The sequence below is a fragment of the Peribacillus sp. TH16 genome (assembly GCF_016651095.1).
In the GTDB taxonomy this organism is placed as follows: Bacteria; Bacillota; Bacilli; order Bacillales; family DSM-1321; genus Peribacillus; species Peribacillus butanolivorans.
On the sequence record NZ_JAEKEM010000009.1, the window covers coordinates 57,672 to 115,342 of the forward strand.

Genomic DNA, 57,671 nt, shown 5'->3' on the forward strand with positions numbered 1-57,671 from the left:
TAATTGAGTTTGTCTACAGTTTTTTTTGAGGATTTGTAAAAATTTGAACGTTGATTTCTACTTCAGGCACTCGCTTTCCACGGGCGGTCCGGGAGCCTCCTCGGCGCCATTTGCGCCTGTGGTGTCTCCCTTGGACTCGCTTTTCCCGCAGGAGTCTCGCACCTTTCTTCCAATCAACTTTGTTTTAACATTTAGATAGAACCCCTTTTTCCAACAGTCTTTTTTGTTTTAAAATAGAAGTATAAAAACTTGAGGTGATAAGGATGCTTTCTAAACTTGTTTCTATTCAGCGAGATCAACTTGAAATGATTACTTTAGATCAACTGGTGTCAGCGAACCATTTCGTTCGTAAAATTGAGGCCGCCATTGACTTCTCTTTCATTTATGACTTGGTGAAAGATATGTATTCAGAGGTAGGGCGCCCAAGAAATGATCCAGTTATTTTAGTTAAACTGACATTCATTCAATGTACCTTTGGTATTCGCTCGATGCGTAAGACCATTAAAGAGATAGAAACAAACATGGCCTATCGTTAGTTCTTAGGATACGGCTTTCATGATAAAGTACCTCACTTCTCTACCTTTTTGAAAAAACTTTAGAGCATACTCATGTAAATTCCTCTAACCAGCTCCAGTTTTTCACCCTTGGTTATGTATTGTATTATTAGAAAACCATATTTTTAGGTACTTTACCTGAATTGACCTGGCACTTCAGTTTCAATGATTTTCACATCGTATATTCCTGCTTCCGGTCTTCTAAGTGACATACGACAGGCAATTTCATCTTCCAGCATATCAATTAAAAATTCATGCATCTTTTTTGTACTAATGGCCCAACATTCGTCTGTTCACGTCGTCTTTCAACCCAGCCAATAATTAAAAAATTGGCATATCCCAAATAGTCTAAATAAAAGGATAGAAAATCTCTTTAAAGTGAATAAGAAGTGAAGTAATGAAAAATCAAGGTATGCTTCATTCTCTATTGAAGAAAATTCACAAAATTAGATACCCCTATTTTATTAAAACGCTTGTTTTTTCTGACTAGCCATAGATTTCTTGTTATATCTATTCTGGAAATACCCACTTCCCGCAAAAAACCTTGATCCAATTCCCTGGCCACTGTTAACCTTGGCAGAATACTGATTCCAAGTCCAGATTCAACCGCACTTTTTATCGCTTGTGTACTCCCAATCTCCATGTAGCTTTCTATTTTTTCTAAAACCCCGTGCTCTCTTAACATGTTTTCTACGATAAGTCGTGTCCCTGAAATGGATTCACGCCAGATCATCCTTTCATTTCCCAATTCCTCTACCTGGATTTCTTTTCTGTCTTTCCATGGGTGGTCTGATGGACAAACCAATATCAATTCGTCATCGGCGAACTTCTCCACAATAAAATCGGTATTTTCTACAAGTCCTTCCACCAAGGCTAAATCAATAACATCGTTTGATAAATCCTCTAGAACTCGGGGGGTATTTTTTATCGTTAATGTTACTTTTACTTCAGGCTGTTGTTTTTTAAATTTCCCAAGCAAACTCGGCAACAAATACTCTCCGATAGTCAAGGATGCACCTACTATGAGGTTTGTATTGTAAGCGCCCGTTGATTGCTGAATCACTTCCTTTGAATGGTTGAAGTCATTCACAATGGCTTTTGCAAAAGGGTATAACAACTTTCCTGCTTCTGTCACTCTCAGCCTCCCTTCCTCACGGTCGAATAACAAAGTGCTATAATAATTTTCCAATTGGTGAATCTGTCTTGTTACCGCGGGTTGTGATAAGAAACTTAACCTCGCTGCCTGGCTTATACTTCCTTCATCCACTACTAAACAAAACATTCTTAGATTTTCTAGTTTCAAAAGAAACCAACCTCCATGTCTTTAAATAGTTTAATAAAATGATAGCATCATATAGGTAAATGGTGAAATGGAAAAGCAGCGCTATATTCCCTGAACAGGTGAGCCTATTCAATTATTGGTGAAATTCTATATAAAACGGATAAATCTTCTAGGTATAACGTTTTGTTATACCCAATGATTTAGTTGCAATTTACCCATTCCTTTTTCTTTGATATGTTAATTATAAGATTTATATAAAGTAGCAAAGGGGAGTGACTGATGACAATGACTGGACAATGGAAAACACTGTTCCAATTATTTTGGACCTTTTTTAAAATAGCACCTGTCACATTCGGAGGCGGGTTCGCGATGATCCCTTTAATCGAAAAAGAAGTAGTGGAGAAGAGAAAATGGCTGAAAAGCGAAGAAGTTACAGATGTTTTTGCATTATCTCAGTCCGTACCGGGAGCTGTCGCTATTAACTCCGCCACCTTTATCGGCCATCGAATTGCCGGAATGAAGGGCGCAATGGCAGCCATGATTGGTGTATCATTTCCTACCTTTATAATTGTTCTACTCCTCGGCATTTTGTATTTTTTCATTCAGGACAATCCAAAGATAGAATCCGCATTTATATCGATTAGAGCTTCCATAGTAGCCATCATCGCCTATGCGGCTATCAAGATAGGAAAAACAGCTATTGTTGACAAATCAACATTCGGTATATTTATAGTAGGGATTCCAGTCCTTTTCTTCATTCACCCGGTTTTAGCTATATTATCAGGAGCAATAGCAGGGATTGTGACTATCTCTGTTAAGAGGAAATTAGGTTACAAAATCAACATGGACCGAAAAGAAAAGAAAGTAGAAGAAAATGATTTCGAATATTTCATGGGTGCAGGCATATAGGTCCATCGAAGTTGGACGATATTTTCCTGAAAAGTTATCGGTATAAACTGTTAAACTAATTTTCAAGAAAGCGTGGGATATAGAATGATAGAATTATGGGAGTTGTTTAGCACCTTCTTTATTATCGGCTTTGTATCATTCGGAGGGGGATACGCCATGATTCCCGTAATAGAATCTGAAGTCTCACAGCATGGATGGATGACGACGCAACAATTTACCGATTTAATCGCTATTGCCGGCATGTCCCCAGGTCCTATCACCATCAATAGTGCCATTCTCGTTGGCTATTCGACTGCTGGATTAGCAGGATCCATATCATCCGCTCTCGGAATCTTGCTTCCTGCTATTATACTCGTAATCGTTATAGCCACCTTCTTCAATAAATTGAATCATTATCAAGTTGTTCAATCGATGTTTTATGGATTAAGACCCATTGTCACTAGTTTAATCCTCTTTGCAGCAATCAGTTTTGCCATTTCCAATCATATGATCGCTCTAAACTTTTCGTGGCATTCGATAAGCTTATTACTCGTCTTTGGGTTATCGTTATTCTCCCTGTTGAAATTACGCTGGCATCCAGCCTATGTCATTATTCTTTCTGGTTTAGTTGGTGTTGTCCTCTATTCATAACTACTCATTCTATTTCTATAAGACTTGTACCAAAATCTAACCTTTGTAAATTCGCATTTTCCTGACGCAACTCGGATCCAATCAGGAAAATGCTTTATCTGTACTATAAGAATCAGGTATATTAAAAGTAATCTAAGAAGAAAAATTGAGTACAAAGTTACTTTGAATACTTGATATATTAACTCTGTAAACAATCTATTCAACCTATTAAATGTAGTGATGTCTTGACAATAAGAAGGCAATGAATAACCGTACCATTCTATTCATCGTTCCGATATAGAACAAAAGCTTTTTCTACTTCTTGATCACGTCTTAAAGCGTGTTAGTTTCCTACAAGGCAAAAGGGAGAAATAATAAAATAAAAGCAGCCGAACGAGGCTGTTGACAAATAGACCAGATACTTTTTTAAAAATGCTGCCCATTGGTTATTTATTAAATGTTCAGTTTGAATGTGACCTTGAACAGGAAGTGATTTTAAATATTATTAATCGTTGGTTTCTGGGACTAGATCTATCTGAATCGCATACCTGACCACTCGACTTTTGCAACTGTCTTTTCATAAAACCCCTCTTTCTTTAAAAGATAATATAATAGAAAATAAACTCAGGGTAAATCTGTCCGTTCGCATGACCGCCCATTAGACGACCAAGGTAAAAAGAGGTAAAATATATTCTACCCCCAGATTTATACAAAATTCAGTTTTTATTTTGGTTATTTTTAAACATCGTATTTACAAAGCTTATATTATAAATACCTATCCCCAGAAGATCCCTCAAATAATGGACTTAATAATGTTTTGTCTATAATATCCCTTATATTTAACGAATTGCTTATTTTATTTGAAGTTCTATAATTTATTTAGTGGGGGATTTTTATATATAATTCTTTACCACTTTATTTCTTATCACTTTTATTTATGCAAAATTTCATTTCGTTAAAACATGTTTTTTTAAAAATAACCCATTTTGTTATTAACCTATATAAATAACAAGAAAGATACATAAAAATAATGAAGATTAAGATGGAATACAGGGAAGGTATAAAGAAAATACAACGATTAGAAGGATTAAATATACCATCCTGGATTTCTTTCCTTTTCCTTGAATATTGAAGAGTAGCCAGTACTCCTATTATAAAACCAACGATACGGGCAAAGATGCCGAGGAATATCGCTACGTTATTAATACTATGATTCGAGTTAATTTTAATCGTAAAATGCAAAGACCTGGTCAAAACCCTACTCCGACAATAGATACACTAGTCCGTATCCAAGCTAAATACGTTCTTTCATTCGCTAAATGCTGCTGTGCAAATTTTACACTAGCGCCTGCCCCTTCTTCCATTTATTTAATGCTTCCATAAATGGTTACCTTCCGCTTTCCTTTTCTTGATAGTCTCGTATACTGTGAAGTAGCTTTTTTAGTGCTTTTAAAACAACAAATACTCCCGGCTTGATGTTATTGCTTTACTAAATAATCTAGTATCGCTTGAAATGCGTCTATTCCCACTGAATTAGGAGAATGATAGGAAGATAATTTAACAATCACTGTATCGGCTTTTGGGGCAATGTGTATTTGCTGATCAAACTTCCCTCGAGCTGAATACCCCCCGTATCGATCATGGCTAATCCACCATTTATTATAATAAGAAAATCCTAAAAGATAATGATGGCTACTTTCCGCAAGATATTTTTGATTCCCACCTTTTTGAATATCCCTAATCATATGTTCCGGAATGATTTGTTGGCCATTGTAGTAACCATTATTTCGCATCATTTCGCCAAATCTTGCCAAATCACGCAATGTAGCCCGCATACCGCCACTGGCTATATCCGTACCGATTTGATCCAAGTGCATCAAGGCGTTTTCTTCTACCCCCAATTTAGACCAGATGAATTCTTGTATTAATTCTGCTAAGTTTTTCCCTGTCAAACGTTTGACAATCCATCCCAATGTTTCTGTTTGTCCGTTCTCATACTTAAATACAGTACCAGGTAGTTTATCTTTTTTACTCGATATCATAAATTCGTATAGGTTTTCCGGCCCATTATAGTTATCTGGCTTTGGCATTGAACCGGATGCAATGAAAATCGGTGTCCCCCGGCCTATCCCCATTGGCGTGTCAGCTTCCATATATTTCACAGGAACTTGCATATCTAGCAATTGCTGAATAGTTCCCACACCAAGTCCTGTTCCTTCTAACTCTGGAACGTAGAAGGAAGCTTTTTTATTTAAATCCAATACTCCTTCATCAGAAAGCAAACTAACAATCAAGCCGACAAATGATTTTGTCGCGGAGTTCAATGCATGCGGCTGATATGATTTATATCCATTAAAATAGTTCTCGTATAAAACTTCTCCTTTATGCATCACTAAAAAAGCATCTGTGTTCGTTCGCTCAAGATACGATAAAACACTTTCAGCATTGGTAACGTTTATCTTTTCTAAATCTAATGAATCTTTAGCATATGATAATGGGGTGGGACTATGGTTTCCTCTCCAGATAATACGGTTGGAACTTAGTTCCCCGCTATGACAATACCCTTGCAAACTTTTTTGAGTAGTAAACCAATTATCCTTCGTCACGATATCCTCTGAATTTGGCGGAAAAACCTTCATATCATTCTTTGTAATGGACTGCATGACAAATCCCTCCTATTCATTAAAAAGAATGCTCTATAAGCACGTCTTCTTTTGTTTCTTTGACTTTATTTTTAATCGTTATTGATGCAATGGCCCCTGCCAATGCAGCAGTGATTAAAAACCAGGAAGCAGCATTGTATGAACCCTTGAAAAGAGTAAGAACAAATCCAATGACAACGGGAGAAATCCCTCCGGCAATTTGCCCGCCAAAACTGACAAGCCCTGTCACAGATCCAGTTAACTCCTTTGGTGAGTATTTAATGACCATCGTGTAAAGGGATGTTCCGATAAACGCGATGGAAATCGCATTAAAGGTCATATAAACAATCCCAAGGGTAACGGACGTTGCATTAAACATCATATAAAGAAAGACACCAGAAGATATGGATCCTGCTACTGCCAGATATTTTTCTCTTCCGCTCATATATTTATCTAAAATCCAGCCGTTCACATTAAACATAAGAAAAGAAGCAAGATATGGAATGGACATCAAGGCACTTACTGACAACAAATCTAAACCTTTATTTACCAAATAAGATGGCATCCAGGAAATCATACCCCAATTCACGATATTGGAAAAAAACTTAGTAAAGAAGAGCTTCCAAAAATTATTTGTTTTAAATACCTTTTTATAAGAAACCTTCTTTTGATTCTGCTTTTCGTTATTGATTTGTGCATCTGCCGGAGATTTTAGATAGACCCAAAATGCCCATGCGACTAAAACACCTATAATCCCAATGCTGACAAACATCGATCTCCATCCAAGGGAAACCACCAAAACCCCTATCGTAACGGAACCTATCGCACCACCGAACGTTTGTGCAGATAGAAAGAATGAACTTGCTCTCCCTCTTTCATTTTCGGGAAAGTTATCGGAAATCGATCGTATACTTGCAGGAAAAACACTGCCTTCCCCGATACCAAACAGGAAACGAAACAAAAGTAGTGATGCAAATGACCAAGCAAAACTCGTAAAAGTAGTAAAAAGCGAAAAAGCTAAGATGGAAAGGACTAACACTTTTCGTGACCCGTACTTATCTGTAAGCCATCCTCCTAATAGGTGCATGAAGGCGTAGCTGAAAAAGAAAATACTTAATACAAAACCTGATTCTAAAGAGTTAAGCTGTAGTTCTTTCTGAATTGGAATGATGGCTACGTTAATCGACGCTTTATCAATGTAACTTAATGTCATTCCGATAAATAGTAAAATGATAATAATGGTTTTACGCTTTTTATTGGTCGCATACGCTTGCATTCCATTCGCCCCCTTTCGCAGTATGAATCAACACTGTTAGCCGTAATCAATACTATACTTAACCAATTTCAAAAACATGGAATGGAAGGGCTTTCATTTTTTTGTAAAATATCTTATTTAAAAAAATACTGATAGAAGTCTTGGCAAGGGACATATTTTGTATGTCCTTTGCCTGTTGATGTCTTACTAATTTACCAGACGTTCTGTCCCTTCCCAGAAAGGTTTTTTCAGCTCTTTCTTGTCTATCTTCCCTACCATTGTTAGAGGTAATGACGTCTCAAAATAGATTTCTTTTGGAAGCATATAGACAGAAGTTCGTTCTTTACAGAACTCCATTAACTCTTCCTTAGAGCAGGTTTCACCCTCACGAAGCACTGCAAATATACAGACCGCTTCTCCCCAATCATTATGTGGTATGCCAATGCATGCGCTCATCGCAACTGCAGGGTGCTGATTGATAAGCCTCTCCACTTCAGCGGGATATACATTGAAACCGCCAGAAATGATCATATCCTTTTTCCGTTCGATAATATGAAGAAAACCATGCTTATCCAGTTTCCCGATATCTCCCGTATAAAACCAACCATCACGATATGCCGCTTCGGTAAGATCGGGTCTTTTGTAATAACCGACAGAGACAGAAGGGGTTTTGACAGCAATTTCCCCTGGATGAAGTGGTTCTACATCATATCCATTATCGTCAATCAAGCGAATTTGGGTTAGCATACACGGTTTTCCGCAGCTCTTTAACACGTCTGGTTTGTTCTCGTACGCCCAGAGATGATCACTTTTTGTGAGTCTGGCAATTAAAATACTGCATTCTGTCATTCCATACTGCTGCCTTAGAATAGGTCCAAAAATCGTAAATGCTTCTTTTAGACGTTCTGTAGAGATGGGGGATGAACCATAATTCATGTTACGCAATGAGCTCACGTTGTAGGTTTTTTTCTTTGCCTCATCAATCAAGCGGTAAATAATGGTTGGAACAACAAAAGTACTTGTAATCTGCGCTGCTTGTACGGTCTGCAAAAACACTTCTGGATGAAACGCCTTCATGATATAGACATGGCAGCCGGATACTAATGACCGCTGCAGCAGTACACCTGCAGCATGAATAAGCGGCGTACAAAGCAGTACCTTGTCCTGATCATCGTACGGATATTCCATGCATGAAGCCATGAGTGAGGCTCCAAAGCCTTGTTGAGAATGCATCACCCCTTTTGGTGTGCCTGTTGTACCACCGGTGTACGATATGGTTGCTAAATCATCCAATGAGGCAACAGGGAATGTCAAGCTGCCTTTTTTATCATCCATATCAACAGAATAGAATTCTTCTGGGTATTCAACACCAAAGCCTGTAAGACCAATAACCGTTACACTGTTTTTATCTGCCTCTTTTTGATAGTCAAGTACAGACTCTACATGTTTCTGGGTTGCCATAATAACCATTTGGGGCTCGGCATCTCTCAAGATAAACTCGATTTCTCTAACGCCCAGCTTATCATTTAACGGAATGACTGTTGCCCCGCATCTACTTACAGCAAGATTATATACAACATTTTCAATACTATTTGGGATCAGTATCGCAACATGGGTTCCGATTTGTACGCCATGCCGAATTAACTGGTTCGCTGCCGTCTCCACCTTATCCAGTAATTCCCTGTAAGTGATGGTTTCATTTGTATCTACACAAGTAAGGGCCGGTTGGTAATCAAATTTGTTCATACTATTGAACAGAAAAGCCTGATAGGTTAAAGTATCCATGAAAAATTCCTCTCCCTAGTAAAATACGAAAGTTAGTGTAAAAAATGGTTCTTTTCAATTTGAAAATCCGAATTTTTCCAAATGTATAGTTGACACAATAATCCTTTTTTTATTTCTTCAGCAGTTCTTTGGAAATCATGTTTTTCTGAATTTCAGATGTACCAGTCAGAATTCTAAACATCCGTACGTCCCTGTACATTTTCTCGACAGGGTGTCCTTTCATTAACCCTTGCCCGCCAAAGATTTGAACAGCCTTGTCGGCAACTCGATTAGCAACCTCAGAGGAATACAGTTTAACCATGGATGAAGCTCCTCTCACCTCTTCACCATGATCAATCTTCTCGATGACATCGTAGAGCATGCAACGTGCGGCGTATATTTCAGTCGCCATCTCCGCTAGCATATGTTGAATCGCTTGAAAATCTCCAATTGGTCTACCGAACTGTACCCGCTGTTTGGCATGATCGATAGATAAGTCTAATAGCCGTTGTGCAACGCCAAGGTAGGTAGCCCCCCAAGAAGCCCGATTTTCATTTATTCTGCTGAGCCCCAGCATCAACCCTTTTCCCGGTTGACCGAGAATATTAGTAGATGGGACTCGGCATTGATTAAAGATTAGCTCGGCCGTGCTCCGTTCACCGGAAATTGGAACTTGAATGTTTCCTAATTCAAAACCCGACCTTCCCTCTGTTTGTTTCTCTACAATAAAGGCAGTAACTCTTTCACCATCTGCCTCCACAATCTCTTTCGCCATCACAATGGCCCAATCTGCATAAGGCGCAGCGCTAATAAAATGCTTTTTACCATGTAAAATGTAGTCATCACCTTCGCGTACTGCAGTCGTTTGAATGGCATGGGCATCTGATCCCGCCCCGGGTTCTGACAATGCAAAACAACATCCCGCTTCTGCATTAATTACCGGCATTACATACCTTGTTATTTGATCCGGAGTAAAAATTTTTAACATCTGGCCAATGCGCAAAGGACCGCCTATTTCACCTAATACATGCCCCCATAAAGCAGCCCCTGATTTTGCTAGTTCCTCCTTTAAGCCACATAGCCCTTTCAAGCTAAGTGATTGCCCTCCTGCCTCCTTAGGAAGGCTGATGCCGTAAAACCCGAGCTCCTTCGCTCGCTTTCTTACCCATTTGATCTGTTCCATCGGAATCTCTTTTTCTGAGTCAATTTCGTGTCCTCTTTCAAACGGTAACAACTCATTGTGAATGAAATGAAGCAGCCTATCCCTTAAATGTTCTATATTCTCAATTTGTACTGTTTCCTGCATACTTTCCTCCTTTCCAATCCCTGCTTTTAAAAGTGATTTCAATTATCCTCATGGTTATTTGAATAGTTTTAATATTCATAATTTTATTTTATATATGGGTGACATTAAAGTAAAATAGCTATATATCATATATACTTGAACCAAATTCATATAAAGGAGGGAATGTTGTGCATCTAGAACAATTAAAATATATTGTTGAAGTAGCTAAAACACGTTCTATTTCCAGTGCTGCACAAAATCTTCATGTTTCACAATCTACCATTAGTAAGGCGATTACCAATTTAGAACAGGAATTAAGCATACATTTGTTTACACGTTCACGGTTAGGCGCCCAGCCGACAACAGAGGGTAAAAACATCATTAAAAAAGCCTATGAAATTGTTGTGAAGATTGAAGAAATACAAGAAGAAGCGCAAGAGCAAACATCCTTAATAAACGGAGAATTAAATATATCGGCCAGCCCCAGCTTATTCATGCCGATTTTACTCAAAGCGTTAGCAAACTTTAAAAAGGACTATCCTAACTTCCGTATTGTCATGACCGAAAAAAAGTCACCAAATATTATTGAAGATGTTTCCCAAGGGAAGATTGACATTGGATTAGCCATGCTTGATGAAATAGATTGGAATGCACATGAAGAGCTGGTTTTCGAATCCTTATTAGAAGGGAAAATCATGGTGTGTGTCAGCAAACATTCTCCATTAGCATTCAGTGATCATATAACTCCTGAGGAGCTAATTAATGAAACAGTAGTGATGTATGATGGGGTAATATGGAAAGATTCCATCTCTATATTTATGAATAGATACGGACCGATGAATATTTTATTTGCTTCTAACAATACCGAAGTCATCAAAAAAGCGGTTTCAGAAGGGTTAGCGATAAGCTTTTTGATGGATATAGCACTAAAAGATGACCATTATGTTAAAAGTGGAGAAATTATCCCAATATCATTAATAAACTTTGAATCCAACCACCGATCCTTCGGATGGGTACGGTCAAAGAAAAAACATTTTTCTTTAGCAGCCAGAGAGTTTTTAAAATACCTCAAATTACATATCTCCAAATTAGAATGAGGTTTACCATTACTCGGCAATCCTATCTAGAAATTGAATGAAAGTTTCAAGAAAAATACACTGCTAAGGACTATTGATGATTACTATTATCATACATTCAAATAAAATACCCTTCTTCAACTATCAGAACAGTTTAGTGCAATAAAACAAATCTTTTAAATCTTATTTTGATGCAAATAATCTTAACTATTATTAGGAGATAAAATGTTCAAATATATATTTTCACCTGAAATTCATGCCCTAATTCATAAACTACTTATGCTTTAGGGTCGTACATTTAAATTTCTTAACCCTTTCCTAACCTCTTCGCACCCCTTTTCATAAGGCTGTGCTTTTTTTGTATACTCTTTTTTATAGAAATTCAATATATTTTATCAAAACTTCTCCACATATTAATGATGTTGAGGAATGATGATCTGTTCTTGAACGAACGTGTAAAAAATAGTTAAACAAATAATTAAAAAGAGCTAAAGTTAAAATTTTTATTCCAGTTAAGCATGTTTCCTGATAAACTAATGGCAATGATTAAATACGGAGTGATTTACTTGGAATTACAAATTGACTCAACAGACATTGACTTCCATCAATTGATCTCGTATTCCCTCAATTCAATTATGATTGTTGGACAGGCAGGAAAAATTCTTTACTGTAATAGAGCTTGTTTGGAATTGCTAAAGTTAGCTTCTCCTGAGGACATATTGTATAAAAACTTGTACGTTTTTCTCCCTCCAGATAACCATGCTAGTTGTAATGACCGATTAAAAAGGGTGCTGGAAAAACAAGAGATATTAGAACTGGCGGAACAAAAAATGATTTGTAGTAATGGAGAGGTTATTGATATTGAAGTAACAGCTGCCCCTTTTTATTTGAAAGAGATGATCTTGACTCAAGTCATTATTCGAGACATTACAGATCGTAAAAAAGCAGAAATTCTTTTGAAAGACAGAGAAAAATTAGCATCAATAGGTCAAATAGCTGCTGGGATTGTTCATGAAGTTAAAAATCCTCTTACTTCAGTAAAGGGATTTTTACAGCTATTAAAAGAATCCCATCCTCATCCTTATATCAATACGATGGAAGCAGAATTAGAAAAAGCATTAGAGACTCTGCAAAATCTATTACACGTTTCTAAACCTGATTTAAACGAGGAGCCTTTTGTTCCCATTGATTTATGTAAGGAGTTAACTGCTCTTTTGTTTTTATTCCAAGAAAAACTTTATAACGTGGAAATAGAATGGGATTTAAGGGATTCAGAGAGAAAAGTAGTTGGAAAGAGAAATTTATTTCTAAAAGCCTTTTTTAATCTGGTGAAGAATGCAATTGAGGCAATTGAGGGGATTCAGGGTAAGGGAAAAATTAGAATTGAACATTATTATAAAAGTGGAAGGATTCATATAAAACTTAGTGATACAGGAGTAGGAATATCTAAAGATAAGTTAAAGATGCTAGGAACACCGTTCTTTTCCACCAAAAGCGAAGGAACAGGTTTAGGCCTAACTCAAGTATTTACAACGATACATAAACATGGAGGAGATATCTCAGTTAAAAGTGTAGTTGGAAAAGGAACTACCTTTCATGTTCAGCTTCCTGTTAAATAAAAAATGTCTTCTAAATCATTAATGGCGTTTGTCAGTGAAAGAAAGAACCCAAAGATAATCACCTTGATATGGCGTTTATCTTAGTATGAAATTGTAAATGATCGTACATTCAAAAGGCTGTCAATTGGCGGCCCTCTTATTTTTTAAGCAATCACTAATAAGTAATCAATAAATACAGATTTACCAAACCCAGCAATCATTGAAAAAACTTTATTATCGAACGAATTATCATTTTTTCCGCCCCCTTTATTTCGCAGTATTTGTCGACGGTGGAATAATAATGCCCTATAGAGTCTAAAATAATCAAGGGCATCTGTCCTGGTACCTCCTCTAGTTCTAAAAAGTCTATAAAATGACTTAATCGCGAGGCTTAAATAAAAAAATACGATATTAAGATATTTAAGGTTAAAGGATTATTTATATATTCTATCGAGGTTAATGGTGCAATATTTTGTTCAAAATATTTTAATGGCTCCAATTATCACGTCCTATGCTTCTTAAATAGATGTCCTAGTACCTTCTCTTATATTTCTAAAACCGTGATTTTTTCCGTTCCTTACTTGTTACTTTATAACAGTATATATTTCTTTTTAAAACACCCCTTCGTTTATTTCCTATTCCTGTTGAACTACTTCAAAACAGCATTCGAGATATAGTAGAGCATTGAATCGGTGATGAAAAAAAAGGGAGAGGTGAAGTCTATCCCGTTCCCTTCTGTACAGATGACAATAAATATGTCATTGTCACCCCTAATAATGGCATGATACACAGTTTTTTGTTCCTGTCTGAATAGTAGTTTTTAAAAAATACTATTCAGACAGGAACAATTGAACTTCCCACCACTTATCGACCTTACGGTCTGATTGAAGTGGGGGATTCCTAAGAACATTAGCCTATCGTCCAATTTTTAATTAGGCTACTCCCGTAGTTCCTACGGTTAGAAGCCTTATGGCTTCATTCATTAGATTGAGTCCTGCGTTAATATCTCGATCGTGGTGAGTAGAACAAAAAGGACAATCCCATTCACGAAGATTCAGATGTTTAACGTCTTTATTTTGGTTACCGCAGCTAGAACACAATTGGCTAGAAGCAAACGTTTTAGATACGGTCACGATTTGTTTACCATACCATTTTGCTTTGTATTCCAACATTTTTTTGAATTGGTACCAAGATACTTCACTAATAGCTTTAGCTAGTTTGTGATTTTTCATCATATTCGACACTTGCAAGTCTTCCATTCCAATAACATCCTGGTTTTTGATGATTTCGGTAGAAACTTTATGAAAGTAATCCATTCGGGCATTTGAAATTTTTTCGTGTAGGATAGCCACTTTTTGTTTTTGTTTTTGATAGTTTTTAGCTTCAGCCAATGGTTTATTTTGATTCAAGGCTATTTCTTGTCGCCTTGAAAGAATCCGTTGTGCTTTGGCCAATTTCTTTTCGACCGTCCGGAAGAATTTTGGGTTTTGATAGACCGTACCATCTGAAAGAATAGCGAAATTCTTCAAACCAACATCTACACCGCACGAACGATTCGTTTTAGGAAGTACTTGTACATTGGTTTCCGCTAAAACGGAAATGAAATATTTACCCGAAGGGTTCCGCCTGATTGTGGCATTGATAATTCGCCCTTCGACTTCGCGGCTTTTAGCAAAACGAACTAGTCCGAGTTTTGGCAATTTGATTTTGTTTCCAATCATTCCGATATTTCCATTCGTATGTTTAGTCGTGTAGGACTGGATAGGATTCTTTTTCGATTTGAAGCGTGGTGACTTGTTTTGCTTTTTATAATATCGACTATAGGAATCTGCTAAATTTTCCACCGATTTCTGTAAGGCAATACTGTCTACTTCTTTCAGGAAAGAATACTCTTTCTTTAAAGCTGGAAGTTCTTTGATTGTTGCGTATTTATCCAGAAAAGAACCTTTCCATTCATTAGAGCGTAATTGGCCGTTCTGCTTCATTTCTTCACAAATATACCAGTAGGCATCTTTCTCCTTTTGTTTGCCTAAAAAGAAGTTAAAGACAAAACGGGAGCAGCCGATCGTTTTATTGATTAGAACTAGTTGTTCTTTAGTTGGATAGATTCGAAATTTATAAGCTTTGTTTACGACCATTGGTTTCACCCCCTTATAGTTATTATTAACCACCGAACGTATGTTTGCCAAAGATTACTTTGGCTTATCCCAACCGCCATTCATCTCGCCCTTCACACGCTTGAAGAGGGAGTCTTCTGGCGGGAAATGATAAAAAAGAGACAGGAACGTATTCCTGTCTCTGATGCATCTTCATCAATCATGAAAATTTGTGCCGTCTGTCACTGCTTTGATGATGCCTGCGCGGACAGCGAAGTCACCGAAGTGCTCTTCTTCCTGCCGTTCTTTCGCGTAGCGGGAAAGAAGCACACGCAGCTCTCTCAAAATTTCTTCTTCACCGATGTTTTCACGATACATTTTGCTTAACCGGCTACCGTCAAAAGCTGCACCGAGATACATGTTGTATTTACCGGGAGCTTTGCCGATAAAGCCGATTTCTCCGAGTGCGTGGCGGGCACATCCGTTCGGGCAACCAGTCATGCGAATCGTAATTTCTTCATTCCTTAGACCATTTTCATCGACAATGGTCTCGATCTTATCCAATAAAACCGGCAAATAACGTTCTGCTTCCGCCATCGCTAACCCGCATGTTGGAAGGGAAACGCACGCCATTGAGCTGCGGCGGAGGGCTGTATAATGACCGCCATCCGTCAAACCGTATTGTACGATCAGGTCGCTGATTTTTTCCTTTTCCTGGCTTGATACATTGGCAATGATCAGGTTTTGATTTGCAGTCAGACGGAAATCACCGGTATGGATTTTGGCTATCTCGCGTATACCGGTCATCAACTTGTAATCATCAATATCCGCAATACGGCCTCCTTCTACAAACAAAGTAAAATGCCATTTTCCTTGAATGCCTTTTACCCAACCATAGCGGTCACCGTTATTGTCAAAATGATACTTCTTCGCCTCCTCCAACCTCCAGCCTAGACGGTTTTCCAGTTCAGCCTTGACCGTCTCTAACCCAAGTCGGTCAACTGTGTACTTAAATCTTGCATTTTTGCGGAGGGAACGGTTTCCGTAATCACGCTGTATCGTAATGACTTTTTCCGCTACATCAAGAATTTGGTCCGGCATACAGAAGCCAATTACTTTGGCAAGCTGCGGATAGGTTTCTTTGTCGCCGTGCGACATGCCCATGCCACCACCTATCGCCACATTAAAACCGACAAGCTTGTCATCTTCAACAATCGCAATGAATCCAAGATCCTGTGAAAAGACATCAATATCATTCGATGGCGGAACGGCGATACCAATTTTAAATTTACGCGGTAAATAAAGCTTTCCGTACATTGGTTCGACTTCTTCCATTTCTGCCGTGCCAACCACTTTTTCTTCATCCAGCCAAATTTCGTGATACGCTCTGGTGCGTGGCAATAAGTAATCACTCAATTTTGTTGACCAATCATATACTTCGGAGTGGATTTCCGATTGAAATGGATTCGAGTTGCACATGACGTTCCGGTTTACATCACCGCATGCCGCAATTGTATCCAACATAGACGCGTGGATTTCCTGAATCGTTTTTTTCATGTTCCATTTTAAAATGCCATGCATTTGAAACGTCTGGCGTGTTGTCAATTTTAAGGTATCATTGCCGTATTTTTGGGCCAGTTCGTCCATGACAAGCCATTGAGCAGGCAATGCCACGCCACCTGGCATACGGACACGCAGCATGAACTGATACGCAGGTTCAAGTTTTTGCTTTTGACGCTCATTGCGGAGATCCCGGTCATCTTGCAAATAGCTGCCGTGATGTTTCATTAATCGATTGTCATCATCTGGAATACCGGCGCTGATCCGATCCAGCATTACTTCTCCCAGTGTACCACGCAAATAATTGCTTTTATCTTTTATTTGTTCAACATCACTAGGCGGGCCTTCTGGTGCTTTTAATAGTTGGTTCACCATATTGATATCTCCTTTTCATTCATATTTCAGTACACATCACGTTGATAGCGTTTATTCTGTTGCATTTCTTCAAGGTAATCTTGTGCATCAGCATGGCTCATCTGCCCTTCTTTTTCAATGATCTCAATAAGTGTATTATGGACGTCATGTGCCATGTTTTTCTCATCTCCGCAAATGTATACCGCCGCTCCTTCTTGAAGCCATTCGTATAATTTCCTACTGTGCTCAAGCATCCGGTGTTGAACATATACTTTTTCATCCGCGTCACGCGAAAAGGCTACATCCATTTTCGTAAGTACACCTGTTTTCAACCACTTTTGCCATTCAGTCTGATATAGGAAATCCGTTAAGAAATGCTGATCGCCGAAAAAAAGCCACGTTTTCCCAATCGCTTCTGTTTCTTCGCGCTCTTGTATAAAGGATCTGAACGGAGCAATGCCTGTTCCCGGTCCAACCATGATGATTGGAGTGTCTGGGTTCTTCGGCTGCTTAAAGTTTTGGTTATGCTGAATGTAAACAGGAAGCGTATCCCCTGGCTGTAAACGTTCCGCACATAAAATGGAGCAGACACCTTTTCTTTCTCGTCCATGACTATCATACCGGACAGCTCCGACTGTCAGATGCACTTCATCTGGATACGCGGATAGGCTGTTCGCAATCGAATATAGACGGGCTGGAATTTTTCGAAGGATGGAGACGAATTCTTGCGCCGATTCACCCCATGAGCCAAAATCACGGACAAAATCAAGCAAATCACGGCCTTCACGATATTCTTTTAGTTTTTCTTCATTACCAGCTGATAAAAGTGCCTTTAAATCCTCGTTGCCTGAAAGTTGGGCCGCTTGCTCAAGGAGCGATTTTGTTAATACTGTTATTTCAAAATTGGAGATGAGCGATTCCCTTAGTTTTCGAAGGTCTCCCTGCTTGTTGACCTTCACGATTTCTTCAGGGTCCCAATTGATTTCTTTAAGGAGCATATCCACTAAAATGGAATCATTTTGTGGATAAATACCAAGGCTGTCACCAGGTTCAAATGTAATTCCAGAGCCTTCAAGCGATAACTCGATATGGTGTGTCTCTTTATTGGAGCCACGGCCGTTCAAGTTAATATTTTCCATAACTTCCGCTTTAAAAGGGTTTGTCCTGGAATACGTGTGTTCACTTACTGGTGTTATTGTTGCGGGAACGGCAGAAACAGTACTTCCTTGCTCCTCACTTAAGCTCGAAATTACTCCTTCCAGCCATTCCGCAGCCGGCTCATCATAATCAAGATCACAGTCCATCCGCGGAAATAGCCGGGTCCCGCCAAGTTCTTCCAAGCGCTTATCGAATTGTTTTCCCGTTTCACAGAAAAACTCATATGAGCTGTCCCCAAGCGCCAATACGGAGAAGCGGAGATCTCCAAGGCTTGGTGCCCTTCTGCCATGAAGAAACTCATGGAAGGACAACGTATTATCCGGTGGATCCCCTTCTCCATGCGTGCTAACGGCAATAAGAAGATTCTGGACTTTTTTCAAATTGTTCACTTTAAAGTCACTCATGGATGAAGTGGTTACCTGAAAGCCATTACCCTCAAGCTTTCTTGCTGCATTCTCTGCCAACCCTTGAGCATTTCCCGTCTGTGAACCATAAAGGATGGTAACCTCTTTTGATATTGTCTTCCCGCTGGGTTGAGCCACCGATACGTCGGCTGTTCCTGCGTTGAAAACTGACAAAGACGCGGTCAGATAACCGCTCAGCCAAACTTTTTGTGTTTCTGTCAAGCTAGGCAGTAGATTGTTAAGAAGCTCTGTCTGTTCATGATTAAAAGGACTGTTACTTACCTGAAGTTGCACGTTTTCCACCTCACAAAGGAATATAAACTTATCTTAGTTGATTCTTATACGAGTTGTTTTAGACATTTTTTAGAACTATGAAATTAACTCGTTTACTCCTATAGACGAAGTCGGTTTTAACTGTAAAAAAATTTAGAAAGTTCAGTTCATACAGGGAAGGAACACTTTTTCATAGCTCACTATTAATAAAAAATAACATAATAAAGGACGATAGCCTTCCCCAACCTAGATTCTTCCTAAAATAAGTTTCTCATTAACTTTACCGAAAGGCACATCATTAGTAAAATATATATAATTAATTGCAACTATTAAGAATATTAATAATAAGGTGGGATTCCTATGTACTATGATGCTTTAAAAACTTTTGTGACCCTTGTAGAAGTCAAGAATTTTACAAAAACAGCAGAAATGCTTCTTATGTCACAACCAAGTGTTAGTTTGCACATAAAAAAATTAGAAGAAGAGTTCCAAACTAAATTATTTCTCCGCTCTCCTAAATTCTTAAAAGTCACTTTAACAGGAGAAATTCTTTATGATCGCGCTAAGCAAATGATCACAATCTATGAACAGACCAGACAAGACATTCAAGAACATGATAAATCCATAAAAGGAGAATTAAAAATAGGCGCAAGTTTTACAATCGGCGAGTATATCTTGCCTTCTTTACTTATTGACCTTCAAAAAGACTTTCCGGAACTTGAACTTCAAGTTGTAATTGGAAACACGGAAGAAATCGTAAAATCAGTCAGGTTATATCAAGTAGATATAGGTTTAATAGAAGGTCAAACAAATGAAAAAGAACTTTCCGTACACGCTTTTTTGCAGGATGAGTTATTTATAGTTTCTTCAAACAATCATAAACTCGCTTGTAAAGATGAAGTTACGATTGCTGACCTTCAGAATCAAGCATGGATAACCAGAGAAGTTGGATCAGGTACACGAGAATATCTTAACCACTTCCTTCGTTCAAATGGTTTGAAAGTTAAATCGCTTCTTACCATAAGCAGTAATCAAGGAATTAAAGAAACACTTATAAAAAATAGTATGGGGCTAACTCTCTTATCCCGTAGTGTCATTGAAAGAGACATTCTGCATAAGACTCTTTCAATTATACAGTTGAAAAATGAGTCTTTTAACAGAACGCTTTCCTACGTGTATTCCCCCATTATGGTAGATAAAAAGAACGTGAAAACATTTATAAGTGCATTAAACAAAAAATGGCCTAACAAAATCAAATCAATATAATAATTAATACAAAATAGGGTCTTATGATCCCGGCATATAGCAGGATCTCACTTTCGGCGATGCCACGAAGCATATCCTTAGATGAAACGCCCATAATATCAAATACAACCGAGCTAGATTGGTGTTTATGTTTACCCCTCTAGTACGCACTTTTTGAATTAGGTAATGTTATCGTGCTCTTTCTTCAATGATGCTTCTACGATACCGAACAAGCTTTCAATAGTTCTCGCTGATATCGACATGGACTATAACCAGATGTTAAAAGTCCATGTCTGAGGTGCTGGGCACTCTGATTAAAATCGGTTTTTAAATCTACAATGTATAGGATCAAATTTGATGAACTGAAAAAACAGGTGAGGCCGTTAAGGTACTTCACCTATTTACTCTCCATTTACATGAGTAGGTACACTATCTGCAATTTCATCAATGTACTTAGCTACCTTTGCACTATATGAAAAGTCACCGTAGCAATATGGATATCGGAAATTTCCTTTGTCGCCTCCGCAATCATAGAGCGTAGGATTCTTTTCAACTTGGAGCATCGAGAACTGCTTCGCTAGTTCTTCAGTATGCTTCCCTCCTGCATTTGCAATGTAATCAATATAACCAATTCCCATATTATAAGATTGAATGATTGTAGAGAAATCCACGTTCTTTTCATTCCCATATTTGATAATTCGCTGGAAATGTTTCACTCCATACCTGATGCTTTCGGTAGGATCGGTAATTGTATTTGGATCGAGTCCCGCCGATTCAGACGCCTGCATTGGATCACCACCCCGCCCACGACTTTCCTGCTGCATCAGGGCTATCAATGTCGATGTGTGCTCCTCAAGCCCATATTTTGCTAACTCATCGTGCAGAAGGTTGCTATACTTTTTCACATTCGCAAACGAATCAGGTGGATTCACTGGTGTGAAGACATTTCCCTCAATTGAAATTTCCATGACCTGCTTCATGAGCAAAAATACAAAAAGCAGGATAAATATTACAAAAATAGTGTTTGATTTCTTCCGTTTCCGCTTCACATTCTCTCCCCGTTATCTCTAGTTTATTTATATTTTAACAAATAGTAAGAGTAATAACTATTTAGAATACCAAAACGATATAGTATCCATATACAATTGACACTTACTCCTAAATGTACCTGAGTCTACGATAGTATATTTACTTTGGAATAAGACACCCTAATAGTTGGAGGTGAGATGTATGAATAAGAAAAATAATAAAGAAGAAATTCTTGATAATAATAGCAAAAAAAATGTTAACGACTTTGGGGCAGATCCCGATGAACAAGAGATGAATGGCATGTATGGTATGTTAGAAACTGAATATGAAGATAAACTTCACGATAAAGATAATTAACGGTTCAAAGTATCTTATATATTTTGTTAAGCGCCTTAATTGGCGTTTTTCTTTATAATAAAAATCAACCTCACCTTATAAAGTGTTATTTGAAGCAATATTTTAAGTTTTTATTGAAAAATGTCGACTTCCTATTAGCTATACTACTTGTCTCTTAATTTCCTTAAAGGGGACAATCCTTCTTAATCTATTTCAGTCTTTGTGAATGTGAATAACACACATGGAATATCTATTAATGAAACTTCTGGATGGTTAAAAAAATGTTGGTGTCTAATACAAATTGTCTAACATATCAATTCGCTTTGGTGCAACCGTCCCTAGAGCTGTTGCTGGGGGTGAAAAGGTGCTTGTCATTTGATAGTAGGGGGCAGAAAAGGAATGAACGAAAATAAGAAGAGAAATCTTAATCCGAATGACATTGCATTGCCCAAAGGATACGAAATTGACGTATTCTGGCCGGAATTACATACACCTATTAATCTACTGATTCGGCTGAATGAGAAAGAGCAAAAACAAGGTTAATAAGTAACCAAGCAAACCATATCTTTCTGATAAAACCATACTAAGGATAGCGGGTGCTGTTGCAAGGGGACTAATGAACAAACCAGCTGCCGGAATCAATCCGCCAGCTGCCTGGAGAGTAGCCGCCATAGTACTTAACAGTGCAATGACCGTAATCTTCCTTGAAATAGAAGCTTTTTCATTAAAGGAATAGTGGACTATTTTCGCATGATCTGTAATTGGCTGAAGTAACAATTTATGCTCACCCCTTCAATCGTTCGTCATGCATACTATATTCGGCTTCTCTTTCCTTTATTTATTAAAGTTTCGTGAGTCATCTAACGAGAGTCCTTTAAACGTTCACTCAACCTGAAACTTTCTTGATAATCAACCTCACATTCAACAATTACCGGTCCATCTTCAGATATTGCTTTTTGTAAGACTGTTGTTAGCTCTGCCGCTTTTTTTACCTTATATCCTTTCGCACCATATGATCTTGCAAGGGCAACAAAATCCGGGTTATTAAATTGGATATTAGATGAATGGCCTAACTTGTTTTTTTGTTCCCATTCAATCATTCCATATCTTCCATCTCGCCAAATCATAATAACAATCGGTACCTTCAAACGAACCGCTGTTTCAAACTCTGCTATAGACATGATAAAAGCCCCGTCACCGCATACAGCCATTACTTTTTTATCAGGACACGCAAGTTTCGCACCAATTGCTCCCGGAAGTGCGATACCCATTGAAGCAAGCCCATTTGATAGGATACATGTATTTGGCTTTAATGTCTCATATTGCCGGCCAATCCACAATTTATGGGCTCCTACATCTGATAGTAAAATATCATCATTTGATAGAACTTCCCGTATTTCCTTAATGATACGTTGAGGAGACATTGGATATGAATTACTGGTTGAATGTAACAATCGATCTGACAATATCGTTTCCTTTACATTACGATAAAATGGATCGATTTCATTCCTTTGATCAATTTGGTCAATTAAACGCAAAAGATTTGCAGACAAGTCACCAACAAGGGATGCCTTTACCGGATAATAGTTATCTAACTCATGGTCTTGTACATCGATATGAATGATAGGTGATAGTAATGGGTTCCATTTTTTAGGTTCGTATTCGATAGGGTCATATCCGATAGCAATGACTAAATCTGCGCGACTAAAGGCTTTATTGACAATATCACCTTCTGGTAGTCCAATTGTTTGTAAATGCAGTGGGTGATTTTCTGGAACTACACCTTTCGCCATAAATGTTTCTGTGAAAGGGGCTTGAAGCTTTTCGATTAAAGTTAAAATATCAGTAGATGCTCCACCTTTTGAAGCATTATTCCCTATCAAAAATAGGGGGAATTTTGCTTGATTGATAGCCACAGCCACTTCATTGATTGCTTGCTCAGACGACCGTACTTTTTTGTCATAAAGCTGAGTTTGTAAAGGTTCTCCATGCACAAAGGAGGAGGCGATATCATTCGGAAACTCGATATGAATGGCTCCAGTCAAATCCTTTGCAGCCAATGCAAAAGCTTTAGTTATAATTTTTGGAATAACGGAACCATCGTAAATAGTTGTACTCCATTTCGAAATCGGGTGATATAGCTCGAGAATATTTATGTATTGATGAGCCCCCTTAAACTGCATGTTGAGATCGGTCTGTGCCGTAATCGCGATTAGCGGCATTCGATCCAAAGTAGCACAGGCAACACCCGTCACCATATTGGTGGCCCCGGGTCCAAGTGTTGAAAGACAAACTCCGGGTTTTCCTGTCAACTTACCCATCATCCCAGCGATAAACGCTGCTCCAGTTTCATGCCGGCAAACGATAAACTGTATGCTCGACTTATTTATCGCGTCCAACAAATCTATGTTTTCTTCCCCCGGCACTCCAAATATGTATTCAACACCCTGACCCTCTAAACATTTTACAAAAAGCTCTGCTGCCTTCAAAAATACATCCCCTTCCCATAAAAGCCACTAGTTTTATATCCTTATTAACTTACCTTTTATCTATCCCCTTTCAGAATGGATTTATTCGAGGTCGAAAATATTTGTTTGTATTTTGCAGTGCCTTCAATTGTTATTAGTTTTTATTAGGACAGAGCTTTATTATGAAATAGTGAATTTAAACGAGGATAAGGAAGATTGGAGTTTATTGAAAAAGGATTGTATTCTAAAAGTGACAAAAATTTTTTGGTAGATTCTACAATCTCTCTGAATTTATATTCCATTTGTATTCGTATTTTATTTCTAGTTTGTCGAAACCTTTTTTATGGAACTCGTGGAAATATTTTTGATTTTAAACAGTTGAATGTTACAATATGTAAATAAATCATGTAGTAATGAAAAACAATATAATTCATAGGAGTGAAACAAATGTCAGTTGATGTTTATATTAATTTTAATGGGAACTGCCGTGAAGCAGTAGAGTTTTACGCACAGGTTTTTGGAACTGAAACACCACAAATTATGACCTTTGGAGAAACACCACCTAACCCTGAATTCCCTCTCCCAGAAGAAGCAAAAAATTTAGTTATGCACACAAGGCTTAATATTGAGGGAAGTAATGTAATGTTTTCTGATGTTTTTCCTGGAATGCCTTTTGTTGAAGGAAACAACATAAGCCTTGCAGTAGTTAATAAAAACATGGATGAAATTAAATCTATCTTTAATAAACTGAAAGAAGGCGGCACAGTAGTTATGGACCTTCAAGAAACATTCTGGAGCAAACTCTATGGTCAGGTAACAGATAAGTTCGGAATTATTTGGCAATTAAATTATGACACTGGAGAAATGTGAAAATACATTTTTGCTAGAAATTTAAAGCATATAGGGCTTTTCTTCTAGAGAAAAGTTTCTATATCCTTTTTGTGTTTCTAATACTAAAAAATACCTTGTTTATCAAGTTGTGGATGTTGTAGGGTTAGATTCTAAAAGAAGTAATGATATTAAGACAAATAAATGGTTACATTTCACCAATGACAAGTATACACACATCTTATTATCAAAAAAAATGTTACCTTTCTAAAAAATTCAGTATGTTTAGACTATAAGGTCTATATAAACGATCAGAATGTCTGATTTTGAAGTTAGGTTTGGATCAATTATTCACTTATAAATTCAGAGGTTCAATAAAAGTTACAATACGTATACCCTTCGTTTGATAGCGCGTGAATACAACTTGGATTGCTTATGTTATTTAACAGTTTCATATTAGGTTGGGTGCATTAAGATAAGTTTATCGTGCACTTTTTCGAACTGGTTAGCTGTTCAAATACCCTCATTTAGTCTAGGTTTGGCTGGATCGCAGTTAGGCTTTTCAGAATTTGTCGATTCAGTGAGCTTCATCAAATAATAACATTCTTCACGCGACATATGATCCGCCATTAATGGAGAAAATGTTCCTAGAGCTTGTGCACTAAGTTCTAGTTCCTCCAATTCATTTAGAAAGTGCTGAAAAAGTTTTATTTCTAATTTGACGTCTACATTCATCTTTTCTAATGCAGGAAAAGTGGATAAATTAGTCCGTAAATATCCCGCCAATTCGACTGCTTTTATATAATATTCATTAAAATGCTTCGTATATTGGTCACTTTTCTCTTTTAATCGTTTTTCAACATCATCCAAATTGGATGATATGGCACCTGCATGCCCAGCGGCATCTAACAGCCAAACCAAATGATGATGAAGTTCATGATAAACTGGTGGGGTTTGATTGGATTTAAAGTGTTTTAATAACCTTAAATATTCTTCTAATTCGTTCACCATATGATTAAGAAATGTAGGTGAAAGATGTATTTTGATTTTCCCTACTAAATGTTTTTTCATTAGGTTTAACTTAAACTCTCGAAGTTTTAAAGCCGCATCTTCTGCCGCAAAAGTCAATTGTGAAATATCTTCCGATTTGACTTTACCAAGGAGAGTGTCAAATATTTGAATAAACTCGGATGCAATTTCAATATTTTCTAGTTCAACCGGTGCTAAAGACTCATGGATAAATCGGGAATGATCCCCTAAGATTTGCAGCCAAAACTGATGCTCGAATCTTGCTTTCTTTTCCCATACTTCGCTCATTTATTATCCTCCATATCTTAATAATCGAAAACATTTATGATTTTTTATTCCTTTACGGATATACTTATGAACAAAAAAATGAAAAAAGGTCAGCAAACTGTGTTTGCCCGCAAGTTTTTTTATTTGATTATCATTTTTAACGGAAAGAGAAAGGTTCGCTGCAGCCCTCTTTGCTCTTCAACTTATACTACCAAGTAGCTGTAGAATGTATCTTCACTAGTAATAACATATCCCAATAATCTTAACCTCACAATCGGTTTGTATAAGCCACAAGTGACGTATAACAATGTGTAGAGCTTATTTATCTTAGGTCGGAATCGAAAGAAAATCTTCATTATTGCAGTTGGTTTTGATATCCCACTTGAATAGAAGAGTTTTACACATTCATCACCATCTACATAGAATTACTATATAGACTTTTATCGTCCCAAAATTTCGGAATACAAAAAACGAGCCTCTGAATAATTGGCTCGCCTTCGTAAGAAAATTAATAATTTGAGTCATTCACATCAGCTTCCATATCGATTTCCATATCCATTAAAGCCGAGCTCAAGCTTTTTCCATGTCGATCCAAAGTAAGTGATTTTGTGACGCCTCCGCCTAATGCGTTTTGCATGACAAAGTTCAATGCGCCAATTTTCGGCAGTTCATACCTAACCACATCACCCTTCACTATTTCGTGAAAGTAATCCTTAACCTTTTCTGCTGTTACCTGTTTTTTTACTTTTTCATAATCTTCCATACGATAGACGATGACGGAAACATTTGAAATATTTCCTTTATCCCCTGACCTAGAGTGAGTGACTTGCTTGAGTTTCAATCTTGCCGACCTCCTCGTACTTTACTTCGATTGTAATCTCTTCGCTAGGAATAAGAATGGATGCAATTGATACAACCTCTTGGACATTAACCCGAACACCACCGCCTCCAGCAGGCCCATTAGTATAGAGTGCTTCCACCTCTTGCCCGATCACATCAGCAGCTCCTTTATCAGCCGTCCTGGCAGCCACTCTTAATCGTACCTCGGATAGCCTTTCTCTGTCATACAACGGCTCTGAAATAGAAGATCCATACAGTGAATTAGAACCAATATGATCGATTCTCATTTCTTGAATCTCTATATTAGCCTGAATCAACCGGTGCCTCACTACTTCTTCCGCCAGTCTTGACCTTTCCAAACAACCCGAACCGCCGTAACTAATTTCTGCTTCAACTATGTATCCGTCCACGTAGCCGATGCTTGTTTTATAGAGACCACTCTTCTCTTTTCCAGACACCCCAGTAATATGCACTTGGTTTATCACTTTTTCTATCACTTCTATTTGAGAGAAATCAGCAATAACATCAGGAGTAAGATATCGGGTTGGGTCATGAATTTCATAAACAACTTGTTCCTTTACGGTCGCAGCCGTAACCATGCCTCCCGAATCCTCAAGCTTGGTTAAAAAAAAGTCCCCATTTCCCTGTACTTCGGCGATCGGATAACCGACATTCCATAAGTCAGGAACATCCTTATACCCCGGATCGGCGAAATAACCACCTGTCACTTGGGCTGCACACTCGAGTAAATGACCAGCCGCTGTCCCCTTACCAAGAAGCTCATAGTCTGTATCCTGCCAACCAAATTCATGCTGAAGTGGTGCAACTACTAATGAGGGATCTGATACCCGGCCGGTAATTACAATATCTGCCCCTTCTTTCAAGGCGGTCACAATTCCTGAAATTCCGATATAGGCATTTGCAGAAATTATGGAAGACTTCACATCTTTCAATGGTACTCCGGTTTCTATAATTGAGCATTCCAAGTACTTCCCGATGTTTGGATACACATCATCTCCACTTACTGCTGCTATTTTTAAATCATGGATGCCTTTTTCCTCTGCTATATTCTTAACAATCTTAGCTGCGGCGAGTGGGTTTGCTGCTCCCATATTGGTGATTAATGTGACATTATTCTCGACACACAGTGATAAGACCTTATCCATACGATACTTCAATAAATGGTTATACCCCATATCAGGATTTTTCATTTTCTCTTGCTGAGCAAGGGCAATTGTTCTTTCTGCTAAGCATTCAAAAATGATGTAATCCAAATTTCCTTTTTGTATTAATTCCATCGCTGGTTCAATTCGATCGCCTGCGTATCCCGCACCTGAACCAATTCTAATCTTCTTCATAAGATATTCCTCCCTTCAAGCTCCAGTAGGCACTGGAGTCGTCACGATTGATATAATTTAACTGATTGAAGGGTACGCTTTGCACGTTCTACAATAGGAAGGTCGATCATTTTCCCTTCAGTAGTAATACACCTTCCCCTTTGGCTAATGCCTGTTCGAACGCTCTTACAATTCTTTCTGCTTCCTCGATTTCTTCACCATAAAGGTCTGCTCTTTTTTATAATTGAAATGATTCATAGCGATATAAGAATTCGATTTACTATATTTTTATTTGTTATATTTTTCAAAAGTTTCAATAACTACCCTAGTTAATATCTCAATTCCTGTGAAAATGGCGTCCTGATTAAATACCATGTTGGGATGATGTAGACCAGGCTCTAAATCGCAGCCCACACCCAGCATTGTGGCCTTGATTGCAGGCCTTTCTTTTGTATAAAAATGAAAATCCTCTCCACCGGGTGTAATAATAGGCCCCACAAGCCCTTTAGCCCCTAAGGTGTTTTCGATTGCTTTCTCCATAAATTCTGCTGCTTCTTGATCAACAGATGCGGCATAAACTCTTTCTTTGTGCTTGAAGCTTATTTGGCATTGATAGAAGACAGACATTTTATTCAGGACATCGTCCACCTTCTCAATCAATTCATCCATCGCTTCATTTGTTTGCGCACGTAAATCAAGGCTAAACTTGGAGGACCCAGGTATAATATTCGCATTTTCCCCTCCCGCAGAAACCTGTGTCATTTTGACTGAATACGATAGTTGCGGGTTTAGACGGATCCCTTTAATTTGTTCAACAATCGCACTAATCACTTCAATGGCATTTAAAGTTAAATGAGGTCTTGCGCCATGTCCGTCAAATCCATGAATCTCACCAAATACTGTATCAGCTGAGCCATGAATGATGCATGAAGTAGCTTGTCCATTCTTAATTTCCTGAATAGGACGCAGATGAAGACCATATAGAAAGTCAACATCATCCAGTACCTGTTTTTCAATTATCTTTAAAGCACCTTCACCAACTTCTTCAGCTGGCTGAAAAATAAATTTTAACGTACCTGGAAGAATAATATTCATTTTTCTTAATAAAAGCAAGACACCTAATACAATCGTCATATGAGCATCATGTCCGCAGGAATGGTTAGCACGAAAAGTCCCGTCCACATCCTGTAGTAGAGCATCCATATCAGCTCGTAATCCAATCGTTAAATTACTTATACTGTCCACTGGTGACCACTTACCTATAACTCCAGGCATATCCGAAAAAGTGGTCACTTCAAGCCCGTTTTGTTGGATCACCTTTGAAATATAAGATGTAGTCTGAAACTCTTTCCAGCTCACTTCAGGATTCTCATGAAGATGGCGGAAAATCTCCAAAACTTGAGGTTCTATTTCCTTCAATAATTCTTTCATCAAACCGCTCCTTATTTTCTCAGGAGACACCGAGAGCGACTGCCGCTATTAATGCTAAACAAGCAATCAAAGTCCATCCGAGAATTAATTTCCAAATAAATTTAACCCATCTCTCATATGGAATTCCAGCAATAGCCAGGTATCCCATTAATGCTGAGGACGTTGGAATAATTGAGTTCGTAACAGAATCCCCATATTGGAAGGCAAGAACGGCAAGCTGTCTTTCCAATCCCAAAATATCAGTAATAGGAACCATAATTGGCATTGTAGCCGCAGCCTGTCCACTGCCTGAAGAAATGAATAAATTAAGGAATGCTTGGGTGAAAAACATACCTACGACATTCAATGTTTGTGGTAGGTGACTTATCCCCGAAGCTGCCATAAAGACTAACGAATCTATGATTTTACCTTCTTCTAAAACTACTGTAATAGCCCTTGCAAAGCCGACGATCAAGGCACCAAATGTGACTGCTCGAGCTCCCTCAATAAATGAATCAAAAAGTTTCCCAAGTTGCAAACCGCCAACCAGCCCGCTAACGATACCCATAATCAAGAAAGAAGCTGTGAGCTCTGTTAAAAACCAGCCCCATTTAAACACGCCATAAATGTTAAAAGCCAGCCCAAAGATCATTGCTAGAAAAACTAGCTTATGGCGTCCGGTCAATTCAGGGAAATCAACTAATCCGGCCGTTTGTTTTTCTTTTTGTTCAATATCATAGATTACACTTTTTTCAGGATTCCGTTTTACCTTATTTGCATAACGGCTGACATACCAAATGGCAAATGCCAGGACAAAAATATATACAACAAAACGGAAACCAATTCCAGAGAATAAAGGTACTTCTGCCAGTGATTGGGCGACCCCTACAGTGAACGGGTTGAGCATGCCTCCAAAAAATCCGCTAGCAGCACCAAGGGTAATCATAGCCGTTCCAGTAACCGCATCAAAGCCCATAGCTCTTGCTATCGCGATCCCTATAGGCACGAAGATAATGGTTTCTTCTGCCATCCCCATGCTAAAGCCGCCTATGGAAAAAAGCAACATACTCAACGGAATTAATAGTTTTTCTCGCCCTTCAAGAGATCGTACCCCTTTATAGACCCCTGCTTCAATTGCACCAGTAGTGCGAATAATACCAAATACACCACTTACAAGAAAAATATAAAAAATAATCTGGGCTCCCTTTTCTAAGCCCAATGGAATGGACGTGAAAAGGTCAAAGAAGCTCACAGGATCACGATCAATAGCATGATAGCTTCCGTCGACAACAAGCATTCTACCCGATTTCTCATCTTCAACACGATCGAATTCACCGGCAGGAATTACATATGAAGCAAGCCCTGCCATGATGATTATGATAAATATGAGCGTATATGTATGTGGCACTTTTAACCATGCCTTTTTCTTAACTGTCACATTATTTTTTTCAGTTTCCATCATTTCACCTCATCCTAATTGATTTGCTCCATCCGGTTTCAATAAAAATATTAAACTTGCTCTTTTTTTATGGTTAATTGCCCAAGAACTTCCTCGTTGATATTAATTCCAAGCCCCGGTTCTCTTGTAAGATGTACATAGGGAATTTCATAATCAAGATTTCCAATGTCCTGACTGAATAGCAGTGGACCTGTCAGTTCTGTACTGGTAATATTTTTTCGTGAAATGGCCGTATGGTATCCTGCAGACGATCCAATTGAGGATTCTACCATGGACCCAATTTGGCAGCTGATACCCGCAATCTCAGCTGTCTTTGCCAATTGGATTGCCTGATAAATTCCACCGCACTTCATTAGTTTTATATTGATTTTATCTACGGCCTTCTTTTTAATTAGTTCCTGTAGATGGTACCCGTGATGGATGCTTTCATCAGCCATAATGGGAATGGTTGTTTTTTCTTTGAGTTCTGCAAGACCGTCAATATCTCCCATTCTAATCGGCTGTTCTAACCATGAAAGGTGAAATGGTTCCAAAGCTTTTACTGCTGGAAGGGCATTGGCATAAGTTCCCCATCCCTGATTGGCATCTACCCGAATTGGAAACTTCTCCCCAACTTTTTCTCGAACCGCTGCTATACGCTCTACATCTGACTCAATATCCCAACCTACCTTAAGTTTTAACGAAGTATATCCTTGGTCGACAGCTTCCTGAGCTTTTTCAGCCATAATCTCTGGTTCGTCAATACTTAAAACCTTTGCAAAAGTTAGGGATTCATGAAATTTCCCACCTAATAAATCATAAATCGGCAATTTTGTGTATTTTCCCATAAGGTCATAGCAGGCAATATCAATTGCCGCTTTTGCTGAGGGATTTCCCATAATGGCCGAATTCATAATGTCGTGAATTTTTTCCAAATTAAAAGGATTTTCTTGTTTCAAAGCAGGCAATAGGACATGCTTTAATACTTCGAATGTTGCATAAAACGTTTCCCCTGTTACATGTTCATCAGGTACTGCTTCACCATATCCTACTAGCCCGTTATCGGCTATCAATTTTACGATAACAGAAGGCATATACTTATATGTTTCATAGGAAATAACAAATGGTTCTTTTAAAGGCAAATGAGTGGCATAAATTTCACAACGTTCGATAATCAAAACTAAGCTCCCCTTTCATACTGTCGCTATATGTCGTTAATAAAAATAATATATACTAATCCCCTTTTTCTGTAAAGTCTGAATTTTTAAATTCCAGTTAGGTTCTTGAATTTTTCTGTAGCTAAATATAAATTTCGAGGTCTTCCTTGATCGTAAGGATGTTCCTCACCTCCTTTTAAAAGACAGCCTCCTTCAATGAGCCTTTTAATGAATCTTTCTGCCGATCGTCGGGTGCAATTCATGTATTCTTCTAGCTCTGCTGCAGAAAAAGCTCGAAAATTGTTTATGGAAATAAACTGATGAATTAACTTTATATTTTTTGCACTCATTTTAAGTTCACTAGCTAGTTTTTGAATAGTTTCATCCTCGTTTTTCAATTCCACAAGGTGATTTTCTTCAAATAAAGGTCCTTGTAATTTTTGATCTTCATCCACCAAGCATGCAATCGTTTTACTCTTTAGAAATTTATTAGTAAAAAATAACGCTTGGGCTGAATGTTTTTCCGCCTCCTGAATTGTATACCCATACCCAATACCTATTTGGAATAAAGTTTGAAATTCTCTTTCCATTTGTCCGATAATATCATTATAAAAATCGTTTTCGAACGCCTGCAATGCTCCACGTGTTGTATAAATCAAATATGGATTTAAGTATTCAAGAGAAACACGAGCTTGTAGCCTTTTACTCAACTTCTGTAAAAAATTTAAAAATGAATCACTCCCATTAAGATTTTGTTGATAATCTTGAATAGAAATAACAGCAATCTGAGATTCTTCCGTTTTCTTTAGTTTCAACAAGGATATAGCTCTTGTTAGGCTTTCAATTAAGGTATGTTTGGGCTGGACCATATATCTAGAAGGAATGGATAGCCTTTGAAGCTCCTGATAAACTGCATGAATACTCGTTAGTGCAAAAAGGGTTTTTCCTTCCCTATATTGTTTGCTGTGAAAGTGGACAAATTCAGCTATATTTAGTGCCTGGGTTTCTTCATCCCTCTTATATATCCAAGGGTAATCCTTAACATAAAGGGACTTTTCTACGATTTCTGATTCTTCCAGCACCTTCATTAACCGGCTTTGATCCGGTAAATCGATAGAAATTTCATTCAAAGTCACTTGTTCCCGATGAGAAATCGATAATAACGAGAGCGCTACAGTCAATTCATCAAAAGGGACATATATAGCTTCAATGAAATTTCTTTTAACTTGCTTGTACCCATAATAAAAAGGGATTGAACCTGAAAACAATACTAAATCAGTTTGTTTACCAGCTTCTTCTATTAACAGACTACTTTCTTCCGGCATCTCGTACTGAAAGAAAATAAATTGTACTTCAGGAAATAAGGGATAATGGACAGATAAGGATTCCAAAAAATACTTTGAGCCTATAACACCAATTTTCATTATGTTGTTTCACCTCTAAAATGAAATATAAATATATTATAACGGTAGAATCGTATCAGTAACTATTTTAAATTAATTAATATACCAAAGTCCTGCACGCTCCCGAGGGTAAGTCCCAATCGCCATCAAGTTAAGAAAATGGTTGTTTCACAAATGTTATCAGGCACGCTTTTTTACGCTGTAATATTTTACCACTAACTACAGAGATATTAAAGAAGCTAAATAACCTCTCAAGTAGTGAATCCATTTAGCTGGAAAAGGGGTACGGAAGAGATTCGAGAAAGTGGTGCCACATTGGAAAAGTTCGTTTTTGGCTTCCTTGTATTCATCCATATTTTCACTTCACACTTTCTTTTTAGCAGGGTAAGCCAAACTCTATTCCTCTAAAGTCTTGAGCTCTGGACCATGTTTGAATTTTGCGTTATCGACACCGATAATAAGTGTTTAGCTCCTGTTACTAAACTAATACTTTAAATATTTACCCAGTGTAAAAAGCCTTTACTCTTGAAGAGTAAAAGCTTTTTACGAATTTGCTCTATTAATCGCATAAATCTGCTTAAAGACTTATCCAATTTCAAGGGAGTACAGTAATTTAATATCCTTTCACTAAAATGATTCTCCATTTAAAAAAATAAGGGCGGCAGTCCGATAGATTTCTGTTGTCTCCGCAAGTTCTTCAACATCTACATATTCATTTATTTGGTGTGGTACTTCCCTTTCCCCCGCTCCAATCGTGACAATTGGAATACCAGCCATATGCAGGAATGTCCCATCTGTTGCTCCTGGGACTCCGTTATACACCGCTTCTTTTCCCGTAACGATTTGAGCAGCTTTTGCAACAGCCGTGACTACTGGGTTATCACGGTCGGTAATGGTCCATGGACGTTCCTCAATCACTTCCATTTCTGCTTTAAAATCAGGATCATCTTTAGCAAGTTTATCTATTATGTTTTGCAATTGAGATTTTATAACCTTATGCTCTTGGCCAGGTATAGTTCGAATATCCAATGTGGTCATGCATTGATCTGGAACAACATTAATTTGTGCTTCTCCGTGAACAGGTCCCATTAAGATTGTCGGTGTTATGGAGGGCCAGCCCAACAGATCGTGCTTTCCAAGACGTTCTTTCTCAAGAGTTTCTAACTTATCAATTTCACAGATTATTTTAGCCATACGTGTATTCGGATTGATCCCGCTTAAAGGCATAGCTCCATGAGCCATTTTTCCGTAAACATTAATGGCAATCCGCATAGCCCCCTTTTGTGTAATGCAGACTTCATTTTCTTCAGGTTCACAAATGATAGCTCCTGCTACATCTTTTACCCATCCCTGTTTTATAAAATGTTTAATACCAATCATCATTCCCTCTTCATCACAAGGAATGCATAAAATAATTTTCCCTGACCAGTATTCCTTATCTCTTAATAAGGAATGAACAGCAGTAATCATACAAGACAGATTTCCTTTTGTATCATTTGTCCCTCTGCCATACATTCTTCCATTTACAATTTCCGCTCCAAATGGATCGTACTTCCACGCTTCACGTTCTCCTTCCGTTACTACATCTGTATGACCTTCGAAAAGTAACGTTTTTCCGGGTCTGCCGGAATCAACAATGCCTATAACATTAGGACGGCCTGGCTCTACTTCTTCAATAAATACCTCAATCCCTATATCCCTTAGATAGTTTGCTACATAGTTCGCAACTTTTTCTTCGTTTCCCCCTTCAACTCCGGGGCGATAAACACTTTCGATTTTGACAAGGGACTGGGTAAGTCGGATTACATCCTCTTTATCTCTTATTCTCCTAGCCTGCATTTGATGTACACTCATTCGTAAATACTCCCTTTCTATTAGAAGTTTTTTTAAAATTAGTGGTGGTTCACCTTCAATAGAGAAACGTTGGTATCATCGTTATATCCAAAAAAGACACTGTTAAAGAGTCCTTCGATTGCCTTCCCTTTTTTATTTAATGATGGGTACACGAGACTCATAATTAATTGCAATCTAACGGATAGATCGGTCTAATAATTCTTTGATAATTAAAGCTAGCTACTTTACTCGTACTTAATCCTGGTGAATCTACAGAGATAATCTTTTTAGCAAGGTACTTAAAACCAGCACGGAAATGCTGTGCTGATTTTAATGCGACAATCCTAAATTCAGTAACATCAATTCCATGTAACAAAAAGATTTGTTCGTCTAACGTCTGCCAATTTACTGAACAAACTATAATATCTACATTCCCAACCTGTAACCGAACTGACTTTCCTAGATTAAATTCAAATCCTTTCATCATAGGTGATGAAGTGGTAAATCTACCATCGGTCAGTGCTTTTATATAAGCAGAAGTTAGAGCAATTGGTTCTCCATGTAGGGAATCAGTTTTCCCACCAATGGACACATCTATTTTTCCACCAACCCCTACCTGGTGAGCTAGGTTTGCTACTTCTGGATCATAAATAAACCCAAAGCATGATTTGGGAATATTAAACTCTAACATTTCCCTCAATAAATAAGTACCGTCCCCTGGAGCGCCAGCCCCAGGGTTATCAGAAGATTCATTAATGATAATTGGACATTCTCCAATAGATAACGCTTGGAGCATCCCATTTTTAGGATCAGGAAGTTCCCGTAAAAACTTTGCTCTCATAGCCCATATATCCTTGGCCACTTCCTTGCAGACAGTTTGCGCTATTTCATCATTTCCATCAGTTATCGTTATGACAGTTGCCGATACATCTGGAATGTCTGTATATGGAAATCCATGAAAAAAGGTACAATCAATCACTTCTGTTTGTTCTTCCATGTCCAGACATAATTGAGTAATATCTTTTGCAGGATACATATCCGTCGAACCAGCGGCTATTGGTATTAAGATTGGCAATTTTTTCATTACCATAACAGGATTAATTTCTCCCTTAAGTATTTTCACTGTTAAATCCATAGCCTTTAAGCCTGTTTCATAACAATCAATATGCGGATAATACTTAACGCCTAATAGCAAATTTGCCTCATTTACCATTGTTTCAGAAAGATTTCCATGTAAATCCAAAGTGACGACTATGGGAATTTCATAGCCTAGTATCTTTCTTAACTCTTTTAGTAATTCACCTTCTAAATCATCAATTCCATCCACAACCCCAGCACCATGTAAAGCGAGGCAAATAGCATCTAGTTTTCCTTTACCTTGTATATTTGTTAAAAGCTCCTTTTTTAATGTTTCAAAACATTCTCTAGTTATCGTACCAGCTGGATTGGCAAATGCAGAAAAACTTGGAATAAGGTCAACTCCTAATTCCCTTCCTTTATCAATCATTCCACCAATATAATCCTTTACACCATCGTGAGATCGTAACACCTCCTCGTTTCTTGCCCAAAGAATCTCCTTGAATGAATCTTCAGTTGTTTTTACAGCGGAAAACGTATTAGTTTCATGCATAATATGACCTATACCTATTCTCAATTCCTTTCATCCTTCCTATTTAAGTAACATATACTTCATCTATCTCTATTTAAATTGATATCTTGATTTAATTAGGATTTGGATAATATATCATTGCTTTCTTTTTGGAATACCACTTTACCGCCTATTATTGTATAATCCACTTGCATATCTTTAATTTGATCAGTAGGTACATCGAGAATTGCACCGTTTAATACAACCAAATCTGCTAACTTTCCTATTTCTATGCTACCTTTTATATTCTCTTCAAAACTCGCATATGCTCCATTCCATGTAAACAGCTTGATTGCCTCTAATACGCCTATTCGCTGGTTACCTCCTACATCCTGCCCTGTTGAACTTTTCCTATTTACAGCTCCATGAATTCCTATAAGCGGATTAAACGAGGTGACCGGACTGTCGGAACCTCCGGCAACTATTATCCCCTTATCAATGAAATCACGAACTGGATACATATGATTGACTCGGTCTCCGTAGCTTTTAATGTAGCCATCACCGTATTCAAGGAAGAAAGCAGGATTCGGAATAGGAATAACCTCTAATTGCCTCATCCGTTCAACTAAATCAGGCATTGTAATTCCTGCATGTTCAATCCGATGGCGGTGATTCTTTCTAGGATGTTTTTTCAATGCCTCTTCAATACAATTAAGCATCATTTCAATAGCCCGGTCTCCTTGAGCATGAGCTGTGATCTGAAACCCTTTTTCATGAGCCTCCCCGAGAATACGGTTAAGTTCCTCCTGGCTAAAGTACAGGATACCAGAATGTTCCGAATTATCAGTGTAAGGTTCCCTCATTGCAGCATTTGGCCCGCTACTACTCCCATCAGTAAAAACCTTAGCTGGACCAATTTTAAATTTCTCATCTCCCAGACCTGTTGAAATTCCTGCTTTTATCATCTTGTCAACAAATTCTTCTGACTTATTGATTGTTGAGACAATTGCATAAGTCCTAACCTGAACCTGTCCGTTACGAACTGCCTCTTGCATCACCCTAAAGTTTTCCGGGCTAGAGACACCTGCATCGTGAATACTGGTAATGCCAGAAGCGATAAAATCATTAGAAGCCATCATCAAACCTTGTAGAAGCTCTTCATGTGTATAATCAGCCAATTCGTAATAAGGCATTTGTGCGTTTTCTATTAAAACTCCTGTAGGAACTCCTACTTCATCGCGGACCACTATTCCACCTTCGGGATCTGGGGTATGTTCATCAATCCCTGCTATCTCTAACCCCTTGCTATTTACCACGGAAATGTGACCACAGGCGCGCCTAAGAATGATCGGGTGATTGCTAGAAATAAGATCCAATTCTTTTCTAGAAGGATATCTATTTTCTAATATTTTGGTTTCATTGAATCCCCATACACGCACCCAGTTTCCAATTGGTGTTTCATTCACTTTTTTTTCAATTTCTTTTAAAACGTCATGTAGAGATTCGATTGTGGGCTCCTTACAGCTTACTCCTAATTTATTTGTACCAAATAAAGTAATATGAAGGTGAGAGTCAATAAAGCCTGGCACTAAACTTCTACCTGCTAAATCCACTACCTCCGTTTGAGGACCAATTAATCGTTTCACTTCTTCATTCGTTCCCACCGCAACAATTAGGTTATCAGTAACAGCAACAGCTTCATTTACGTCGTATTCCTTGTTTGATGTAATTACTTGACCATTAACTAACACTAAATCTGCAAACATCAATTCACCTCGTTATCGGTTTAGATTCTTCTTTTAAAAAAGAAAAGTTAGTTTGGGAGAATAGTAGTGAACCAGAATAATGTAAATATATTATTCATATAAATGACAAGCTACAAAGTGATTGGCCCCCTTTTTTGTAAGTGCAGGCGATAGAACCTTGCAACGATCCATTACATGAGGACATCTCGTATGAAAAATGCATCCCGATGGCGGATTAAGTGGAGACGGTACATCCCCTTTTAAAATAATCCGTTCCTTTTTTAATTTAGGATCGGGAATTGGAACCGCGGATAATAATGCTTGAGTATACGGATGCAAGGGATGAGAAAATAGTTTATCTGTTGAAGCGCGTTCTACCATATGTCCCAAATACATAACTCCAATGTTATCAGCTATATGTCGGACTACACTTAAATCATGGGCAATAAAGAGGTAAGAAAGATTTAAGTTATCTTGCAATTCCTGCAACAAGTTTATGACCTGCGATTGAATGGATACATCGAGAGCGGACACTGGTTCATCACAAATTACAATTTTAGGGTTTACTGCTAAAGCTCTAGCAATTCCAATTCTCTGTCTTTGCCCACCTGAAAATTCATGGGGATAACGGTAATATTGGTCTTCTCTAAGTCCGACTTTATGAAGTAAGTCCAAGGTTCTTTCCATACGTTCTTTCTTTGACCCTATTTTATGTATCTTCATAGGCTCTTCAATTGCATGTCCTATGGTTTGCTTAGGGTCTAAAGAAGAATGAGGATCTTGAAACACCATTTGTATTTCTTGCCTAATTTGCTCGATTTCCTTCCCCTTTAACTTAAATAGGTCGCTTTCCTTATATATGGCTTGACCCTCTGTAGGTTCCGTTAAACGCATGATGGTTCTTCCCGTTGTGCTTTTCCCACAACCCGATTCACCTACAAGCCCAAGCGTTTCTCGTTCATTTAAGGTAAACTCTACATTATTTACCGCTTTAACATGCCCTTTCACTCGGCCAAGAGGAGAATAAATAGGAAAATACTTCCTCAAATTCTTAACCTGTAAAATCGGAGCTCTTTCATCTGACAGCGTCTGCAATACCTTTTCGCCTCCCCTCTTGTAATACAGTTTCATAATGCCAACAGCGCACTTTATGTCCGTCTTCAATCTCTTTTAATTCTGGTGGTTTTTCTTCACACTGGCTTGTAGAATACGAACACCTTGGAGCAAAGCGACACCCTTGGGGAATATTATTAAGAGACGGGACCATCCCTTCAATCACATGCATATGTTTAGAACGATCCCCATCCAAACGTGGAACGGATTTTAACAATCCTTTGGTGTAGGGATGTAAGGGTTCCGAAAATAAAGATCCTACTTCAGCTTCTTCGATTATTTGACCTAAATACATAACCACCACACGTGTACAGACCTCAGCAACTACTCCTAAGTCGTGTGTTATCAACATGACTCCCATGTTTAGTTCCTTCTTCAAACCTTGAATCAAGTCCAATATTTGGGCTTGAATAGTAACGTCTAAAGCGGTCGTAGGCTCATCTGCGATTAGTAGATTAGGGTTACACGCCAATGCCATTGCAATCATTACCCTCTGTCTCATTCCTCCTGATAGCTCATGCGGATACTCATTCACCCTTTTTTCTGGAGAAGGAATCCCTGTTAATTTGAGCATTTCTATAGCTTTGGTATAAGCCTCTTCTTTTCCAAGCTTTTGATGAATGATGAAAGATTCTGCAATTTGATAGCCAATTGTATATACAGGATTAAGAGAAGTCATCGGATCTTGAAATATCATAGATATTTCGTTTCCACGTATGTGTCTCATTTGATCTTCGCTCAAGGATAGCAAGTTACTGCCCTTATAGATCAGCTCTCCTTCATATTTAGTCGTGTTTTGATTTAACAATCGTAAAATAGATTCCGAGGTTACACTTTTTCCGCATCCCGACTCTCCAACAATCCCTAGGGTCTCTCCTGAATATATCTCGAATGAAACCCCATTAACTGCGGTAACAGGTCCCTTTTCTGTCATGAACGTCGTTTTCAGGTTTTTGACCTCTAATAAACATTCTTTACCCATAAACGTCCTCCTCATTAATACCGTGTTATTATTATTTCTTTACTTTATTGGTGTGCGGATCGAGTAAATCACGAAGCCCATCACCGAAGAGATTCAAACCCAATACGGATAAAATAATGAATGCACCTGGGAAAACTGTCATCCACCAGGCATTAAAAATTACGATTTTACCATCAAATAAAATGTTTCCTAGACTTGGTGCTGGCGCAGGAATACCAGCTCCCAAAAAGCTGAGCGATGCTTCAATTATGACAGAAACTCCAAATACGTAGGTGATTTGAACAATCAGAGGAGACATAGTGTTTGGAGCAATATGAAGCCAGATAATTCGCCATGAACTGGCCCCTTGTGATCTCAGAGCTTCTATAAAGGTTTGTTCTTTGACTACAATGGCAGCAGAACGAACGACACGTGCGACAGTAGGTGTATTTACAATAGATAACGAAAGAATGACATTAACTATATTCGGCCCTAATGCTGCCATGAGCGCAATGGCCAATAGAATTGCTGGAAATGCCATTAAGCCATCACATATCCTCATCAGGATATGATCCAAGGTCCTATAATAAGCTGAGTACAAACCAATTACTGCTCCAATTACCAGTGTTATCACAGCTACCGTAAGTCCAACGGTCATGGATACCCGAGTGCCATAAACTACCCGGCTAAATATATCCCTGCCAAAGTTATCTGTTCCAAAAAAATGTTCAGCACTTGGTGGACTCAGACGAGCTGTTACTATCATGTCATAAGGTGTATATACTGTGATCAAAGGTGCAAAAATAGAGATTAAACTGAGAACTAAGATAATCACACTTCCGGTAACTACAAGCCGATTTGAAAAATACCTGCGCAGAAGGATAGATTGACGTTCTTTCTTCATATGATTTTTTGAATACAATGGGTCTGTTTTTTGTATTATTGTTTTTGCTTCCATAAATCATTTCCCCTTCTATTCATTTCTCTATTTCCGGCTTAACCGTACCCTTGGATCAACCACACCGTACAGTAAATCTACTATTAAATTAATGAATACATAAGCGGCGGATACCAGCAGAACTGTTCCTTGGAGAACCTCGTAATCTCGCTGCACTATTGAGTTCATGATAAGTTGACCGAGTCCCGGTATATTAAAAACCGTTTCTGTAATTACTGCTCCCGCTACCAATGTCCCAAAGGTTTGTCCAACGACAGTCAGAATAGGGATAAAAGCATTTCTCAATGCATGTTTATAAATGATTAATTTTTCTTTAACACCTTTTGATTTTGCGGTTTTAATGTAGTTCATGCTTAGTACCTCTAACATTGAGGCCCTTGTCATCCGCGCAATCAAAGCAGCTTGTATGGCCCCAAGAGACAAGGCAGGCAATATTAGATATTCAAGGTGAGCCAACAGCCCATCATCAAGTGGTTTATATCCAGCTACCGGAAACCATTGGAGTTTCACTGCGAAAAATAAAGATAATAATAATGCAAGGAGAAAGCTTGGCAAGGAAATTCCCAACAAAGAACCCACCATGAACATTTGGTCAGTGCTTGTTCCCCGTTTTTTGGCAGCAATAATTCCCATAGGAATAGCTATAAGTATAGAAATCCCCTGTGCTAATATCGCTAATGAAAGAGTCGGACCTAAGTGATCCATAAATACCTGTAAAACTGGTTCCTTCATATAAATAGACATTCCCAAGTCGCCTTGAAGAAGACCAAAGACCCAATTAAAAAATTGCTCATACATAGGTAGATTTAAACCGAGTTCTTCTCGTAATCTTTCAATGTCATCTTCAGTTGCATCTGCCCCAAGCATTACTGATGCTGGATCTCCTGGTATTAAATGCATAATGAAAAAGACTACAATAGCTACAGTTAATAGAACCGGAATGAGAGATAAGACTCGCTGTAGAATATAGGCTTTCATTAAAAATCTCCTTTCTACAATTAACCCCTTCACAATGTAAAACGTATGAAGGGGTATCTGAGCAATTGATTTTATTCTTTAACGGTCGTATTCCATAAAACAGGTCCAAGGAATTCTTGATATCCTTTGACTTTTTCCGCTTTTACGGATATGGAATCATAAGCACCAATATTAACAACAGGCATATCTTCCCAAATCACTTTTTGCAATTCATTAAAGGTTTCTTTAGCTTTATCCTGGGAAGATTGAGCTTTAATTTGATCCAATAGTTTGTCTATTTCAGAGTTATTCGTCCAGCCTGCAAACTTTGCTCTAGAATCCAAGAATGGATATTGGAGCGGGGTTGCGCTAACAGGCCAGCTAGTAAAAAACATTTCCCATTGATCAGGCTTATTTCGGCGATCTAATAGAGTAGACCAATCCACCACGTCTAGCTTTACGTTCATACCAATTTTCTGAAGTTGTTGCTGAACTGCGACGGCGGAATTATAATGTTGTGAATAGTCACGGCTTGTCAGGATTCTTAATTCTTCCCCATTATACCCAGCTTCCTTCAGCAATTGTTTGGCCTTTTCAGTATCTTTAGCTTCATAAATTTCTTTCCCTGTATCCGTGTACCATAAGCCTTGCTCTTTTAACATAAATCCAGGGTCCAGTCTAAAATAACCATCAGTAACAGCAGCTGTTAAGACCTCTTTTTTATCAATTGCTAAATTCACCGCTTGGCGAGCTTTAACATTTTTTAGGAATCCATTTTGTTTATTAAAAATTAGAGTGTGAATTCCCAAAGGCGCTTGAATGGTTTCGAGACTTGGTACATTTTTAAATTGTGGTGCTGCATCCCATGGCATCATTACGCTCAAGTCATATTCTCCACTAATCATCCCTGCTACTCGAGTCGAGTTATCAGTGACGAAGTGAAAATATATGTCATCTACAAGAGCTTCCTTTTTACCAGCTAAACCGTCTGCAGGTTGGGATGAAGCCTTATAATCATCAAATTTCTTTAAATGAACGTATTGATTTTGTTTCCACTCTACAAACTTAAATGGACCTGTTCCGATATATTCTGTGATTCCACTTGTACCAGCCGATTCTATCACCTCTTTTGGCATGATGGCTGCGAATTGCCCCACTTCTGCCAGTACTGGTAATAGAACGATAGATGGTGTTTCGACATGTAGGATAACCGTATATTCATCTTTAGCTTCCCACTTAGAATTTCCTAGGTTTGCCTTTGCAACGGCCCCTTCTTGCCATTTTTTCATGGAAGCAATGACATCCTCAGCTTTCATTTCTTTCCCATTATGAAATTTGACGCCTTTTCTTAATACAAATGTAACTTTTTTTCTATCTTTACTAACCTCATAGGATTCAGCAAGCATTGGAGTTACTTCAAATTTAGAATTTAAAGTGACTAATGTCTCAAATATATGCCTTGCTGGGTCGCGTGTTGCATTTGCTGTCGTCAGGTGTGGATCCAGTGATGTCGGCTGTGCTGGATAAGCCACTTTTAGTGAACCTCCCTTAGATGCTGACGAAGTATCATTATTTGAATTATCTGACTTCGAACTGCATCCACCAAGGGCAAGAGCACAAATCAACATGACTATCGAAATGAAAAGATTTTTCTTTACAAACATTTTCTTTCCCCCTTTTTTTCATTCTGTTTTTTATATGGACAGGTTTCTTACTAATGTAGTGGAGGGTTTGTTCCTTCTGGAAGAGGAGTTCTGTAATTACCTTTGGCTTCTAATTCTTTCTCAAATTCTTCTTTTACAACTTTCACTAGTTTCTCATTTTTCATTAAATCAATGACGTTTACCCTAATATTTTCGAAGTTGCATATTTTGTAGTCAAAAAAGATTTGGTAAATAAATTACTTATTTAGTTCTAATATCAATGACCTTACTCCTACTTATATGAAATTAGGGAATCTCTCTACAGACTCCCTATTATTAATCCGTATATATCTATTTTCAATTCGATTTCTTGTTCTGCACTAACGTTTCTCTTTACCTTATATTAAGGTTTTTTGATTGCTGCTGAACTGAAGCAGAAGTAACAAGTCCTTTCTTAATTGTAAAGACGAGTAAAAAGCAGATGAATAAGACTATACTAATAAAATATAATCCCATCTCTACACTACCTGTAGTATCCTGTACATAACCAATTACATATGGGCCGATAAACCCACCTAAATTACCAATGGAACTAATGAGCGCTATTCCTACAGCAGCTTCTAATTCAGTAAGGAATAATGAAGGAATTGCCCAAAAAGGTCCGAAAATACTGTAAATACCAACAGTTGCAACAGACATCATGATTATAGATAGGATAGGATCCGTAGTTAATCCACATCCCATAAGGCCAATAGCACCAACAAGCGGCGGTATGGCAGCATGCATTTTTCTTTCACCAGTGCGATCAGATCGGCGTGCCCACCAAACCATCGCTATTCCTCCAAAAATATAAGGTATCATTGTAATCAAACCGACCTGAGTATTTGTTAAAATATTTGAAAAGGATTTGATAATAGTTGGCATCCAAAACCCTATTCCATACAAACCAGTAACTAATGTAAGGTAAATAAACGACAATCTCCAAATTCTAGAACTCCCAAAAATATTTTTCAGACTAGAGTGTTTGCCTATCTCCTTACCTTGATTTTCTTTTTCTATTTCGGATATGAGCCACCCTTTCTCTTCCTTTGTAAGCCACTTTGCCTGTTCAGGACGATCTGTTAAATAAAAGATAGTCGTAATCCCTAAAATGACAGCAGGAATTCCTTCCAATACAAATATCCAGCGCCATCCAGCCATTCCACCCCAATTAATATTATCAATTATCCACGTGGTAACAGGTGCTCCAATAATATTGGACACTGTCAAAGCTGTCATGAAAAGGGCTACTGCACGAGCTCGTTCTTTTCCTCGGAACCAATACGTAATATAAAGTAAAACGCCTGGAAAAAATCCAGCTTCGGCAACTCCTAGCAAAAAACGTAGGATATACAAATGATTCGCATTTTGGACCCAGGCTGTTAATATTACAACAATACCCCAGGTTATCATTATTCGCCCAATCCACTTTCTCGCTCCTATACGATGCATTAGCATATTACTGGGTACTTCAAAAAGAAAGTAACCAATAAAGAAAATACCAGAAATTAACCCCAAAGTGGATGCTGTTAAACCGAGATCTTTATTCATCTCCAGAGCAGCATAGCCAATGTTTACTCTGTCTAAAAAAGCAATGATATACAACACAAAAATATAAGGAATAATCCTTCTGGATACCTTTTTTATTGTACGTGCTCCTAATTCAGATTCCTGCATATTACAACTCCTATTTAGGAAATTTTGTTAACATTGGAGTACTAGAGATTTGCTCGTTTTTTTACTACTATTCTAACTAATAGAATCACTGCAGTTGCCCAGTTAAATCTTTCAAGGATATCCTTGAGCCATTTTTATTTGATTCCTCCTACTTTTTTGTAGGGGGATAATTTAGTAGGCTCTGCCCATAGTAATCTCGTACCTCGATACATCACATAAAGTTGAAGCATAATAGAAAGTCTTATTTAACGAAACATGTGAGCCAGCTTGTTGCTAGTTCTACTGATTTCGGTCTCGTAATCGAGGTTCGTGAAGTCCTATCGTCCTAGGTAAATTCAAAGTAAGCTGACATTTTGGTTGCAATAGTGTGTTAGACAGATTCGCTCTAACTGTGACTGCTATACCGGGTTCAAAGGCTATAAATACTGATGAACTAAAAAATACTAGATTGAAGTCGTTCTTTAAAAGTATTATGGCAAAATCAAAAGTCTCAACATCAAATGCAACTAGCGGACACTTACATTTTTTGAATGCATACGATATTGCTTAAAGTCATTTCACAATATCGTATGGCTTGGCTGAAAAAATACACTTAATTAAGGGAGTCTCGTTATCTATGTTTTCGTCCAGCTCACTAATTATATCCCTCGTCCACCATCTACATTGAGTATCTCACCAGTCACAATTTTTGCTAAGTCGGAAGCGAGATAAAGGGAAGCTTGCGCAATATCTTCTGCCTGTATAAGGGAACCTAATGGAACGCTGTCCAAAAAGATCTTTTTCTTATCTTCTTCCATCAGTGTCCCGTCCCCATTCAAAAATTGATTGATCATCGGTGTATCAGCAGGTCCTGGGTTAATGGCATTCACACGAATTTTATAAGGTGCGAACTCCAATGCCAATGCCTTAGTAAGCATAATGGCAGCTCCTTTTGACGCACAGTATGCATTTAAACCGGGACGAGCTCGTACCCCTGCAATGGAAGCGATATTTATAATCGAACCGCTTTGCTGTTTTTTCATGATTGGAGCTGCATACTTGGTAGTTAAAAAGATAGATTTCGTATTAACGTCCATAATCCGATCCCATTGTTCTATACTTAAATCCTCTACCTCTGTGAAGACCTGAGGTACACCAGCACAATTCACTACAATGTCTAATCTTCCAAAAACGTCCTCCACTTCCTGGAACAGTGCAGCCACATCTTCGTTATTAGAAACATCGACCTGAACGGCCTTGACATTTTCGCTAGAAAACGAATCGCTTGCTGCTTTTGCTGCCTCGATATTCAAGTCTGCGAAGATTACATTTGCTTTTTGTTCAACAAATAATTGTGCAATGGCTTTCCCCATACCTGACCCTGCTCCCGTTACAATGGCTGTTTTCCCCTGTAATAATTTCTCAATCATAAGTTAATCACCACCATTTTTTCATCTGTCATTTCTTCAATCGTATATCTTGGTCCTTCCTTACCTATTCCACTATTCTTAACTCCACCATATGGCATCATATCGTTGCGGTAGGTTGATACGTCATTCACGATTACTCCACCATATTCCAGCACCTTGACTGCCTTTAAGGCTAAAGCCAGATCTCGTGTAAAAATGCCTGCTTGAAGACCATAATCCGATTGATTGGCCGACTCTAATGCTTCCAAAATATCCTCGTAAGGGATTATCGCCACTACCGGTGCGAACACTTCCTGACAAACAACTTTCATGTTCGGTGTTGTTTGAGTTAAAACAGCTGGATAAAACAGTGAACCTTCTCTAAGAATCGGCGTAAGCGCAACAGCACCTTCTGAAATAGCCTCATTGACCCACTGTTCTACGCGAATCGCCTCTTTTTCATTAATCATTGGACCTATATCCGTGTCCGGTTCTTCCGGATTCCCAACTTTCAGTTGTTGAACATATGAAAGATACTTTTCTGTAAAATCATCCAATACAGAATTATGCACATATAAACGCTGAACAGATATACATGCTTGCCCTGCATTGTGAAAGCTACGGGAAGCCGTAAGCTTGGCCGCTTGGTCCAAATCAGCATCAAAATGAATAATGTTTGGAGAATTGTTTCCTAGCTCCAAGGTTACTGGGCGCATTCCACTTTTCTCTTTAATATATCTTCCAACTCCTGCTGATCCAGTGAAAGAATACATGGCAATCCGTTCATCTTGTAAAAGCCATTCACCAACTTCGGCGCCACCATTTACCACATTTACATATCCTTTTGGCAGTCCAGCCTCTTCAAACAGTTCTACTAATTGAAACGTGGTCACAGGTGTGTTTGGTGCTGGTTTTACTACTACTGTATTTCCTGATGCTAGTGCTGGGGCGATTTTATGTATCGCTAACAATAATGGGTAATTAAAGGGAGTGATGGCTCCAATGACTCCTTTAGGGACACGGATTGTGAACCCCAATCGATTATCCGCTCCTTCGACGGCCTGTAACGGAATCATTTCACCAGTAATTCTTTTTGCTTCTTCCGCGGACAAACGCAAAGTTTCAATTGTGCGATCCAGTTCACCTTTGGCATCTTTAATGGTCTTGCCTACTTCTCTCACCAAGGTAATCTCAAATTCTTCTCTACGTTCTTGGAATAACTCGGAAGCTTTCAATAAAATTTGATACCTTTGAAATGCAGTTAATTGATCTTGTTTAAAGCATTTTTGTGCCTCTGTTATAGCATTATAAACATGTTGCTTTTCTGCCTTAGCAACATGAGTTAATACTTCACCTGTATATTTGTTATATACAGGAATCGTTTCTTCTGTAGGTACTTGCTGTCCACCAATAGATAAATGGTAGTCTTTTATAATCATTTTTTCTCCCCCAAATTGGTTTTTAAACTCAATTCCCGTATTTTTGAAACTATTGCATCTCCCATTTCCATGGTATTAGCCGTTCCTCCGAGATCAGGAGTCCTGACAGTACCATCGAATAACACTTCTTCTATGGCGTTCAACACCAATTTTCCTAATTCAGGAAGTCTAAGATGATCCATCATGAGACTAATACTCCAAATTTGTGCAATTGGATTGGCAATACCTTTTCCTGCTATATCTGGTGCTGAGCCGTGTATTGGTTCAAACATCGAAGGATATTTCCTTTCAGGATTGATGTTTCCAGAAGGTGCCAACCCTAGTCCCCCAACTATAGCGGCTCCCAAATCCGTTAATATATCCCCAAACAGATTGCTTCCCGCAACGACATCAAAACTTTCAGGCTTTGAGATAAAATAAGCAGCAAGTGCATCTATATGATAGAGTTGAACATCTATCTGAGGGTGCTCATTTCCAATTTCTTTAACGATTTCATCCCAAAATGGCATGGTATGATTAATCGCATTGGACTTTGTTGCAACCGTCAGCCTTTTCTTTGGCCTACTTTCAGCCACTGAATAGGCATACTTGAGAATCCTTTCACTTCCATATCGGGTAAATACATTGTTTTGTATCGCTGTTTCATAAGGTGTGCCTTCGTGAAGGCGACCACCTATATTCGAATACTCCCCTTCCGTATTTTCTCTAATTACGACAAAGTCTAAATCATCATGTGATTTATATCTTAATGGGCTTTCCAACCCTTTAAGCAATTTGACCGGCCTCAAGTTAACATATTGCTGAAAATGCCTGCGGATTGGAAGAATAAGTTCCCATACCGAAACATGATCTGGAACAGTAGGAGCTCCAACGGCTCCAAATAAGATCGTGTCGTAATCCTCCAATAAATTTAGTCCATTTGATGGCATCATCCTTCCATGTTTTAGATAATACTCACAATTCCAATCATAGAAATCGTAAACAAATCTTACATCTGAATGTACTTCTTCAAGCACTTTTAAAACTTTCAACCCTTCATTAACTACTTCTGGACCAATTCCGTCCCCAGGAATAATTGCGATGGAAAAGTGTTTTTGCAATTTCTTCACCTCATTATGTTTCATAATAATGTGCTACAATTTCATAACTTGCAAAAACCGTGCCAATAAAATTAAAATACTGAAAATTCAGATATATTAAGCGATAAAAGGGTTTTCTATTTTATTAACCCTTCGATAAGTGTTTTAAATTACAACAAGGTGTTGAATTTTGAAACACTACAGATTATATTCTTTTAGTTTTCTCCATAAAGTAGATCGGTCTACTCCAAGTGCTTGTGCCGTCTTAGTTTTGTTATTGAAATATTTTTTTAATGCCGCCTCAATCAGTTCTCGTTCCTTCACTTTAATGCTTAAATCAGAAAGATTTTTCTGGCTTTTGTTCCTATTAAGCTTTAGTAAAAGGAATTCGCAGCTTTGCACTGTTAAGGTTGTTCCCTCCTCAAGCAGTACCATTCGTTCAACTATATTTCTGAGCTCCCTTATATTTCCTGGCCAGTCATATGCCTTAAATAATGTATATACCTCTTGGTCAATACTAACGATTTTCGTTTCGCGTTTTTCGTTGAATTGATTAACAATTGCCTCCAATAGGTCAGGAATATCGATTAATCGATCGCGCAAAGGTGGTAACTCAACATTCAAAACGTTAATTCGGTAATAAAGGTCAGTTCGAAACTTTTTTTCTCTAATTTCTTCCTCTAATTTTCGATTTGTTGCAGCAATGATTCGAACATCTACTGGCACAACACGTTCGCCCCCGACCCTTCGCACTGTTCTTTCCTGAAGAACACGCAATAATAGAGCTTGGATATGAAGAGGCATTTCACCGATTTCATCTAAAAATAAAGTACCACCGTGAGCAAGTTCAAATAGACCTACTTTTCCTCCCTTATTCGCCCCTGTAAATGCCCCCTCTTCATAGCCAAATAATTCACTTTCCAACAGGCTTTCTGGTAATGCAGAACAGTTTACAGCAACAAAAGGACCCAGTACACGTGGACTTGCCAAATGAATACCTTGTGCGAATAATTCTTTTCCGGTTCCAGATTCACCTGTAATTAATACAGTTGCTTCAGTTTGAGCAAATCGCTGGGCTAATTCCTTAGCCTTTATCAATTCCGAGGATCGACCAACAATATCACTCAGTCTATGTTTTGCTTCAAGTCCACTTTGATGTAACATCTTTCTAAGTTTAAGCTCCATTTTTTTAATATTAGTGATTTCTTTAAAACTTGAAACTACCCCAACAATTTTACCTTTGACAATCACTGGGAATCGGTTAATGACAATTTGCCTCCCCATAACTGTTGCAATATCCCCCATTTCTATTTTTCCAGTTGCAAGAATGCGCATCAAATCGGAATGAGGGATAAATTCCGTAATCTTATGTCCTTTTACTCCATCTTGTAGACCTAATAGTTTTTTCGCATGTTCGTTAGCTACTGTAATTCTTCCCTCATGGTCTACTGCCACAACTCCATCGTGAGCAGATTTAACAATAGCTTCTACCTGATACCTTTCCATGGCTATACTTGCTGTTAATTTGTCTATGGAAATTGCCATTTGTATACTAGAAATCAAAGAAGATAGGGAGGGTTTGATAAGATGTACGGTTCCTGTATGTGAATGAGTGAGTAAATCTTTCATCCAAACGGGAGCTACATACACCCTATCCGGTTTTATACCAGCTGAAAAAAATTCTTCTTTACTGACAAAATGTAATGAGATTCGTGGATTCTCATCATATTCTTTTTTTAGCCATTTAATTTCTTCTTCTGATGCAACAACACAACATTTTTTGCTAGAATCATTCATTAGACCTTTTTTTTCTTTCATTCTCTCAATATCATCCAGACGAATGGAAAGCGGTAGAATTGGAACTTGAAGAGCTTCTAATTCTTTTTGATAGATTGCGGGCGTTATAATGACCATCGGGTTCATAATCTGCTCTAACAAAGCATTCACAGAATAAAAACGAGCAGTTTTGTATCCTACTCCTTGAAACAGCTTTCCAATTTGATTTTCCAATGAGTCACTCATTTTATATAAGGCAATCATTACACTTCTCCTTGTTACACACATATTTGGGATTCAAATCTATCATTTCCATTACAATTATACACTTTACATACAATATATGGCACGATAACTTCATGCCCAAATATATATTTCAAAGGTTTTCATGATTGCAATTCTTCCTCCATAAAGAAGCCTGAAGTGAAAAAAATATTAAAATTCACTTTCTATAGATGCCCTGAAATATCAAGAATGTGAACTGTTTATAAGAGTACTATCACCCTCTGGCTCTCTTGCTTTAACGCTTCGTCTTCAGGTTTATTGAAAAAATTCCGGTTTCAAGTGAAGAGAAAATCCCCTTTATTTTTTTTTGTACCTTTTTTCATCTAGATTATTTCCACTAATATGACATTCCGCGAAACAAAATAAAAAAACCTGAATCTATTTTTCAGGTTTTTTAGTGTTCTATTTTATTTTACTACCAAAGAAATGCAAGAAAGATTAAGGACGAAATTGCCCCAAAGGCAAATCCATTAGCAGCCCCCCGACCAAATCCTGAATTAAAACCAAAACCATAACCAAATCCTCCAATGTTACCACCATCATCAATTGGGCGAATATAAACACGGTTAGGAGTAACCCGATGTATAATTCCACGATGAACCGTCCCTCTATTTGTACGAATTTCTACTGGTCTTCCAACACCTTGCCTGCACTTATGATAATAATTGTGGTTTCCCATTTTAACACTCCCCTTTTTAATCGTTCTACATCGTATGCATCCGGGGACTAGCCTGCATAGATTAAACACCCAATACCAATGAAAAGTCTGTTTCAAATTTCCTTTTTGTTGAATTCAATCACGCATTGATTCAGCTGCATAAAATAAATGAATTACTTTTTTAAAGGAGACAATGCAATGAATCATTCATACCAAGACGCCTTAGCATTCTTAGGAATTGAAGGGGCTCATCCTGGAGGATTTGAACTAACTAAACAACTCTTAAAGAATGAAAAAATAGACCAATCCACAAAAATCCTTGATGCTGGATGCGGAACAGGGCAAACATCTCAATTCTTGGCTCAACACTTTCTTTGCCAAGTTTTCGCATTGGATAATCACTCTGAGATGGTAAAACATGCAAACCAACGATTTCAACAAGCTAACATCCCCAGTAATGTTTATATGAATTCCATAGAAGATTTACCTTTTACTAATAATTATTTTGATTTTATCATGGCTGAATCCACAACAGCATTCACTAATATTCAACAATCGCTTTGTGAATATTACAGAGTCCTAAAACCTGGTGGTACTTTGATTTCTATTGATATGACGGCAGAGACTGAACTTAACCTTAATCAAAAAAAGGAAATAATGAAATTCTATAATTTAACGAATGTCTTGACACAATCGGAATGGTTAAAAGCATTCAAAAAGGAGGGATTTAAAAATCTAAAAATTCTAAAGTCGAATACAGTTTTAGAAGAATTAAAAAATTCATCAGCTGTCGATAACCTCATTCTTCCTTTAAATGAATCTTTGGAACAAATCATAGAGGAACATTATCGGCTTGTCCTAACTTGTGGAAACAGTTTGGGATATAGAGTATTTAGGGCAAATAAGGAATAGCCCAATAAAACTCTAATATATATATATGCAAATATTTTTATGGAACAAATCTGATAAGGGGGTTGTTTTCTCCATTCATCTCTATCAATTATACATTCCACTTGAATTCGTAACTAACAAACTGTGCAAAGTATAAAATCTCCAAGGGAATGAAATTATCGTTAAATCGGCTTCATATTTTCATCTTTAAATTAATTAATAAAAAAATTTAAAGAGGCTGTCCGAATTTTGAAACAACCTCTTTTTCACTTTAAATTCCTTAATTTCCTTATTACATCTAAGGACTCCGCTTTATTTACAAAGAAATAGCTTAAATAAAAATTGTGTCAGCTAAATTAGTGTTTTAGTCCTGTTGAAGAATGATTCCCTTCAAAATCCTAATTTAGGTTATACAATTATTATTTGGTAATTTCTAATAGTTTCATAAACTTTGTAGCTTCGGAGGAGTCCCAAACAAGAATTTTAGTTTATGCTTTCTCTTTTGAACGAACGAATTGATTAAAGAATGAAAGTATCTTTTGATAGACGGCAATTTCATTTTCTTTCTTGGAAAAGCCATGTCCTTCATCTTCTAACAACATATATTCAACATCTCTTCCTTTATCCTTTAATGCTTGCACAATTTGGTCTGATTCTTCTTTGACAACACGAGGATCGTTTGCACCTTGAATAACAAGCATTGGCTTTGTCATAGAGTCTAAATAAGTGATTGGAGAATACTCAATGAGCTTTTCTTTATCTTTTTCCGGATTTCCTACCCATTGATCCATAACCGGCTTCCAATCTTCAGGAACCGAATTGATAAAAGAGAATAGATTTGATGGACCGAAAATATCAACAACCGCTTTAAAGTAATCAGCATGGCGACCGTGTAGAAGAAGAGCCATATAACCACCATAGCTTCCACCCATTAATAGAATATTTCCTTTTTGTGCATATCCTTGTTTTATCAGCCAATCTAGACCAGCGACATTATCTAAGCGTGGCCCATATCCCCAGTCTCCTTCTACCATTTTCATGAATTCCAAACCATAACCAGAAGAACCACGAAAGTTTGGAGCGAAAATACTGTACCCATGATTTAAAAAGAACTGAAATGAAGCTCTAAAAAATTTCCGTTCTGCCGCTTGTGGACCTCCGTGAGGCCAGAAAATAACTTCACCATTATCATTTTCCTTTTTTGCCCTAAAAAATAATGCTTCAATCTCCATACCATCAAAAGATGGGTATGTTATGACATCCGGTTCAACTAAGTCATTTGAATCTACTCCAGGAACAGAATACTGAGTTAATGATATCCACTCATTTCCCAATCGTTTATAAATATTATGAGGATTAGTTGCACTCCTTCCTAATAAGTACAGAGTGCCTGATTTAGCGACTTCAAGCTTTTCAATGACACTGCAAGGGGACGAAAGCTTCTTCCAATCAGTACTTTGGAGATTGTATTCATATAAATGATCCTCTACACCCTTTTGACTAGTTACATATAATAATTGATGCTCTTTACTATATTTTAAGCCATCAAAACTCTCATTTTCCAATTCTTTAACTTTACTGAATTGGTCTGTTTCAAGGTTGTATGAAGCCAAATAGGTAAAATCTGAATCATAATCAGTCAGTAAATATACCATTGAATCTGAAACAAAAACACCATCATTAACTGTGTGTTGTTTCTCAGTAGGAGGCGTAAGCAGGATATTTTCATTGCCGCGTTTCGCATATAGAAGAGTATATGTATTAGCAAAGTGTTTATAGTATAGTAAGGTTTCTTCATCTGGGCTTAAGCCATATAAATACGTTGCTGCATCCTTTCCTTCTAGAACCTTTGTTTCACGCCCCGATTCTAAATCTAAACAATAGGCATTCAAATAGGACGGATTTCCTTTCGATGAAGTGTAATAAAGTTTATTGCTGTCTTCCGATAACATCGGCATAAAATTACGAGTATCTTCATGATAGACAATTTCCTTCATCGCCCCACCTTGCAAGGGAATCCCGTAAAATTGAGTATTTTCATTGCCGTCTTGGTCAAATCCAGCAATAATAAACCTGCTTTGCTTATCATATAAAAGACCTTGGCAGCTTTGATCCACAAATGTGAGCGGATAAGGGAAGGTGTTTGGCAGATTCATCCCCCATAAATTATACTTGCCACTCAAATTCGTACTAAAAACCAGCTGCTTTTCATCTGGACTAAGTGCAAAATCACCAATAGAAAAAGTTCGCAAAAACTGCTCAACATCAGGCTTAGGAAATGAAATCATCGTTTGCAACTCCTTATATTTTTAATATAATGAAAAATCTGTAATTATTATACCATATTTTACCTTATATTTAAAAATAAAACTACTACTCTTGCGATCATTGCCCCGACCTAAAGTACCATTCAATTTAACAGGATGAAATGGTAATTATATAATCACCATTACAAGATAAAATACTTCTCAACAAATCACTATTATTAAATTAGTTAATACGAAGATTTCATGGAACTCTTTGTACACATCCCAATAACGAATCAATTACAAGACAAAAAAGCGACACTTGTTATCATAGGTATTAAGCCAGATCCAGATGGAAAGGGAGGGCATTCAGAAAAAGTAAAAAGAGAGCCACTCCGCAATGGAATGGCTCTCGGTTGACAAATCCACACAAAAAAAGAGCTAGGCTTGTTCTGAAGAAATATTTATCATCTAATCATTATATGATGATCAAAGACCACTTCTAATACCAAATAGTTACCGCTTTCTTATAGGCGTCACTATTAGGGATTGCATGTATCCCCTGGGCCTGTGCCTTGCGCGGGTCTAAGTCATATACCATTGGTGTATAACATGAGGTCTGCCCTTTATTTACAACTCCATTTCCTCCTGTGCTGTTACACGTATAAGCTTTACCATCTGTGCTTCTAACGATTCTAGCATCCGCTTCATGATTGTATACAGCCGGACGCGTAACAGTAACTTTCGCCCAGGCAGTTTTACAGGTAGTGCTGAATTTCAATTCTACATACGAAACGGAATCAATCCATTTTGTATCCTTCGTAACAGCCGAGCTTGCACAACTATTATAGTTAGGGCTTTTTCCATCATAATTATGATTTTCGGCTAGTGCTTGATTATTCCCAAATATAAAAAAATCAATAACGAACATCGACAACATCATTACTAACGATAAACCTATCATTTTAAGTTTATGATTCAAGTCATTCATCCTTTCTTTACATAAAAGTAGAAGAAGGCTTTTGCTTTATCATTAATACCAGCCGGTTTCACCTGCCGTATATGGCCAAAATGCAACTGCTTTCGCCTTTCGCGGATCTAAATCATATACCATAGGTGTATAACATGTTGTTTGACCTTTATTAATCTCCCCATTTCCTCCAGGAGATGCACAACTATATTGTTTATTATCAGTGTTCCGGACGACTAATGCCGTTGCCTCTCCGTCAGTTTTAGCTGGCCTGCTTAGAGTAATCTTTGCCCAAGCGGTTTTGCAAGTTGTACTGAATTTCAACTCTAAATTTGCAGAAGCACCGTTTGCATAAATTTTCAAATTCTTCTTCGTAACCGCACTAGCCGCACAACTATTGTAGTAAGGGCTTTTTCCATCATAGGCGTGGGTTTCTGCAGATGCCTTGTTGGTAAAGAAATCAAGGGAGCCAAAAAGGACAAAAAAAGCTACAAAAGTCAATGAAATACATAAAACCATTCTTTTCATTGCATCAATCATTCCCTTCATGAAATTCATCCACCCTTTATATTACAATTATGGGATATTTCCGTAAGTGTAAAATTCCCTAAATTTATGAAATACTTTACGGACGGTTTTTGTTACTGCTCTTACAGTCTGATATGTCTCGTTTTTTCATCTGTAAAACAGACGTAAAACTAACTATCCTCATGAGCTTTTGATTATAAATAGTTGTAAAACTAAGAAAATATACACTGACCTTTCGTATAAAGTTATCCATCTGGTTACCGTTAGCGGGGTATTTGGCACGGACCCAAA

The 57,671-nt window shown here is 37.8% G+C and carries 46 protein-coding genes and 1 pseudogene; 11 read left to right on the top strand and 36 right to left on the bottom strand.

Going from position 1 to position 57,671, the window contains the following annotated elements; all coding sequences use genetic code 11:
- Positions 1 to 263: 263 nt before the first annotated feature.
- Positions 264 to 533: pseudogene (locus JFV29_RS14465) on the top strand (transposase); the annotation flags it as partial.
- A 155-nt stretch (positions 534 to 688) separates the two neighbouring features.
- Here the strand turns inward: JFV29_RS14465 and JFV29_RS31130 are convergent.
- Together JFV29_RS31130 and JFV29_RS14470 are read right to left on the bottom strand one after the other, a co-directional pair.
- Complete coding sequence (locus JFV29_RS31130; protein WP_274606967.1) at positions 689 to 814, bottom strand: hypothetical protein; 126 nt, start codon at positions 812 to 814, stop codon at positions 689 to 691.
- Between the two features lie 164 nt (positions 815 to 978).
- The gene (locus JFV29_RS14470) at positions 979 to 1,857 is read right to left on the bottom strand and encodes a LysR family transcriptional regulator (RefSeq protein ID WP_201184747.1); all 879 of its coding nucleotides are present in this window, start codon (positions 1,855 to 1,857) and stop codon (positions 979 to 981) included.
- Positions 1,858 to 2,115: 258 nt separating this feature from the next.
- Between JFV29_RS14470 and JFV29_RS14475 the strand changes: the two genes are divergently transcribed.
- A complete protein-coding gene (locus tag JFV29_RS14475) occupies positions 2,116 to 2,745 on the top strand; it encodes a chromate transporter (RefSeq protein ID WP_242485252.1) in 630 nt (209 codons plus the stop codon).
- An 84-nt stretch (positions 2,746 to 2,829) separates the two neighbouring features.
- Positions 2,830 to 3,375 carry a chromate transporter gene (locus JFV29_RS14480; protein ID WP_207205141.1) on the top strand — a complete coding sequence of 182 codons (546 nt, stop codon included), beginning with the start codon at positions 2,830 to 2,832 and terminating at the stop codon, positions 3,373 to 3,375.
- Positions 3,376 to 4,604: 1,229 nt separating this feature from the next.
- On the opposite strand, the gene JFV29_RS30550 is transcribed toward JFV29_RS14480, so the two are convergent.
- The 5 genes from JFV29_RS30550 to JFV29_RS14505 form a co-directional block, all read right to left on the bottom strand.
- Positions 4,605 to 4,718, bottom strand: coding sequence for a DUF202 domain-containing protein (locus tag JFV29_RS30550; RefSeq protein WP_242486880.1), 114 nt, complete (start codon positions 4,716 to 4,718; stop codon positions 4,605 to 4,607).
- A 114-nt stretch (positions 4,719 to 4,832) separates the two neighbouring features.
- The gene (locus JFV29_RS14490) at positions 4,833 to 6,017 is read right to left on the bottom strand and encodes a serine hydrolase domain-containing protein (protein ID WP_201184749.1); all 1,185 of its coding nucleotides are present in this window, start codon (positions 6,015 to 6,017) and stop codon (positions 4,833 to 4,835) included.
- 19 nt (positions 6,018 to 6,036) lie between these two features.
- Complete coding sequence (locus JFV29_RS14495; RefSeq protein WP_201184751.1) at positions 6,037 to 7,272, bottom strand: MFS transporter; 1,236 nt, start codon at positions 7,270 to 7,272, stop codon at positions 6,037 to 6,039.
- 186 nt (positions 7,273 to 7,458) lie between these two features.
- Positions 7,459 to 9,036: a class I adenylate-forming enzyme family protein gene (locus JFV29_RS14500; protein WP_201184753.1), complete on the bottom strand. Its 1,578-nt coding sequence runs from the start codon at positions 9,034 to 9,036 to the stop codon at positions 7,459 to 7,461.
- Positions 9,037 to 9,145: 109 nt separating this feature from the next.
- Positions 9,146 to 10,321, bottom strand: a complete 1,176-nt coding sequence (locus JFV29_RS14505) for an acyl-CoA dehydrogenase family protein (protein ID WP_201184755.1) — start codon at positions 10,319 to 10,321, stop codon at positions 9,146 to 9,148.
- 167 nt (positions 10,322 to 10,488) lie between these two features.
- Between JFV29_RS14505 and JFV29_RS14510 the strand changes: the two genes are divergently transcribed.
- Both JFV29_RS14510 and JFV29_RS14515 read left to right on the top strand, forming a co-directional pair.
- Positions 10,489 to 11,397 carry a LysR substrate-binding domain-containing protein gene (locus JFV29_RS14510; protein WP_201184757.1) on the top strand — a complete coding sequence of 303 codons (909 nt, stop codon included), beginning with the start codon at positions 10,489 to 10,491 and terminating at the stop codon, positions 11,395 to 11,397.
- A 497-nt stretch (positions 11,398 to 11,894) separates the two neighbouring features.
- Positions 11,895 to 12,995 (top strand): two-component system sensor histidine kinase NtrB, encoded by a 1,101-nt coding sequence (locus JFV29_RS14515; protein ID WP_242486881.1) that lies wholly within the window; start codon positions 11,895 to 11,897, stop codon positions 12,993 to 12,995.
- Positions 12,996 to 13,906: 911 nt separating this feature from the next.
- Here the strand turns inward: JFV29_RS14515 and tnpB are convergent.
- From tnpB to JFV29_RS14530, 3 genes are all read right to left on the bottom strand, one after another.
- The gene (tnpB, locus tag JFV29_RS14520; protein ID WP_201184759.1) at positions 13,907 to 15,112 is read right to left on the bottom strand and encodes an IS200/IS605 family element RNA-guided endonuclease TnpB; all 1,206 of its coding nucleotides are present in this window, start codon (positions 15,110 to 15,112) and stop codon (positions 13,907 to 13,909) included.
- Between the two features lie 174 nt (positions 15,113 to 15,286).
- Positions 15,287 to 17,005, bottom strand: coding sequence for an assimilatory sulfite reductase (NADPH) hemoprotein subunit (gene cysI / locus JFV29_RS14525; RefSeq protein WP_201184761.1), 1,719 nt, complete (start codon positions 17,003 to 17,005; stop codon positions 15,287 to 15,289).
- Positions 17,006 to 17,031: 26 nt separating this feature from the next.
- Positions 17,032 to 18,840, bottom strand: coding sequence for an assimilatory sulfite reductase (NADPH) flavoprotein subunit (locus JFV29_RS14530; RefSeq protein WP_201184763.1), 1,809 nt, complete (start codon positions 18,838 to 18,840; stop codon positions 17,032 to 17,034).
- A 339-nt stretch (positions 18,841 to 19,179) separates the two neighbouring features.
- Here JFV29_RS14530 and JFV29_RS14535 point away from each other — a divergent pair, with 339 nt between their 5' ends.
- Positions 19,180 to 20,085: a LysR family transcriptional regulator gene (locus JFV29_RS14535; protein WP_201184765.1), complete on the top strand. Its 906-nt coding sequence runs from the start codon at positions 19,180 to 19,182 to the stop codon at positions 20,083 to 20,085.
- Positions 20,086 to 20,465: 380 nt separating this feature from the next.
- On the opposite strand, the gene JFV29_RS14540 is transcribed toward JFV29_RS14535, so the two are convergent.
- Positions 20,466 to 21,032, bottom strand: coding sequence for a lysozyme family protein (locus JFV29_RS14540; protein WP_242486882.1), 567 nt, complete (start codon positions 21,030 to 21,032; stop codon positions 20,466 to 20,468).
- A gap of 262 nt (positions 21,033 to 21,294) precedes the next feature.
- Between JFV29_RS14540 and JFV29_RS14545 the strand changes: the two genes are divergently transcribed.
- The gene (locus tag JFV29_RS14545; protein WP_201184767.1) at positions 21,295 to 21,450 is read left to right on the top strand and encodes a DUF4021 domain-containing protein; all 156 of its coding nucleotides are present in this window, start codon (positions 21,295 to 21,297) and stop codon (positions 21,448 to 21,450) included.
- Between the two features lie 378 nt (positions 21,451 to 21,828).
- Positions 21,829 to 21,972 (top strand): hypothetical protein, encoded by a 144-nt coding sequence (locus tag JFV29_RS14550; RefSeq protein ID WP_201184769.1) that lies wholly within the window; start codon positions 21,829 to 21,831, stop codon positions 21,970 to 21,972.
- A gap of 317 nt (positions 21,973 to 22,289) precedes the next feature.
- On the opposite strand, the gene JFV29_RS14555 is transcribed toward JFV29_RS14550, so the two are convergent.
- Positions 22,290 to 23,918, bottom strand: a complete 1,629-nt coding sequence (locus tag JFV29_RS14555; protein WP_201184771.1) for an acetolactate synthase large subunit — start codon at positions 23,916 to 23,918, stop codon at positions 22,290 to 22,292.
- Positions 23,919 to 24,344: 426 nt separating this feature from the next.
- On the opposite strand from JFV29_RS14555, the gene JFV29_RS14560 reads away from it, so the two are divergent.
- Positions 24,345 to 24,767 (top strand): VOC family protein, encoded by a 423-nt coding sequence (locus JFV29_RS14560; protein WP_201184774.1) that lies wholly within the window; start codon positions 24,345 to 24,347, stop codon positions 24,765 to 24,767.
- 471 nt (positions 24,768 to 25,238) lie between these two features.
- Here JFV29_RS14560 and JFV29_RS14565 read toward each other — a convergent pair whose 3' ends face one another.
- The 21 genes from JFV29_RS14565 to JFV29_RS14665 all read right to left on the bottom strand — a co-directional run bounded on the left by JFV29_RS14565 (position 25,239) and on the right by JFV29_RS14665 (position 52,766).
- Positions 25,239 to 26,042: a DUF2935 domain-containing protein gene (locus tag JFV29_RS14565; RefSeq protein ID WP_201184777.1), complete on the bottom strand. Its 804-nt coding sequence runs from the start codon at positions 26,040 to 26,042 to the stop codon at positions 25,239 to 25,241.
- A 487-nt stretch (positions 26,043 to 26,529) separates the two neighbouring features.
- Positions 26,530 to 26,862 (bottom strand): AtuA-related protein, encoded by a 333-nt coding sequence (locus tag JFV29_RS14570; RefSeq protein WP_201184780.1) that lies wholly within the window; start codon positions 26,860 to 26,862, stop codon positions 26,530 to 26,532.
- A complete protein-coding gene (locus JFV29_RS14575) occupies positions 26,834 to 28,219 on the bottom strand; it encodes an acyclic terpene utilization AtuA family protein (protein ID WP_201184783.1) in 1,386 nt (461 codons plus the stop codon). Before JFV29_RS14575 ends, JFV29_RS14570 begins: the two co-directional genes overlap by 29 nt.
- A 267-nt stretch (positions 28,220 to 28,486) precedes the next feature.
- Positions 28,487 to 29,629 (bottom strand): M20 peptidase aminoacylase family protein, encoded by a 1,143-nt coding sequence (locus tag JFV29_RS14580; RefSeq protein ID WP_201184785.1) that lies wholly within the window; start codon positions 29,627 to 29,629, stop codon positions 28,487 to 28,489.
- A 19-nt stretch (positions 29,630 to 29,648) separates the two neighbouring features.
- Positions 29,649 to 31,067, bottom strand: a complete 1,419-nt coding sequence (locus tag JFV29_RS14585) for a YfcC family protein (protein ID WP_201184787.1) — start codon at positions 31,065 to 31,067, stop codon at positions 29,649 to 29,651.
- Positions 31,068 to 31,117: 50 nt separating this feature from the next.
- Complete coding sequence (locus tag JFV29_RS14590) at positions 31,118 to 32,224, bottom strand: mandelate racemase/muconate lactonizing enzyme family protein (protein ID WP_057214457.1); 1,107 nt, start codon at positions 32,222 to 32,224, stop codon at positions 31,118 to 31,120.
- Positions 32,225 to 32,310: 86 nt separating this feature from the next.
- Positions 32,311 to 33,627 (bottom strand): MarR family transcriptional regulator, encoded by a 1,317-nt coding sequence (locus tag JFV29_RS14595; RefSeq protein ID WP_201184789.1) that lies wholly within the window; start codon positions 33,625 to 33,627, stop codon positions 32,311 to 32,313.
- A gap of 606 nt (positions 33,628 to 34,233) precedes the next feature.
- Positions 34,234 to 35,460: a M20 family metallopeptidase gene (locus JFV29_RS14600; protein ID WP_201184791.1), complete on the bottom strand. Its 1,227-nt coding sequence runs from the start codon at positions 35,458 to 35,460 to the stop codon at positions 34,234 to 34,236.
- A 163-nt stretch (positions 35,461 to 35,623) separates the two neighbouring features.
- The gene (locus tag JFV29_RS14605; RefSeq protein ID WP_201184793.1) at positions 35,624 to 37,093 is read right to left on the bottom strand and encodes a M81 family metallopeptidase; all 1,470 of its coding nucleotides are present in this window, start codon (positions 37,091 to 37,093) and stop codon (positions 35,624 to 35,626) included.
- Positions 37,094 to 37,164: 71 nt separating this feature from the next.
- Positions 37,165 to 38,793, bottom strand: a complete 1,629-nt coding sequence (locus JFV29_RS14610; protein ID WP_201184795.1) for an amidohydrolase — start codon at positions 38,791 to 38,793, stop codon at positions 37,165 to 37,167.
- 90 nt (positions 38,794 to 38,883) lie between these two features.
- Positions 38,884 to 39,903, bottom strand: a complete 1,020-nt coding sequence (locus tag JFV29_RS14615; protein WP_201184797.1) for a dipeptide ABC transporter ATP-binding protein — start codon at positions 39,901 to 39,903, stop codon at positions 38,884 to 38,886.
- Complete coding sequence (locus tag JFV29_RS14620) at positions 39,848 to 40,867, bottom strand: ABC transporter ATP-binding protein (RefSeq protein WP_201184799.1); 1,020 nt, start codon at positions 40,865 to 40,867, stop codon at positions 39,848 to 39,850. The genes JFV29_RS14615 and JFV29_RS14620 overlap by 56 nt, the downstream gene beginning before the upstream one ends.
- A gap of 31 nt (positions 40,868 to 40,898) precedes the next feature.
- Positions 40,899 to 41,804 (bottom strand): ABC transporter permease, encoded by a 906-nt coding sequence (locus tag JFV29_RS14625; RefSeq protein ID WP_201184801.1) that lies wholly within the window; start codon positions 41,802 to 41,804, stop codon positions 40,899 to 40,901.
- Positions 41,805 to 41,831: 27 nt separating this feature from the next.
- A complete protein-coding gene (locus JFV29_RS14630; RefSeq protein WP_098177646.1) occupies positions 41,832 to 42,782 on the bottom strand; it encodes an ABC transporter permease in 951 nt (316 codons plus the stop codon).
- 71 nt (positions 42,783 to 42,853) lie between these two features.
- Positions 42,854 to 44,425, bottom strand: coding sequence for an ABC transporter substrate-binding protein (locus tag JFV29_RS14635; RefSeq protein ID WP_201184803.1), 1,572 nt, complete (start codon positions 44,423 to 44,425; stop codon positions 42,854 to 42,856).
- Between the two features lie 372 nt (positions 44,426 to 44,797).
- The gene (locus JFV29_RS14640) at positions 44,798 to 46,120 is read right to left on the bottom strand and encodes an MFS transporter (protein ID WP_201184806.1); all 1,323 of its coding nucleotides are present in this window, start codon (positions 46,118 to 46,120) and stop codon (positions 44,798 to 44,800) included.
- Between the two features lie 638 nt (positions 46,121 to 46,758).
- Positions 46,759 to 47,529: an SDR family NAD(P)-dependent oxidoreductase gene (locus JFV29_RS14645; protein ID WP_201184808.1), complete on the bottom strand. Its 771-nt coding sequence runs from the start codon at positions 47,527 to 47,529 to the stop codon at positions 46,759 to 46,761.
- Positions 47,526 to 48,947 carry an aldehyde dehydrogenase family protein gene (locus tag JFV29_RS14650; RefSeq protein ID WP_056523756.1) on the bottom strand — a complete coding sequence of 474 codons (1,422 nt, stop codon included), beginning with the start codon at positions 48,945 to 48,947 and terminating at the stop codon, positions 47,526 to 47,528. The genes JFV29_RS14645 and JFV29_RS14650 overlap by 4 nt, the downstream gene beginning before the upstream one ends.
- Positions 48,944 to 50,071, bottom strand: a complete 1,128-nt coding sequence (locus JFV29_RS14655) for a tartrate dehydrogenase (RefSeq protein WP_201184810.1) — start codon at positions 50,069 to 50,071, stop codon at positions 48,944 to 48,946. Before JFV29_RS14655 ends, JFV29_RS14650 begins: the two co-directional genes overlap by 4 nt.
- A 153-nt stretch (positions 50,072 to 50,224) precedes the next feature.
- Positions 50,225 to 52,066 (bottom strand): sigma-54 interaction domain-containing protein, encoded by a 1,842-nt coding sequence (locus JFV29_RS14660; protein ID WP_201184812.1) that lies wholly within the window; start codon positions 52,064 to 52,066, stop codon positions 50,225 to 50,227.
- 436 nt (positions 52,067 to 52,502) lie between these two features.
- The gene (locus JFV29_RS14665) at positions 52,503 to 52,766 is read right to left on the bottom strand and encodes a hypothetical protein (protein ID WP_201184814.1); all 264 of its coding nucleotides are present in this window, start codon (positions 52,764 to 52,766) and stop codon (positions 52,503 to 52,505) included.
- A gap of 177 nt (positions 52,767 to 52,943) precedes the next feature.
- Here JFV29_RS14665 and JFV29_RS14670 point away from each other — a divergent pair, with 177 nt between their 5' ends.
- Entirely contained in the window at positions 52,944 to 53,657 is a 714-nt protein-coding gene (locus tag JFV29_RS14670; protein WP_201184816.1) for a class I SAM-dependent methyltransferase, read from the top strand.
- A 467-nt stretch (positions 53,658 to 54,124) separates the two neighbouring features.
- On the opposite strand, the gene JFV29_RS14675 is transcribed toward JFV29_RS14670, so the two are convergent.
- Positions 54,125 to 55,924 (bottom strand): S9 family peptidase, encoded by a 1,800-nt coding sequence (locus tag JFV29_RS14675; protein WP_201184818.1) that lies wholly within the window; start codon positions 55,922 to 55,924, stop codon positions 54,125 to 54,127.
- Between the two features lie 222 nt (positions 55,925 to 56,146).
- Between JFV29_RS14675 and JFV29_RS14680 the strand changes: the two genes are divergently transcribed.
- Complete coding sequence (locus tag JFV29_RS14680) at positions 56,147 to 56,302, top strand: hypothetical protein (RefSeq protein WP_201184820.1); 156 nt, start codon at positions 56,147 to 56,149, stop codon at positions 56,300 to 56,302.
- An 82-nt stretch (positions 56,303 to 56,384) separates the two neighbouring features.
- Here the strand turns inward: JFV29_RS14680 and JFV29_RS14685 are convergent, their stop codons facing one another.
- On the bottom strand, positions 56,385 to 56,825 hold the full coding sequence (locus JFV29_RS14685; RefSeq protein ID WP_376109738.1) for a YjfA family protein: 441 nt from the start codon (positions 56,823 to 56,825) through the stop codon (positions 56,385 to 56,387).
- Between the two features lie 90 nt (positions 56,826 to 56,915).
- Entirely contained in the window at positions 56,916 to 57,380 is a 465-nt protein-coding gene (locus JFV29_RS14690; RefSeq protein ID WP_201187841.1) for a YjfA family protein, read from the bottom strand.
- Positions 57,381 to 57,671 lie beyond the last annotated feature (291 nt).

What these genes read in the sequence shown, in the direction of transcription:
- JFV29_RS14600 (WP_201184791.1), bottom strand. Translation starts at nt 35,460, where the DNA reads ATGAGTGTACATCAAATGCAGGCTAGGAGAATAAGAGATAAAGAGGAT.
- JFV29_RS14575 (WP_201184783.1), bottom strand. Translation starts at nt 28,219, where the DNA reads ATGAAGAAGATTAGAATTGGTTCAGGTGCGGGATACGCAGGCGATCGA.
- JFV29_RS14565 (WP_201184777.1), bottom strand. Translation starts at nt 26,042, where the DNA reads ATGAGCGAAGTATGGGAAAAGAAAGCAAGATTCGAGCATCAGTTTTGG.
- JFV29_RS14610 (WP_201184795.1), bottom strand. Translation starts at nt 38,793, where the DNA reads ATGTTTGCAGATTTAGTGTTAGTTAATGGTCAAGTAATTACATCAAAC.
- JFV29_RS14630 (WP_098177646.1), bottom strand. Translation starts at nt 42,782, where the DNA reads ATGAAAGCCTATATTCTACAGCGAGTCTTATCTCTCATTCCGGTTCTA.
- JFV29_RS14645 (WP_201184808.1), bottom strand. Translation starts at nt 47,529, where the DNA reads ATGATTGAGAAATTATTACAGGGGAAAACAGCCATTGTAACGGGAGCA.
- JFV29_RS14535 (WP_201184765.1), top strand. Translation starts at nt 19,180, where the DNA reads ATGTACTATGATGCTTTAAAAACTTTTGTGACCCTTGTAGAAGTCAAG.
- JFV29_RS14595 (WP_201184789.1), bottom strand. Translation starts at nt 33,627, where the DNA reads ATGAAAATTGGTGTTATAGGCTCAAAGTATTTTTTGGAATCCTTATCT.
- JFV29_RS14550 (WP_201184769.1), top strand. Translation starts at nt 21,829, where the DNA reads ATGAACGAAAATAAGAAGAGAAATCTTAATCCGAATGACATTGCATTG.
- JFV29_RS14625 (WP_201184801.1), bottom strand. Translation starts at nt 41,804, where the DNA reads ATGGAAGCAAAAACAATAATACAAAAAACAGACCCATTGTATTCAAAA.
- JFV29_RS14655 (WP_201184810.1), bottom strand. Translation starts at nt 50,071, where the DNA reads ATGAAACATAATGAGGTGAAGAAATTGCAAAAACACTTTTCCATCGCA.
- JFV29_RS14680 (WP_201184820.1), top strand. Translation starts at nt 56,147, where the DNA reads ATGGAACTCTTTGTACACATCCCAATAACGAATCAATTACAAGACAAA.
- JFV29_RS14670 (WP_201184816.1), top strand. Translation starts at nt 52,944, where the DNA reads ATGAATCATTCATACCAAGACGCCTTAGCATTCTTAGGAATTGAAGGG.
- JFV29_RS14475 (WP_242485252.1), top strand. Translation starts at nt 2,116, where the DNA reads ATGACAATGACTGGACAATGGAAAACACTGTTCCAATTATTTTGGACC.
- JFV29_RS14620 (WP_201184799.1), bottom strand. Translation starts at nt 40,867, where the DNA reads ATGGGTAAAGAATGTTTATTAGAGGTCAAAAACCTGAAAACGACGTTC.
- JFV29_RS14685 (WP_376109738.1), bottom strand. Translation starts at nt 56,825, where the DNA reads ATGATGTTGTCGATGTTCGTTATTGATTTTTTTATATTTGGGAATAAT.
- JFV29_RS14585 (WP_201184787.1), bottom strand. Translation starts at nt 31,067, where the DNA reads ATGGAAACTGAAAAAAATAATGTGACAGTTAAGAAAAAGGCATGGTTA.
- JFV29_RS14665 (WP_201184814.1), bottom strand. Translation starts at nt 52,766, where the DNA reads ATGGGAAACCACAATTATTATCATAAGTGCAGGCAAGGTGTTGGAAGA.
- JFV29_RS14490 (WP_201184749.1), bottom strand. Translation starts at nt 6,017, where the DNA reads ATGCAGTCCATTACAAAGAATGATATGAAGGTTTTTCCGCCAAATTCA.
- JFV29_RS14515 (WP_242486881.1), top strand. Translation starts at nt 11,895, where the DNA reads ATGTTTCCTGATAAACTAATGGCAATGATTAAATACGGAGTGATTTAC.
- JFV29_RS30550 (WP_242486880.1), bottom strand. Translation starts at nt 4,718, where the DNA reads ATGGAAGAAGGGGCAGGCGCTAGTGTAAAATTTGCACAGCAGCATTTA.
- tnpB (WP_201184759.1), bottom strand. Translation starts at nt 15,112, where the DNA reads ATGGTCGTAAACAAAGCTTATAAATTTCGAATCTATCCAACTAAAGAA.
- JFV29_RS14640 (WP_201184806.1), bottom strand. Translation starts at nt 46,120, where the DNA reads ATGCAGGAATCTGAATTAGGAGCACGTACAATAAAAAAGGTATCCAGA.
- cysI (WP_201184761.1), bottom strand. Translation starts at nt 17,005, where the DNA reads ATGGTGAACCAACTATTAAAAGCACCAGAAGGCCCGCCTAGTGATGTT.
- JFV29_RS14545 (WP_201184767.1), top strand. Translation starts at nt 21,295, where the DNA reads ATGAATAAGAAAAATAATAAAGAAGAAATTCTTGATAATAATAGCAAA.
- JFV29_RS14500 (WP_201184753.1), bottom strand. Translation starts at nt 9,036, where the DNA reads ATGGATACTTTAACCTATCAGGCTTTTCTGTTCAATAGTATGAACAAA.
- JFV29_RS31130 (WP_274606967.1), bottom strand. Translation starts at nt 814, where the DNA reads ATGCATGAATTTTTAATTGATATGCTGGAAGATGAAATTGCCTGTCGT.
- JFV29_RS14540 (WP_242486882.1), bottom strand. Translation starts at nt 21,032, where the DNA reads ATGGAAATTTCAATTGAGGGAAATGTCTTCACACCAGTGAATCCACCT.
- JFV29_RS14480 (WP_207205141.1), top strand. Translation starts at nt 2,830, where the DNA reads ATGATAGAATTATGGGAGTTGTTTAGCACCTTCTTTATTATCGGCTTT.
- JFV29_RS14660 (WP_201184812.1), bottom strand. Translation starts at nt 52,066, where the DNA reads ATGATTGCCTTATATAAAATGAGTGACTCATTGGAAAATCAAATTGGA.
- JFV29_RS14505 (WP_201184755.1), bottom strand. Translation starts at nt 10,321, where the DNA reads ATGCAGGAAACAGTACAAATTGAGAATATAGAACATTTAAGGGATAGG.
- JFV29_RS14675 (WP_201184818.1), bottom strand. Translation starts at nt 55,924, where the DNA reads ATGATTTCATTTCCTAAGCCTGATGTTGAGCAGTTTTTGCGAACTTTT.
- JFV29_RS14650 (WP_056523756.1), bottom strand. Translation starts at nt 48,947, where the DNA reads ATGATTATAAAAGACTACCATTTATCTATTGGTGGACAGCAAGTACCT.
- JFV29_RS14560 (WP_201184774.1), top strand. Translation starts at nt 24,345, where the DNA reads ATGTCAGTTGATGTTTATATTAATTTTAATGGGAACTGCCGTGAAGCA.
- JFV29_RS14580 (WP_201184785.1), bottom strand. Translation starts at nt 29,629, where the DNA reads ATGAAAGAATTATTGAAGGAAATAGAACCTCAAGTTTTGGAGATTTTC.
- JFV29_RS14635 (WP_201184803.1), bottom strand. Translation starts at nt 44,425, where the DNA reads ATGTTTGTAAAGAAAAATCTTTTCATTTCGATAGTCATGTTGATTTGT.
- JFV29_RS14495 (WP_201184751.1), bottom strand. Translation starts at nt 7,272, where the DNA reads ATGCAAGCGTATGCGACCAATAAAAAGCGTAAAACCATTATTATCATT.
- JFV29_RS14615 (WP_201184797.1), bottom strand. Translation starts at nt 39,903, where the DNA reads ATGAAACTGTATTACAAGAGGGGAGGCGAAAAGGTATTGCAGACGCTG.
- JFV29_RS14690 (WP_201187841.1), bottom strand. Translation starts at nt 57,380, where the DNA reads ATGAAAAGAATGGTTTTATGTATTTCATTGACTTTTGTAGCTTTTTTT.